This window comes from Pseudarthrobacter ribosi (assembly GCF_055412865.1).
Genome location: NZ_JBVAYZ010000001.1, coordinates 342,868 through 399,161, shown reverse-complemented (window position 1 = coordinate 399,161; position 56,294 = coordinate 342,868). Strand labels below are relative to the sequence as shown.

The window sequence follows — 56,294 nt, the reverse complement described above, 5'->3', positions numbered from 1 at the left end:
GGCGTGGTCCCGTCCCCGCCATCGGGTTTGTCAGGATTCGAAGGATCGTTCTCCGGAGAGAACTGCTCATGGTTCTTCCGTTCGGTGGGAATAGTTGAAGTCCAGGCTAATGGGGTCAGACCGCCGGATCCGCATATCGTACTGACAAAGGCCGGCTGCGCCGGGGCGACGCCTTTGCCTCCGACCCGGATCCTGCGCTGCTGGCCGGCTCTGCTCTGGACGTGCTGGAAGCCATCCGCGAACTCGGGCTCTTATGACCCTCCGCCTGCAAGAGCCGCTGCTGCAGACACGTGAGCACCCGCGCCAGCCGCCGTGAAATCTGCATCTGCGACACCCCGAACCGCCTGCCCAATTCGGCTTGGCTTTCCTCACAGAAGAAGCGACGGTACAACAGATCCCGGTCTGGACCTGAGAGTTCTTCAATGGCCTGGGTCAGGCAGATGCGCTCATCGAGCCGCTCAAATGAGGGATCCTGGACCGCCAGCCCCTCTGTCCCCGACGGAGCATCGGAGTATGGATCGGCGGCATCGAGTGAATCTGGACGCATGCTGGATGCGGCCGCCGCTGCCTCCTGAACGGCCCGGGCTGGAACACCCAACGCCCCGGCCACTTCCGCCAGACTTGGATTCCGGCCCAGGGCTTGGGCCAGTTCCGGTTCTGCACGCAGGATTTCAGCGCGAAGGTTCTGAACGCCCCGCGGGGGCCGGACGACCCAGCACCGGTCTCGCAGGTAGCGTTTGAGCTCCCCCGTGATAGTGGGGGCGGCAAAGCCCGCAAAGCTGGTTCCCCTGGATTCGTCGAACGCCCGCGCCGCCTTGACGAGGCCCAAGTACGCCACCTGGACCAGATCCTCCCGTTCGCGGCTCCGGCTGGCGAATCGCCATGCCAGCGATTCCGCCAGATCCAAATAGTCGAGGACAAGCCGGTTCTCAAAGGCCTCCCGGATTTGTCCCTTCGGGGTGGAAAATTCCCAGGATTCAACCATGTCAGCATTTCCTTTGACCATGGGTTCCGATAAGCCCGTGGCAGGACTTAGAAGCAGGAAATCATAAGGTTGCTTATAATTCAATACTTCTTCGTTCCCCGTAGGGGCCGCAGGCGCGGCTGGTGATTATGTCCTTGCCACGCGTCGCGTTCGGGGAACTGAGTCTTCGAGGTCGTCCCCGGAGTGCTGAATGGAACCCTCAGCGGAAGCCACCGGCGGCATGCGTAGTTTCGGATCCGCGCCGGAGCAACGCCGCAGGTTTGCAGGCTGTGGACAACGGGCGCGTCGTACCCGGTTCGGGCTCGTCAAGACCGTGATGCCGGGCCGAAAGATTTCACCCGTCAGAGATTAGGAATGTACGAACGGGCAGCGCGTGCGGCGTCGTCCTGACTGTACGGGTGCTGTTTTGACGCAGCGGTGCTGTTTTGACAGGCGCAGAACCCCGCTGTCCTAATCCGCCCCGCTCCCGGGGCGTCGGCGGTCACTCTTCGTGACCCCGATCCCTGCTCATCTGGTCCTCCGCGGACGGGGTTTCCCCAGGAGGCACTCCCCCTCCCGGTTCCAAGCCGGTAACGTTCCCCTCCAGCGGGTCCGGCTTCGAGGACGACGCCGGATCCCCGGCTGCACCGTCGGGGCCTTCCACTCGTCCGTGCTGTCGACGGGGGCTGCCGTCGAGAGCGCCCCGTCCGGACCGTCCGGTCCGCCGCCAGAATGTCGGGCTCTCATCAACTGCAGCCTTCAGTGCTCATTGGCTATGGACTATTGGTAAGCATGCTGCTATTTCTGGTGCTGTCAAGTCCGCACGAGAGCAATGCGAGGACAGCGAAAGAGCGTGAGATGGGAATCGGAGACAACGTGCGCGGAGCGGCCGAGAACGCTCTTAGGGATTTGGCCGGGCTGTCAGAGCCGAATGACGACGCTCATGTGCCGGAGCCCGGCGACCCCTATGACGAAATCAAGGTCCACTCCTCCATCAGCGAAGGATCGAATGCCGGGGAAGCGGAGGCGGAGGCGGTGGCCGATGGAGCGGACCGGACCGACGGGTCCGTGGAGGGGCGAGGTCACGGGAGCGCCGGAACTCTGGACCCGAGCGAGGGCGGCGATGGCTCGGGGGCCTCGGGCGGCGAAGCAGCAGCGGGCGAGGAAAGCGTCGTGCGTCCCGCGCGCGGGGTCCCTGGACCAGGCGGCCTGCCGGAGCCGGACCCGGACGGCCTTCGCGCCGATCCCTCGGAAGGGGACGGGGACCCGACTGCCTCCATGGGCCGCGGCTGAGGGGGCCATCCGCCCTCGACACTTAACGCGGAAGCTGTCCACTGGCGGATAGGTCTGCTGAGCGGGCACTCGTCTCTGATCAAAATTGCACAAATTTGGAGGAGCACAGACATGGGAAACAAAGACCAAAAAATTCAGAAACCGCGGGAGGGTGAACGGGACGAAGTGCCATCCGAGGATGCGTCCGGACGAGACTCCCTTGCTGGTGATGCTGCAAACAAGATCGATCCGGATATGGGCAGTCCCGAAGCGGGCCCCGACCCGGTTGAACCGCAGTCGCAGGATTAGCGGGAACACGAGAGCACGCACGCGGCGGCACCGATGAACAGGCCGGTCGCTGCGAACCAAATTTCGCCGCGATCGTAGGCATCCTGGAACAACTCGAAGGTCAGGGCGGTGCTCAGGGCACCCCGCCGCGAACGACGCACGCCGACGAAGACTCCAGCAGCAAGGCACTGGAAGTCAAGACACCGAAGAGCACCGCCATCCCCACATCGACATATGGATGGCAGCACACGCGGACCTGTTGGGGTGCCGTAGCTTTGGCTAGACTTGAAGCGCCCCGGAGTAGATGCATGAATTCGTCTCGGAAAGGCAGGGATCATGACCGACCGCAGCGACTCTGAATTGCCGGCGGATCAGGCACCCGTAGAACTGAAACCAGACGCCCAGGACGCCACCTCCCAGGCCCGGCGCTCCTCGCCCGGTGCGAACGCCCAGGCCGATGACTCCCGCAGCGGTGCAAATGTGGGAGAGGCGGTTGACGTAGCTGAGTCGGGCACCAAGGCGCAGGGGGATCACTCGCATCCGGAACGGGCCAAGACAGGCGAGGCGCCCGTTGAGCAGGTGTTCAACGACCCCGCCATGACCGAGGGACAACGGACCATGACGGGCTCCGCATCAACAACCGGGGGTGCACCGCCCGGACCTTCACCTGCCGAGGCCGGATCCGGTGGAGCGCAGTCTGTCGTTGGGGCTCGAGAGTCAGACCGTCTCGCGGCGGGCGAGCCGCCGGCCGCAGGCGCGCCCTTCGAGACCGGCGCGGAAGACCGGCAAACAAAGCCGCGCCGCGACTCCTAACGGCGTCCGCGCGCGGCATGAAGCCCTGGCCGGCGTCGAACTGCATGCTTAGTACTGCGGTGCTCTGGCGGGGTCAGCCGGTTTAGTCGCCAACGGCTTCACGGCCGCGGCGCACGATGAGTGGGTCCGGGTCATGCACGATCGAGGTGTCCTTCTCGTCGTAGTCGAACTGGTTGAGGAAGAAGCGCATGGCGTTGATCCGGCCCCGCTTCTTGTCGTTGGACTTGACGGTGATCCATGGCGCATGATCCGTGTCGGTACGTAGGAAAGTCTCTTCCTTGGCGGCCGTGTACTCCTCCCACCGGTCCAGGGAGGCAAGATCCACAGGGGATAGCTTCCAGCGCCGGACCGGGTCGATCTGGCGGATCGCGAAGCGGGTACGCTGCTCGCGGCGGGTGACGGAGAACCAGAACTTGGTCAGGTGGATTCCGGAGGCCACGAGCATGTTCTCGAATAGCGGCGCCTGGACCATGAAGGTGTCGTACTCCTCTTCCGTGCTAAAGCCCATGACCCTCTCGACGTTGGCCCGGTTGTACCAGGAGCGATCGAACATCACGATTTCCCCGGCGGTGGGAAGGTGCTGAATGTAGCGCTGGAAATACCACTGTCCATGCTCCCGGTCCGAGGGTTTGCTCAAAGCCACTGTCCGGGCCGAGCGAGGATCCAGGTGTTCGGTAAAACGCTTGATTGTGCCGCCCTTGCCTGCGGCATCGCGGCCCTCGAAAACGATAACGACTTTAAGACCGTGATCCTGGCCCCAATATTGGAACTTCAGCAGTTCGATCTGCAGGCGGTATTTTTCGAGCTCGTACTCCTCCCGGGACATCCGCTGTTCATACGGGTAGTCATCCCGCCACGTCTGCACCGCGGAGCCTTCGGGATCGATAAGCTCCGGGTCCTCCGCCTGGCCGCCACCGACCGTGTAGCCCATTTCCACCAGGTGGTCGATGGCCTCCCGCAGGTTGTCCCTCACCCACCATTGTTCCTGGGGCTCCCAGGGCCCGTGCCCCTGTGCCATCAGGTCCCCCTTCCGGAACCTCCCGGATTGACCGCATCCAACACGATGATTGTCTCACCGGGAAGCTGTGTGGAAACCACAGAAACGCAGCGGTCCTGCACGGCACACGGAGCCATCCGGCAGGCCGCGGAGACCGAGTGGCGTAGGGCCGGCCCGGTGGACCCGCCGTACACGACCCGAAGCGAAACGGCTGCAACAGCTTGACCACGGCCCCGGGCGATCCTCCTAACATGCTGACCTTTCACGCCGCGTGCCGGACATCCCGTCAAATTGAGTCCGGCTCCGTTCCCTGTCAGAACCAGATCCTGGGCCGTCGTGCAGCGCTGCTGTTGCCCGGTCAGGCGAGTGAGAGCACGAAGGAGAGGATGAAAGCCGTGGCCGTGCTCAGAGCCACGGCGGGGCCGCCGTGTTCAAAGGCTTCAGGCATCAGGGTGTCTGCGAGCGAGGCGATGACGGCGCCCGCGGCGAGGCCAGCGGCAGGGAAATGGTTGCGGGGTCCGTACCCGACAGGGGGCCAGCACCCAGCACCACAGCAGCAACCAGCAGCACGGCGCAGACAGTCCAGAGGCCCATGATGGCCCCAGACGATCGGCCCTGGCTGCCCATGGAAGCAGCCCCCACGAGCGCTTCCGGAAGATTGGAGACGAAGATCGCGGCCAACAGGGCCATTCCGGCGGCACCGCGGGTGGTCACCGGGTTCGGCGCTTTCTCTGCGGCGGCGGCATCGGTGTCACGCTTCGCGCTCCCCGAAACTCGTCAGCGGGGCCGAGTTGGCCCCGGGCTGCGCCCACCGGTCCAGAAGCGCGCTCAAAATCGTGAACACCAGGGCGCCGGCAAGCAGTCCGAGTGCGGCCCGCACGATACCCCACGCTCGCAGGCGTCCTCGAACAGCTCGAACGTCAGGGCGGTCATGAGTGCGCCGGCCGCGAACGCAAGGAGCATCGCGAGGAGCCGCTTGGGCAACTCAAAACGGACTCCCACGAAGGCCCCGACGATCAGGGCGCTGGAAGCTATCACACCGAAAAGCATTGCCGTTGCCACACGGTCAGTTTAGGAGCGTCGGGCTCAGAAAGGAGGGCACCTCCCGCTCTCCCTACGCCGCGATTGACGTTGGCGAGGAGTCCTGAGAGTTCCTTTGCCGCTGGGTGCACGGCCAGCAGGACAGCCATCTCGTATTTTGAACGATTCCTTCTGGATGCCACCGTCCGGGATATACCTACCGCCACCCGGCACCGGGCTGTCTCTATGGCCTGTACACAAGCTGGTGCCTGCTGCACAACATCACCCCCGTGGAGGACATGGCATTCTTGTCCGTTGTGGGGCGCTGCGGGTCAAACTGGGCAGCAGCCGACGGCGGATGACAGGGCCGGCCGCAAAGGACTACAGCCTGGCCAGCGATCCCGCGACTGCCTGACCACGTGCATCGACCGTGGAGAGACCCGACCGCTCCCCTTCAGCCGCGTCGGAGGCGCTCGATTATCCCGCTCACCCAGGTTCGAAGCACCTATGAATTTGCGTTGTCGTCGATGGCGTCCGGATCCTCTTCCGGTTCAAACGTGTTGGCCTCAGTGCCCGCGCCGATCCCTATGCCGTCACCGGAGCTGGGAATACCTTCACCCTGATCAGCTGCTTCAGAACCAGTCAACTTCCGCCCGGGGGCAGAATTGTCTTTCTGGTGTTCACGTTCCGCATCAGCTGCGCTCATATCGGCCTCCTAAGTCCCGTTGTGGGATTTCAACGCTAGCACCCGGGCCGTGGAACCGTAAGCCCGCTTCGAGTTCATGCGGCGGCAGATACGCCAAGGGAATCAGCCCCGCCAGCCCGCGTAGACGAGACGTGAAACGCAGCGGTTCTAGACCGCCGGCGCAGGATGGTGGGACAGGCCGCAAGGGACACGTTCTGGCCAGTCACCCTGAGCCTGCCTGACCATGTTCGCGGGATTCACGGAACCCCAGGGCGGAGGGGACCGGGTTCGCTCCGGGTCCCGTGCCGTGCGGGTCCGCCGGTCCGGCGTGCGGCACGTGGGAGATTTCCTGGCTGGCGCCTTGTTCGGATACCTGGGGGCGCTCCTGTCCCGGTTCCGGCTCTGTCCCTGGCCGGCGGCGCGGCTGTGGTGGGAATTTGAGTGCGTCGACGAATCTGCCGAGCTGCTCCTGGAGGATGTTCCAGTCCTGGGCATCCATTGTCGACGGGAACGCATCGAGTTCCGCCTGCCGGGCTGCGGACAGGGCTGCTTCGCCGGCGGCGGTCAGGTGCACGCGGAGTTGACGCCGGTCTTCGGGGTTCCTGGTCCTGGTGAGGAGACCGGCGGCTTCCAGGCGGGCAAGGACCTTGCCGAGCGTCTGGCTCTGGACATGGACCTTCGCCGCAAGCTGCTCCTGGTTTTGCGGGCCTGGGGCGATGGCTTCGAGGGCGATGACGGCGGCACGGGTCATGTTCAGCGGCGCCAGCGCCTCATTCTGGCGGCGCTGGATCAGTCGGGCCGCTGCCATGACCATGCGGTAGGTGCCCTGAAGATTCGGTTCGATGTCGCGTGTCATTGACGTTGCGCTTCTGTAGTTGCGGATCGCTGCACAAGCGAAAACCGGTGAACGAGGTAGAGAGTCAGGGTCAGGGCCGGAGCGCCGCCCTGACCCTGACTTATCCCTCGCTACCGTCGGGTGTCGTCGATGCCGTCGGTTTCGATCCGTTCTTTGCGGACTTCCTCGTCGACCGTCACTTCATCTGTAACAGTTTCGGTGCCGAGGCGGACCCGCTCTACCGGGACCGTTTCCTTCTCGACGACGGGCCGCTCCTCGTGAAGGATTACCTCATGCTCCTCGTCGCTGAGGTCCGGTCCGGACAAGGCACCCCCGCGGTTGGCGTCCGTGATGGGCTCACGTTCAACCCGCACTTCCTCGCGCCGCACCGGAACAGTCTGGGTGACATTTTCGGTGGTGACGTACTTCCGCAGCCGTACCCGGGCCGCTTCCTGCCGCTCGGTACCGACGTTCAGGCGTTCCTCGGAACGGGTCATGGCGTCATCCGTGGTCGGGCCCGAGGTGTCACGGCCCACGGTGTCTGCGTCCGTGGTCCTATCGGCAGTCCTGTCGGTGGTCGTGTCGGCGTAGGTTCTGCCTCCGCCGCCCAGGCCGTAGTGGTCGTACAGCCGGTCCTCCTCCGAGGGTTCCAGATGGCCGTCAACGTCCACCCTGGGGGCGTCCTTGACCTGGTCCTTGGTGTACGGCACGACGATGTCGTCGCCTTCCACCCGTGCACTTTCGAGCGGAACGAATGACTCGGAGGTGCCAAACAGCCCCGTCTTGACCGTGACCCAGGTGGGCTGGCCGTCCGTGTCATCCGAATAGACCTGGCCAATCGACCCGATCTTCTCACCCTCGGTGGAAAGCACGTTCCCGTTGCGGGTCAGCAGATCAACGATATGTTCCTTGGCAAGCATGGTGTCTCCTTGGTGCGCCTTTTGGGATAGCAACGCCTCGCTGCGGGACATTGCACACATCTACCATAAGCATGCTTAGTAAAGGTTTGGCAAGCATGCTTAGCAGTCCGGCTTCACGGCCGGAGTCCCCTCGCGGCGGTGCGGCCGCAGGGACGAAATGAGATTGCGGCACTTAGCTGCTGGCTCTTGCGCAACAATTACCAAGTGTGCTTACCATTTGGGTGTAAGCATGCCCAGTTGTTGACCGGAGCACCGGTCCATCACCGGCGGATCCCGTTAACCGAAGGAGAGCAGCGATGACCGAGAACCAATGGCCGCAGGGAACAGATCCCTCCCCGGCCGACCCGTACGCCACCACGGCCGCTCCGGCGCCGACTACCGCATCCACTACCGTGGGCGGTTCCACCACCAGGTCCGAAGCTGCCAAGGATGAGGCAGCAAATGTCGCCAGCCAGGCGGCCGGAGCCGCGGAAAATGTGGCCCAGACAGCCAAATCCGAAGCCGCCCATGTTGCTGCGGAAGTGAAATACAATGCCCGTGACCTCATGAACCAGGCGAGGACGGACCTGACCAGCCAGGCCGGAACCCAGCAACAAAAGGCTGCCGAGGGCCTCCGGGCCATCTCCTCCCAGCTGCGTTCCATGGCCGACGCGCCGGACCAGCGGGGCGTCGCATCGGACCTCGTCCGCCAGGTTGCCGAGCGCTCAGACTCCATAGCTTCCTGGCTGGGCAACCGGGACCCGGGATCCGTGCTGAACGAAGCCAAGCACTTTGCCCGCCAGCGCCCCGGCACATTCCTGCTCCTTGCCGCAGGGGCCGGACTCCTCGCCGGGCGCCTGGGCCGCAGTCTGCAGGCCGGACCCCCGGCCTCCGGTACCGCCGCAACGTTGCCGCCGCGACAGTACCAAACTGACAGCACAAACACCGCAGTCTTCCCCGGGGCGTTGGACGACGACACCACGCTCAACGCCTACGGGGAACCGAGGGTTACCGGGACGGGCCCTGCGGCGTACCAGGCGCCGATCGGCGGAACGCCGGCTGGGGATCCATTGCGGGACACGGATGACCCCTATGCCCAGGGTGGAGGCCGTCCGCTATGAGCAGCGAAATACCCGAGCCACCCCCCACGGCCGCGCACGCCAAGGCCGATGACACCTCGCTCGGTGACCTCCTCGGCGATGTCACGCGCGACCTGTCCACCCTGATGCGCCAGGAACTCGAACTCGCCAAGGCCGAACTCAAACAGTCCGCCACCCGGGCCGGTAAGGGCGGCGGCATGCTCGCCGGCGCCGCCGTCGCGGGGCATTTTGTGCTCCTGTTCCTCTCGATTGCCCTCTGGTATGCCCTCGGCGAGTTGATCGGCCTGGGCTGGTCCGCCGTTGTTGTGGCCGTGATCTGGGGCGTCATCGCCGCGATCCTGGCTTCGGTGGGACGCAAGGAACTCAAGGCCATTAAGGGCATGCCCCAGACTGTCGAGACCGTCCAGGAAATCCCGCCCACCCTCAAACCCAACGGAGACCACTGATGAGTGAAAACCCGGACGCCATCCGCGCCGAAGTCGAAGCAACCCGGGCCCGCCTCGGGAAAAACGTGGACGCCGTGGCCGATAAAGTCACCCCGTCCAACATCGTCCACCGCCAAACCGGCAAAGTCAGGGAAGCCGTCTCCGGGGTGAAGGAAAAAATCATGGGATCCGGGGATAACGCCACACACACCGCCGCCTCCAGCGTCCACCACGCCACCGACTCCACCGGGAACGCCCTGGGCAGCGCCGGGCACGCGATCGCCGATGCACCACACCAGGCCGCCGTCAAGATCCAGGGCAACCCTTTGGCCGCCGGCCTGATCGCGTTCGGCGCCGGACTGCTGGTTTCCTCGCTGGTCCCTGCCTCCCGGAAGGAACGCGAAGCGGCCGAAGCCCTCAAGACCGCCGCTGAGCCGGTCACCACCCAACTGACGGAAGCTGCGAAGGACGTCGCGGAAGGCCTCAAGGACACCACGCAGGAAGCCATGGAAAACGTCAAGGCCACCGCCACCGACGCCGCCCAGCACGTCAAAGCCGAAGGCCAAACCGCCGCCAGCGAAGTCAAGGACACCGCGGCGCAGGCCAAGGACAACGTCCAGAATCCCTAGCGCAGTGAGTGCCCCGGGGCGGGGCCACGATTGAAAGGATCGTTCCATGGCTACGAACGAAGCCCCCGAAACCAGCACGGCCAAGGCCTCCACTGCGCCCGCCCCGGACGATTCAAGAAAGCCCGACAGTCCCACCGACGTAAATATGCCGGCGTGGAAGTACATCGCCCGTAAAACCCTGCGGGAATTCACGTCGGACCAGTGCCCTGACCTCGCCGCGGGCCTCACGTATTACGCGGTCCTCTCGCTCTTCCCGGCATTGCTGGCCCTCGTATCACTACTGGGCATATTCGGCGATGCAGAGAAAACGACGGCCGCACTCCTGGACATCGTTCAAGGCATTGCACCGGGGTCCACGGTCGACACGATCCGCGAGCCGATCCAGGAGCTCACCAGCTCTCCTGCAGCCGGCTTCACCCTTGTCATCGGCCTCGTAACTGCTCTCTGGTCCGCTTCCGGCTACGTGACAGCCTTCGGCCGGGCCATGAACCGCATCTATGAAATCGACGAGGGCCGCGGCTTTCTCAAACTCCGGGGCACCATGCTCGCGGTAACGATCATCTCCGTGATCATTGTTGCTCTGCTCGCCGCCATGCTGGTCATCAGCGGCCCGGTAGCCGACGCCGTTGGCCAGGCTCTGGGTGTGGGAGGGGTGGCGCTAACGGTCTGGAACGTCGCGAAGTGGCCCCTCATCATCCTGCTGGTCATCCTCGTGATCGCAATCCTCTACTACGCCACCCCGAATGTCCGCCAGCCCAAGATTCGTTGGATGAGCCTTGGATCCCTGATCGCCCTTGTCATCTTTGTGCTGGCATCGCTGGGGTTCGGATTCTACGTCGCCAACTTTGGCAACTACAACAAGACGTACGGCGCCATCGGCGGGGTCATCATCATGCTCCTGTGGCTCTGGATCCTGAACATGTCACTGCTTTTCGGCGCCGAGTTCGACGCCGAAATGGAACGCGGCCGCCAACTCCAGGCAGGCATCGAAGCAGAGGAAACACTCCAACTCCCGCCCCGCGACACGAAGAAGAGCGACAAGCTCCAGGAAAAAGAAGACAAGGATATCCGGCTGGGACGTGAGCTACGACAGGACCACGCGGACCAACAGGACACCCCAAACGAAGCCCAGGGCCACCGGACCAGCTGAGAAAGCTCCCCGATCAGTCCGAGCCGCCTGACAACCAAAAGGACAGCCGTGCTTAAGAAGGTGCTTATCGTTCTCGCCCCTCTCGTCATCAACCGCGTAATGCGCGCGCGCGAGGAAAAGACAGGCTGTCCTAAGAGCGATCCCGGTCCTATGGTCCCGCCGTCGCCAGGCCGCCGCCACTAGGCCGTGAAGAGCCGCCGCCACCGCTGCTCGACCGGACCCGAATCAACGCTGGGACCTGGCCCGCACCCGGGGAACAGGAGGCTGACTCTTGAAAGATCGCACTACACCGGCGGACACCGGTGTCCTGCCCTCGCGGGCGGCCGGGTTGTTGCTTGGCCTAGGCCTGGGTGGGTTCATCGACGGGATCGTTCTGCACCAGGTCCTGCAGTGGCATCACATGGTCAGCCACGTCGAGGACTTTCCCGTTGGGACCGTAGAGGGTCTCGAAGTCAATACGCTGGCGGACGGGTTCTTTCACCTCGGTACCTGGCTGCTCGTCCTGGCAGGATCGACAGCAGCGATCGCCTCCTGGCGGAAAGGCCGGAGGGCTCCCAGCTGGAGCTTTCATTTCGGGCTAGTCCTGACGGGGTGGGGCCTGTTCAACGTCGTCGAGGGACTGATTAATCATCAGATACTGCAGATCCACCACGTGCGTGATGACCTCGGGGGCCCCTGGATATGGGACGCGGGATTTCTGCTGTTCGGGGTGCTGCTCATCGCAGGCGGCGTGGCCCTTCACCTCATGGACTCCGGCGCACGTCAGGTTAAGAAGAACCCCAACTGAAGTGGCCTCATCAGGCAGGGCTAGTCGCCCTTCGTCTGTGCGGCCGCTCCAGCAATGATGGCGGGTTAGCACGGATCCAGCGGACGAGAGGGTCGCCGCTGGAACCCTCTCTTCTGAAAATCGGGTGGTTCCAGCCGCGTGCGCAGGTCGGGCCACCCATTCGGGTCCTGAACCGGTCCGGTCAGGCAGGGGTTGCTGCTAGTTCGGCATCGGTGGCGCTGGACTAGCATTCACACTCCATGCAGTACGGGAGGCCGTTCTTTTCGCGTGCGAGCCGGGAGCTTGGCGGTTCAGGTAGGTGTGCCGGTCCGGTGGAAGCGTTCGTTCTTGCCCTGGGTGGTGGGTTTGTAGGGTTTGCCGGTGATCGGCACGACGCCGAGGGTTTTGAGGTACTCCACCAGGGCCCCGGGGCGGCCCCTCCGTGTTGGATGACGTCGGCAGAACCGTGTGACCGCACCCCTCTCAGCATCCTCAGTCCATGTCGCCACCAAGTGCCGGATCTTGATATCGGGGTGCATTTTGCTCATGATCCGAGCAAAACCGGTCCGAGTGTCCACGATGTCCTGAGACACACTGTCCACGATGTCTTGAGACAGAAATGTGCATTAAGTCATGAGACTCAACAGCTGCCAACAGCGGCTCTTAAGGACCAAAAATGATAGGGCATCGGGGCCTCCGGCCTACGCTGTAGGGCTGCGGGCAGCGCGTTGGCCAGCCTCTCATCGATGATCGGCAAGCGTTATGCTGGATTCCTCGGCTGAAGCCACCCGGCCATTGGATCGCATACCCTACGGAGCTGCCATCATGACCGAGTCCATCGTCCCTGCCGTCCCCCGCGACGCTGTCCTCAGTCCGGATTCGGACGCGGGGCTGCGCCAGGTCGCGGCCGAGACGTTCGGGCTCTCCCAGCTGCGCGCCGGCCAGCTCGCCGGCATGAAGGCCCTCGCCGCAGGCCGGGACGTCCTCGCCGTGATGCCGACCGGCTAGGGCAAGTCGGCTATTTACCAGGTGGCCGCGTTGCATTTGCACCGGCACCAAGCGAAACGAGCCCGGAACCCAGCCGAGCCAGGCAGCGCACGGCGCGGTCCCGGCGTCGTGGTTTCCCCGCTGATCGCACTGCAGGAGGACCAGTTGGACGGCCTGCTGGAAACGCTGGGCGGGAATGCCGCCGTCGCCATCGACTCCGGTCGCAACGATGCCGAGGTGAACGACGCCTGGGACGCGGCCGAGCGCGGCGACGCTGTCTTCATCTTCCTGGCCCCCGAGCAGCTGGCCAAGACCGAAACCGTGGAGCGGCTCGCGGCCCTGGACGTCTCGCTGTTCGTGGTGGACGAGGCGCACTGCGTCTCCTCCTGGGGCCACGACTTCCGGCCCGACTACCTGCGTCTCGGCGAGGTCCGCGGGCAGTTGGGCAACCCGCCCGTCGTCGGCCTCACCGCCACCGCCTCTCCCCCGGTGCGCGACGAAATCCAGCAGCGCCTGCGCATGCAGAACCCGCTGGTGCTGGTGCACGGCTTTGACCGGCCCAGCATCAGCCTGGACGTGGTCCGCCACCTCACTGACAGGGACAAACGCCGCGCCGTGACGGAGCAGGTGTCCGTGCTCCAGGGCCCCGGCCTGGTGTACGCCGCCACCCGCAAGGACACCGAGGCCTACGCCGCAGAGCTCACTGAACGCGGCCTGCGCGCCGCGGCCTACCACTCCGGCCGGAAGCAAAGCGAGCGGGACCTTGTCCACGAGCAGTTCCTGGACGACCAGCTCGACGTGGTGGTGGCCACCACGGCCTTCGGGATGGGCATCGACAAACCCAACGTCCGCTTCGTGGTCCACGCCGACATCCCCGAGGCGCTGGACAGCTACTACCAGGAGATCGGCCGCTCCGGGCGCGACGGCGGACCCGCCTCCGCTGTTTTGCACTACCGGCCCGAGGACCTTGGCCTGCGCAAATTCTTCGGCAGGCACGCCCCGGACTGCGAAGCGCTCATGGCCGTCCTCCAGGCGCTGCGCGCCGCCGACGGGCCGTTGGCGCAGAAGGCCCTCGCCGCACAGACCGGCTTCTCCCCGCGGAAGCTCACCGGCCTGCTGAACCAGCTGCAGGAAACCCGTGCCGTCAAGGCCGGGAAGCGCGGCATCCGGCTGGAGGCGGGCGCGAAGCTGCCCGCGGTGGTGGAACGCGCCGTCGAACATGCCGAGGCCCGCCAGCGCGTGGACCGCTCGCGAATCGAGATGATGCGCGGCTACGCCGAGACTGACGGTTGCCGGCGCCAGTTCCTGCTGGGCTACTTCGGCGAGGACCTCCCCGAGCCCTGCGGCAACTGCGACACGTGCGCCGACGGCTCCGCCTACGAGGAGGACTACGACGCCGCCGCAGCCGCAGCAGGCGGGGAACCGTTCCCGCTCCAGGCCGCCGTCATCCACAAGGAATGGGGGCCGGGCTTGGTGATGCGGCACGAGGAGGATGTGATCACGGTGCTGTTCGAGCAGGAGGGCTACAAAACGCTGTCCCGCCAGGCCGTGACGGAAGGCAAGCTGCTGACGCTGGCGACCTGACAGCGGTTGCGAGCGCGGCCCGCTTCCGTCTGCGTCCGCCGAATGCCAGAGTTGTAGGATGAACGAGGAAACCGCCGGGCTGGTCTTGAACCTGGAATGCACGCTCGATGCTCCCCCGGAGGAAGTCTTCAGGACGCTGGCGGAATCCGCCGAACGCGCCCGTCGATGACGGGCAATCTGCGGACCTGGTGATCCTGCATGGTACTGATGGCAGCTAGCCCCCTGCAAGGGACGATGCCGCCTCACGCCGGCGCACGATAGGGGCTTCTGACCGTGTTTTTCAGGCCCGGACGCAGAACCCTCCCACGGAGGACGTGGCCGCTGATCCGAGCATCCTCTCTCCCGGTCGGATCGCGCCCGGCGAAGTGTCAGTCAAGATCGGCTGGGGGACCGTCGTGAGAGCAGAACGACCAGTGAAGTGTGAGGCACCGGGTTCCCGGCCGGGCCATCAGGATCGGCGGGTGGGGTCCTCGGTTGGGGGTCCCGGATCCGGCACCGGACCTGGGCCGGGCCGTACGGGGGACGTCGGGTCCGGAGAATCAGGATGCGGCTCCGGACCCGGTGGCGGTGCAGGGGGCGAAGTCGGATCGGGGGGACCCGGGGCAGGAACAGGCTCAGGGGGAAACGGGGCTGGTTCACGTTGCGGCGGAATGGTCATGATGTTCCCCTTCAGCTTCTGGCCTACTCGGATAGTGGCTTCAGGTTACGTCTCAGCTTTCCGGAAGAACAGACCAACAGAAGTGCGGATCGCAGCGATAGGCGGCGTCATTCTCGCACCGCAAAATGTCACTCATGGTGCTCGTCGGATAGATGCGTACCACGGCCTGTCCCCCCATGCGCAAGGGTCCGAGGTCCCGTAGGCTGCGTCCCTCCCGGCGGGTAGGTTGAGGAAGGCGGACGACGTCGTCCGCAGCGGCCGGGCGCGTTGCGTCCGACCGAACAGACAGCAAAGGGCGAAGAAAAGCACATGGCAACTGGCACAGTGAAATGGTTCAACTCCGAAAAGGGCTTCGGATTCCTCAGCAACGACGACGGCTCCGCGGATGTCTTCGCCCATTACTCCGCCATCGCCAGTAGCGGCTACCGCTCTCTGGAGGAGAACCAAAAAGTCCAGTTCGACGTGATCCAGGGCCCGAAAGGTCCTCAGACGGACAACATTCACCCGCTCTAGATCCACCGCCCGGCGAGAACCAGCGCAGCCGCGATCTGCTCTCCGCCCTCTGACACAAGCCATGACGCACCGGCGGATTAACAGCGCACCCATACTCCTGCGGGGCTTGAAGACTCTTCCGTTGGGGGGCGAGCTCACGAACCACCGTCGCCTCGCTGACATCGATGGTCTTCGCGATGTCGCGAAACGTCCGCTTTTCGCCACGCATTCGGTGGGCGGTGGCTGCCTTGTCCGGGGTCATCTTGGTTGGCCGGCCGCCAACGCGTCCCCTCGACCGGGCGGCCAGGGTGCGCTCCCGCAGCCGGTTCCGTTCGTACTCGGCGATGGCCGAGAAGAAGTGGAACATCAGCACGCCCTGGGACGTCGTGGTGTCCAGCCACGTCTCAGTCAGCGATCGAAGTCCGACGTGCCGATCGGCAAGCGTCTTCACAATGCCGGCTAGATCGGCAGTGTTCCTCCCAAGCGTGCTTGAGGTACCGGCCAGCCTGGGTGCCGCTGCCTTTGAGCCATTCCAGCCACCCCATCAGGGTCAGCATCGGTGCGCGCTGGCCTGCCGGGACTGCCTTCATCAGCTCGAACGCAATGGCCTGGGCTCGGTCCACCCGGTTCCAGTCCGGTCGTCCGGTGAAGGTCCCGAGGATGACGTCCGCGAAGTTGCCGTTCTGGGTGGTGATGGTCTCGCGGAACAGGAAGTCCCGGACCATTGTGTGCTGGAACGCTCCGGCAATGCTCCGGGCCGTTTCACGGTCCGGGGTCCCGATACTGTCCAGCACGGTCGCCCACGCGGTGCATGCAGCCTCAGTGTCCGCTTCGGTGCCCTCGGGTGCTTGTACCGGCATGGCCCAGGTGCCCAGCAGGGCGGGGTTGTAGACGTCGATGTCCGTGGCGCTGCCGAAGAAGGTAAACGTCGCGTTGGCGTGGCTGTCGGTGATCTGCTCCAACGGGTGCTCCTCGTCCGTGCCGAACTCCGTCCAGTGAGTGGAGGTCACGAGCCGGACGTTCCGCACGGGCATCCGGGCGGCGGGCAGCTCGGACACCAGCGCGGCGACGTGCGCGGCGTAGGGGTAGCTGTCCTGGTTCTCGTCGGTGTAGACGACGAGGTAGGACGCCGTTGCCTTCTCATCGTTGGCGGCGTGGCTGGTGAGCGTCTGCGCGTAGTTGCCCGGCTCGACGTCGTCGGGTGCGTCCACGCGCAGCGTTGCGCCGAGGGCGCCGGCCTGGGCGGTGAAGACCACGAACGATTCCGAGGGCGTGATCCCCAGCAGGTGCGGGATGGTCGCCAGCAGGTCAGCGGGACCAGTGAGGTTCAGTTTTTCAATCATGGTGTTGCTCCTTTTGCAGAGGATTCCGGTGGGGCGGCTTAGGTGACCGGCCAGCTTCCCCTCTCCCCCCGACGCTTCTATGTCTGTCAAGCGGCTGGAATCGGGTGCTGGCGCGGACCATAGCGGGGCGGCTTTGGTGACCGGCCAGCCTCCCCTCTCCCCCGTTGTTTTGGCTGCTGGCGAAGCTTGCGGAGCTGTGGCCGACGGAGGCCTGTCTACCCGCAGGGCAAGGGGCGGGAAATTACCGGAGGAAATCAGCGACGAAGGAGCGCCGCAGGGACATTTCCTGCACCGCAGGCCCCGACGAAGGAGGGGCTAGACCGGCCGGAGCGGACACTTACAATCCGACAGGACAGCAGCAAAAACACAAAAAAGCGCTTCTACAGCCCGAGCGAAGCGAGGCCCGTGCAGCAGGCCTGGGCGCTTGCTGGGCGAGGCCGGAACCCAGAGTCTTCAGGCAGCACGTCGTTCCGGGCTACGTTGTAGTGCTCTCGCGTACAGCACGGGCTTGCTGGTGCCCTAGGGCGCTGCGCGGCTCCAACCTGTGAATCGCGGCGCTAAATGGTGTTCTTTTTGCAGCGCTTAGTGCACTCATAGCGGGCGGCACCGCATCGGTTTACAGATGGCTCGCCTTGAAGCTCGCGGTACACAGTCGTCCGTGACACCCCGAACAGTTCGGCCAGTTCGGCCTGCGTGTGCCCACCGGCATCATGGAGTGTCAGGAGGTGCTTCCGCTGGGTCTTGGACAGTTTTGGTTGCTTGCCTTTCAGCCGCCCCATGGCCTTTGCGACTGCCATGCCCTCGCGGGTGCGCGCCCGGATCAGATCCGCCTCGAACTCGGCCACCATTCCCAGGATGTTGAACAGCAGCCGGCCTACCGCGTCGGTCGGGTCGTGACTGTTGCCGCCGAGACTAAGCACGACCCCTTTGGTCGTGAGCTCGTCGGCGATGTCCCTGGCATCTGAAAGGGAGCGGGCCAGTCGGTCGAGATTGGTCACCACGAGGGTATCGCCGGCTCGGCATGCCGCCATCGCTTCACGGAGTCCAGGGCGGAGGCGGTTAGCTCCTGTAAGTCCGTGATCGACAAAGATCTGCTTCTCTTCAACACTCAGGGCAAGGAGGGCGTTTCGTTGAGCGGTCAGATCCTGGTCGTTCGTTGAGACGCGGGCATAGCCGATTCCAGTCATGAGGAATACGGTTGCAGTAATCCCCCCGTCACCGTGCATATCACCGTGCGGGTCTTACGTACATGGACTGAGCCAGCACCTGCACGGGACGTAGCGGCGCGTTTTCTGGGCACGGTGATCGACCGTCTTACGGGCGCGACTCGACAACGGACACCGGTCCCTTTGTCCTGGCATCGAGTTGTTCGTTGTCTTGTGCGCCAAGATGGCAGCATGCCTCTTCACGATCTGCTCGCCAGCCTCCAGAAAGTTCCTCAGTCAGGATCGCAAGACGCCTATTTACGCTTCGTGACCTTTGCCGGGGACGCGGCGTTGCGGCGCGATGGCGGCCCGGAGCATGTCACAGGGTCCTGCTTCGTCTTTTCGCCTGCATTCGACCGTGTTCTCCTGTGCTTCCATCTCAAGGGGCAGTTCTGGGTGCAGTTCGGCGGTCACATCGAGTCGAAGGACGCATCGGTGGCGGAAGCCGCACAAAGGGAGGCCCGCGAGGAGTCCGGAATTGGCGACCTTGTCCTGCTATCTACCGCGATCGTGGATCTTGACCGGCACGACCTGCACGCAGGGTTCTCATGCACCGCCCATTGGGATGTTAAATTTGCTGCAACTATCGACCCTGATGGCGAGATCGCCGTGAGCGATGAAAGCGAGGACGTCCGATGGTTCCCAATCGACGAATTGCCCGATCAGGTGCCGGCAGGCTTCGGTGCGCGCCTGGAATACGTCCGGCGCAGGGCAATGTCACTAACTGGCTGACGCATCGGCTGCGAACAGCCGTCGCCCTCTGGGATTCTTTAACTGTCAGACGATACCGTCGACATCGTGCTCCTTAGACTTTGAGTGTCCCGGTCATCCAATCCTCGAGGTAGCGCATGACGGTCGGCGCGACCCACACCCGGCTGTCATCCACGTGGTTCCAGACGTAGACCTCGTGATTTCCACTGAGAGAGACCTCGAACTGGTCACCGTTGCCGGCGTCAGCAAAGAAGACGAGTCCTGCGAAGGGCATATAGAGCCGCCGGAAGTCTGAGTCATTGCGGAAATAGGCGTTGTCCTCAGCGATTCGGTGCGCGGTCCAAAGCAGGCCCAGCCCGTACTCACCCTCGATGCCATTCGTCTCTGCCAGGAGTTGTCGAAGTTGGTCGGGGAGCTTGCGCCCAAGTTGGGCTTCGCACGCTCGGACAGCGTCCACCGATGCTGGGACACCGAAAGTTGCCTTACCCCAGTGCTGAATCTGTTCCACGAGCATGCCACCATCATGCCGCACCGGCTTCCGGGCCGCGTAAAGGATAGTCAGCGGCCGACATGCTCTCTGCTTTCAGGCGGTGACGCGGTTCTCGGTGTCGCGGGCCGACGCTTTCCATGCGGGCGAAGAGTTCCTTTTCGGCTCGTTCGTACCGCTGCTCCATGGGCGTCCGTTCGGACCCTGTGAAGCCTCCCTCTGCCAAGAGTTTGGCTTCGTGCATGTCCTTGGCGGCTTGGACGCATGCAGGATCCATGAAGTGTGAATCTCCGGCGTCGTTGACGAAGTATGCCTATGGCGCCGGACTGCACGTCAACTGATCAACTTACAATCTGGCCGTTGCGGGCGTCATTTTCGCCGTAACCGATGGCAAAGTATTGGATATTATGCAGAGCGGAACGAGGCGCGAGGTACTTAACCTCGAACGGTTCATCGTCGAGCGCAACCCTGGCCCCTTGAACTTGGAACGTGGGGCAGGAGATTTTCGGGGTGATGTGCCGTGACTGAATCAATTCCCGACCGGCCCAAAGCACTCTCCGTCGGAGTCATTGTCGGCGGATTTACTGCCCAGAGTAAGGTCTGGCGGGAGGCGCTCATGCGATTGTCCAGGGGCGTGTCAGGCATACGGGATCAACTTGAGTCAGATTTCAACATTAACGTCGAGTTCCAAATCCCTGGAGACATTGTCAGTCCTGACTTCCAAGGAGTTCGCACCGGCGCGTTCCGCAAGGCCGACCGCCTCCTAAAGATTCAGGTAGCCGTACCCCTTGATCCACCCGATGATCCATATGCGTATGGAGTGCAAGCCATGCGAGATGCCGTAGACACAGCAGAAGCATGGTCCGTGCGTCGGCGTGTCGAATTCGACGCCGCGCCGTTCCGGTCCCTGCTCGCCTTATTGAACGAAATTCCTCCCCGATAGCCACCCGGCACGGGGACCTCTTCGCGGGCAGAATCCGGAGCACAGGAACAAGGATCGGTGCAACGTTTGGTACTTTCCGACGAAGAACGCACCAGCATCACCAACGTCATCGACGCACTTGTGATGAAAACCCAAACTCGGGCTCATCACCGGCTGAACCGGCTCAGCCGAATACAGAAGCGCTCGGCACGACGTTCTCGACCCTGAGTTCATCGAACGGGTCTAGCCACGGTTCCAGGCCGAGGGCGGCCCGCAACGCCCGTTCGAGCCGCACCGGCGCAACGATCTTTCGATTCGGCAATGACGCTGCCTCCGACAAAGTCGCCGGCCGCCTGCGCGCTCCCGAGAAGTCGACAACCTCGACGTGCGTGGTCGAGCCCACCGCCTCCTTGTAGGCCGGCAGCGGGATGGCTGGATTGACGGGCGCTTGAGCCACCACAGTCCAGTGGCCAGCGTAAAGCTTGGCGTCCATCGACAGGGCGAGAAACAGCACTGGCGCCGAGAGACCCTCAACGGCTCGCTCGGCCACCTCGTCCAGAGGCAGCACAAAGTCGAAGATCGCGAAGAGGTATGCGTCTTTGCCGTAGGTCGCGACCACTTGCCCGACTCCGGCCCGGCCGTCCCCCGTGGGCACGACGAAGACGTCCCCAAGCTTTGGGTCTCTCACCACGGGTCTCCTCCAGCTCCCTCATATCGGGAGTTGCTCTGTTCACTAGTCTTCCCGGCAACCCTACCGGGCAACTGCTTAGCGAGCGGGGCCGCTTTTGGCCCGTTCCGCGCCTACTGACCCTGTGCGGGTCTTCTTGGCCTTTGCTGCGCTCTTGCCCATGGTGACGGCCGCACGGGGGTGTGTGCCCTCGCTGCGTTCCGCAGCGGCGCCCCCGGACTTGGGTTTCGTTCGCTCCGGTTATTGCCAGGGATGTGGCGAAAGCTTCCTGGCGTTCCGCTGAGCCATCGGCTTACGGCGTAGCAGGGGGCTGAAGCTTCGTGCGGTCTGCCAGCCCCATCACCCGTTCAAGGGTCCAGGGAGGCTGCGATTTAGGTCGGAAAGTCTAGGTGGGTCCTCATCCCAGAGATCGAACAGGCCTTCCAAGCCGTGTTCCTTCACGCGCTGGGCTTCTTCGCCGAAGACTGGTGTGGCGTCCAGGAAGACTACGTGGTGCCCGTTGTCGAGGTGCAGCGGCGGAATGAAGTCGTCGGTTCTTTCAAGTATCAGCCAAGACCTGAAGGGCAGACCTAGAAGGATGCGTTCATTGCTTGGAGTCACTAAGTGGCCGGGCTCCAGGAAGATCCCGTCTGAGATCAGATCATTGGCATCATGCCGAAGGCAGCTCTGAATGTCTCACTCCCAGCAGACACGCACGTATACAGTTCGAACCCGTGCCCGTGGTTCAAGGGAGCTGGCACCAGCGCGTGAAGTCCAAGCGTGGCATACAGGTGAAGTCGGTGACGGGATGTCCCATCCGGCCATTCGAGCAAGCCAATCGTGCCTGGCCTGTTGTCGAACTTCCAATATTCAGGCTCTCCGCCAAAATGCGTCTCGTAGTGAGCATCCACCGCTTTTACGCTGCCCAAGTCCGTTACCCCCCTGTGCGCTGGTCATCTACAGCCTATGGCTTCTCGTCGCAGAGCGTTTCAAGTGGATCCTTTCTCGTGGTTCAGATGGCCGGGACCGTTGGTTGTTGGTGCGGTGTCCCGTCGCGGAGCATGGCCCAGAGGACGTTGAGGCGGCATCTGGCTTACAGATGACCGTTTCAAACGCCCGAACAGGCATCGGGGGCGTCCGGTATAGAATCCCGAAACGAACACTTCGGCTCCGTTCTGTCTGCGGGCGGTGCTAGCTAGACTCGCTTGTACTAACGAGGTTGGGGGAACCGAAATGAGTACGCCTATGGTGCCGTCTCGCACATCAACTGGCCGACTGAACAAACTGTCCATTGCGGCCATCATTCTCGCCGTCATGGCTGCAGCAGGATTCTGGGTATTCGGCGTCGCGGTTCTCGCTGTCTTTGCAGTGGGGGCCGGACACGTTGCCCTCAATCAGATCCCTCTGGGAGGCGAACGAGGCCGCGGGCTAGCCATTGCTGCCCTGGTCGTTGGGTATGGCATAGCCACGCTGGCATTGATCAACGCTCTGGGGTTCATACCGAGCGCGGTCCAGCAGATCTCAATGGAGTACTGAGGCTGACGAGCCTAGCCTCCAGCCTTGACGCTTCTTCCTCGGGACTACGGCGAGGACCGTCCCGAAAAGGGATCCCCAAAAGGAATAGGTCAGGGCCTGTGCAAGGCTCGGCCCATGCCGGCATTGATTGGACGGAGAGCAGTGGGAAGCGTTGAATTGCCGTATGGCTGGGGGTGTTGGGGTGCTTGTGCTTAAGCAGTTGCGGGTGGATGGCCGGCAGGTGCCGTGGAGTCTCACCCTCAGTCTGTTATGCTGGCTCATTCCCGGTGTGCGGTCCGGCCTCGGCACGCTGATCGCACTATTGTTCGTGCCGCCCGAGTTAAGAGACACCGGTTGGTTCGGGTCTTGGACCCTTGCCGTTTTGGCCGGATACACAGTGGTCGTGATCGGCGTTCCCATTCTGATGCTTTACAGGTCTCGACTGGCCAGAGGCCTCCTCACCCTTGTGGCCGCATGGTTTGCCGTCGCTGTCATCGCAGCCCCTTCCCTAGAACCTATGTGGGCCTTTATCCCCGTCGTAATCGGGACGGTACTGATGTGGCTTCCACCGACCAATCAGTACCTCCGAAAACGCATCGTCCTAGGAAACGGCGCTGCTCTATGAACGCTTACTGCGAGCTCGGCAACTAACTGTCCGTTCAGGGTTCCTCTAACGGACCGGCTTACGGGACTCGTGGCAGTCGGAGAGGCGGCAGGTGAGTCGCTGCCCGTAGTCGTGGAGCGCCTGTTTGCTTTCACCAGGTTCTGCACGGAGGCGTTGTCAGCTTGCCGGCGGGGCGGTACGCCGATGGGTTTGCGGTTGCTTTCAGTCATGATGCGTTCCTTTCCTCGGCTGCTTCCAGGCGGGCAACGAGTTCGTGGGTGATCTGGTAAAGGTCTTCAGCGACATTGGCTGCCGACCGAGGCTGGCTCTGTGCGGCTTCGGCTGTGCCCTTCAGCACCTCGTACCATTTGGGGGCGGCCTTGACTTGTTCTTCAAGCTCATGGACCGGCACTCCCCTATCGCGGGCTGCCTGGGCCGGGGCCTCCGCGTGCCGCACCATTCCGTTGAAAAGAACGGCATCCGTGCCAAAGGTCTCCGCGATGGCTTCCCGCGTTGTCCGGTGAACGTTCCCCTTGTGGGCACGGCCGGCGTGCAGACGACTTTGAACAATCCGTGCAGCTGAGTTCGAAAAGCGACATGAGAGGTGTCGTTTGCCGAAGTCGTCTGCACACGCACAATGGGTCCCTTTTGACTGGGCGTCTGTTCGGACGCATAGGCGGAGCGAGACCGACGCGGCACCCGCTTCCGATGCATCTAGGGTGGAACCATGGGGGCAACAACGAGCGAGCGAATTTCCAGTTGGACACCGGGCAGCCGCAGGAGGAATGTCCTCGCTTGGGCGGCCGTGGCAGCGATCCTGGCCCTTGGTTGGGGCGCCTACGCCGGCACGCTTCTATCGGTAGCCGGACTCGACGGCTGGTGCGGGATTGCTTGCGATGGCGAATACCGCCCGGCGTCCTGCGCCTCGACGTCGGGGTGGCGGCAGTTTGAAATGACTATCACCCTCGCTCAGCTTGTCGCCCTGCCCATCTTGGTCTTCAAAGGGATCAGATCGGCTTCGGGGGGCTGGTTCGACCGCGGCTGGATGCTTTGGCTCTCCGCGGTCCTGCTGATCTGTATCGCAGTGGCACCCCTGAACAACTCACAGCTCAGCTACCTCCCGTAGCCTCTGCCGAAAATCGGTCGTTGTTGACTGACTCGTATAGGCCACCTTCACCGGTGCAGGTGGCGCTACTTCTCCTACGCCTTCCGCTAGGGTGTCGAATATGGGGCCGACAGCCGTGCGAAATGTAAAGACAGTAGCGTCGCCTCTCCTGGTCCGGGCCGTTTCCACCGGTGCCCTGCTGGGTGCGTGTATCAGCTCCGGCATCTCAGCGATTTCGACCATTCAGGCAGCCCTGTATCCGGAGCAGTTTGGGCTCTGGGGCATGAATGGCGGCCAGATATTCTTCATCGCCATACTTGGGCTCGTTATCGGAGCCGTTGCCGGGCTGGCAACGGGTGCCGGTTCGGTAGCGGCGCTTTGGATTGACGCCAATACGTCCTTATCAGTTGTACTGCCACGCGCGCTCACCGCTGGGTTCGGAGCAGCCGCGGTGACGGCCGTTTACACCGTCATCGCCTTCCACACACTGGGAGCAACTGGGTGGGCGCTGGCAGGATTCGGAGCCGGGTTCGCCACAGTCTCCGGGTTGCTGGCGGCCTTTCATACTCGACGGCTTATCCGCCGATACCATTCCACCGGCCAAAATCAGGCCCACTGAACGTTCCGCTTAGGACACACATCGCATTGCAGACGACTTCTGATATTCAGTGCAGCCGACTTCTGAAAATGACAGCCGGCCCTCCAGCGGCATCTGCTAGAACTAGTGAATGTTTGAAACCTTCGCTAGACGGTTCACGGCCACGTCCCAGGGTCCGACGCGGTCATCTGAGACGGCAGAAACGCAGCCAGTTCTCCAAAGGCTTTTCGACAAGTATGGTGGGACCACTTTCAACGAGGGTCTTTACAGGGTCCATGATGCTGTCTCGTCTGGTGAAGCCACCAGGGACGCCGCTGTTGTGTATCCGGCGCTGAAGTTTCCATGGGTATGTTTTGGATACGACTGGCTGGGGCGTCAATTTGCCCTCGACTACCACCGTGGCACAGCTGACAACCCTGAAGTGGTGATGCTCGAGCCCGGAACGGGTGAGGTCTTTGAGGTGCCCGTTACTTTCGAGGATTTCCACGACTACGCCCTCTTGGAGTATCAGGATGCCTGTCTCGCACCAGAATTTTTCGCGGAATGGCAGGCTCACGGAGGTGATACCCCCAGGATTTACCAGTGCATCGGGTATAAAACTCCGTTGTTTCTTGGCGGACTCGATGATGTCTCCAATCTGGAACTCTCAGACCTCGATGTCTATTGGTCGATTACGGGCCAACTCATAACGTCAACCCGCCATCTTCCATCGGGCACTCATGTATCAGGCTTGGGACTTATTAACTGACTGAAACCTGATGCCGTCAGAATCTGCACCCGTAGCCGTTCCTGCCGAAGCCCCTGGTGTAATCGCAGCGCCAGGTAAGCGATCCCCTTACGAACAACCAGGCGTCTCCTAATCCGCTAGTCCGACGTAGACCAGAAGCACGTACCTTATGTGGCTCAACCCTTCTGGTCATATTCTCTCTAGCCCAGTGCCCGTTACCCCTAGATAACGTGGCCGAGGGAATCATGCGCCGTCGTAGTCAGAACGGTGCAGCTGAAAAGCCACCGGTTCGGGTCATCTTCGGGAAGGGACGGGTCCGGCCAGAACTCATACAGCCCGGCGAAGGCAAGGACATTCTCCTTTTCGGAGTAGAGGTAATTCGGGATCTTCTTCCCGTCCTCGGTCTTCTGCCACTCGTAATAGCCCTCCGCCGGGATCAGGGCACGGCGTTTGACGGCGGCCCTGCGGAACGAGGGCTTGTCCAGGATCGATTCGCTGCGGGCGTTGATCAGCTTCGAACCGATCTTGATGTCCTTGGCCCAGGACGGAACCAGACCCTACCGGGCGATCAACAGCCGCCGGTCCACGGAGCCTTCGTCCAGGCGCTCCGCGATGATGGGCACGTCCTGGGTCGGGGCGACGTTCCAGCTGGGCGGCGGCGGGCTGCCCTCGATCTCCTGAGCCTCGAAATGGCTGAGAAGGTCCACGGTGGCCTTGGACGTCACGTATCTGCCGCACGTGGATTCATTGTGCCCCACGCCGCATTCACCGGAAGGCGAATCCGGGTGCGGGCAAGACACGCCGCACTGCGGTTGGACGATCCGCGGATCAGCTATTACAGTCTTGCGGTATCGAATGCAGGCAAACGGACACGACGTCCGGGAAAGGGGGCGCACATCACCGCCGACCAACACCACCAACCCACTGGTTCATTCGCGAAAGCCCCTCTCCCGAGGGGCTTTCCTATTGAATAACGTGGTGTAGGCGCCCACGACTTCTACGGCGGAAACCGTCAGGGGTCGAGGGGCAGGACCTGGCGGCGGCCGGGCCGGTTGCGCCGGTCATTCAGGGTCTTCCCCGGACAGCAAGACCAGTGGGACGATGCTCTTATGAGCAGTAAGTACGACGGGGCAGCGTCGGATCACGGGCCCCACCAGCACGCCCATACAGCGCCGACGACACAGCAGATACGCACTGTCGGGCAGCGTCGGCGCGAAGCGGAGGAAAAGCTGGAACATCACCTCGCTGAAGCGCGCGGCAAAGACGGACACCCCAGCCCCCTCCGGGAAAGTGCAACGGGGCCCGCCGGCGTCGGCCGCGTGGACGGCGGGGACGTTGCCGCCATCCAGAACGATGACCGGCTAACCGCCGCGGACCGGGTCGACCTGATCGCCAATCAGGCTCTCTCCGCACCGGACGAGAACCGGGCCCCGGATACGACCAGCGGAGGGCAGTAGTGGGCGCGGACCGGGCAGAGGGAAGCGGCAACCCAAACGGAGGGGGCAGTGTCAGCTCCGTGCTGGCAAGTCAGCTCAGCGACCTCGCACGGGAGTTGCAGAAGGAAGAGGACGTCCATGCCGTCCTGTCCGCTATCATCGATGCCGCCCTGGACCTGATCCCGGGCACGGCGCATGCTTCCATCAGCCTCGTCACCGGCCGGAAGAAGGTCGACTCGCAAGTCGCCTCGGGAGACTTGCCGCGCCAGGTCGATGCCCTGCAGAACTCCACCGGGCAAGGACCCTGCCTGGACGCCGCTTACAAGGAACGGGTGGTTCGAGTCCCGGACCTCAGCCGGGAAGACCGCTGGCCGAAATTCTCCCTGGGCGCCGTGGAACTCGGGGCACGGAGCATGCTGTCGTTCCAATTGTTCGTCGAGGGTGACCGGCTCGGTGCGCTGAACCTCTACGGCGACGGCCCGGACGCGTTCAACAGCGAGTCCGAGCAGGTCGGACTTCTTGTCGCCGCGCACGCCGCCGTGGCTTTCGCGGACTCCCAGAAGATCAGCCAGCTCGACGAAGCCCTGATATCCCGGCAACTGATCGGCCAAGCAGAAGGCATCCTCATGGAGCGATACAAGATCACCGCCCAGCAGGCCTTCATCCTCCTCAGCCGCACCAGCTCCCGATCGAACATCAAGCTCCGCGACATCGCCGAACATCTCGCCAACAGCGGGGAAGTCATCACCCCGAGGGCCCCCGCAACCGAGAGCTGAAGTTCGCGACCTGCTCAGCAACGACACTCCGATTCGTTCGACCACAGCACACCCCTTGAGGCTTCCAATGGAAGGACCGATCCCGGATAAGGGTCAGACCGAGCTCTTCCTTCTATCTAAGGGCGTTGGAAGGAAGGGATGAAAATGGCGGCTTGGTTCCGCAGCGGAACTGGTTCACGAGTAGTAGCTACCTGATCGGACTGTGCATGGCGACCCGCCGCGACGTCCGCCGGCGCCGCACCCTGAGTCTCCTCGGGGTTCCGGTCCCATGCCTCCGCCCGAAAGCATCCACACTCTTACGTGGGGCTCTCAACCCTGCCCGGCGTTCAGAGCGAGCGAGACGGGCAAGCATGCCGCAAATAAAAGCCATCCAGAGAACCGCCACAAGGAGGACGATACAAATCAGGGCCGGAGGAGCCGCATCCAATGCAGGTGTATGCGGCATCCACCAGTCCGGTTCGCGGTGGTTGGAGCACCTGGATCGACTCGATGACCAGATGCTCGTCTGTGGCACATCCCATACACCATGGTCTCCGCCCGCGGACACGGGCCGCCTTGCCGTGGTGCGGGACAGTCGACATCCTCAAACTCCTTTGCCCGGAGCGCCCCGTCCGGGATCTTCCGGCCGTGGCACAACACCCTCATGCCTCGCCGGCATCAGAGTAGTACTTCACCGGAATGCTGACAATGACCAGCCAACCGCCGACCTGACCTGACGGTCGTCCTTACATTCCTGGCACACCGACGGAACCGGATGTAAGCCCATACGGCCCAGGCGCCGTGCGGCTCCTCACGCCTAGTCTGGGGTGATGGACAGTGTCTTCCAGATGCAGCGCCTCGTTGGCTGGTTCGACCTTCGGCTCGGCCCGGCAAGACTGTCTCCCTTGGTTCCCGACGCCGGGGGGCAGATATCCGACGTATATCGCTATGTCGACGTCGTTCTTGACAACGCATCGGCAGCCGTCCGGTCCGGGTGCCTGCGCGTTTCAAGGTGCGCAGCGGGGACGCCCAGGTTCCACAGCATGGTGCCCGGACCTGCAGGCAGGCTCTCTTTGTTACCAGGCCAGTAATTTACGGCCGGCGGGTGATTTAGCGCGGGCTGCCGTCCCGGAGCCAGCACGCCGGGGTTTTCCTGTCCTGAGCTGATGCCCGTGCCGCAGGTACGGCTCGGGTCCCCGGGCGGACCCTGTCCTTGAGGACCGGGTGTAGGTGCGCCAGATCAAGGCGACGGCCACAGCGCCGGCAACACCGGATGCAGCGAGGATCAGCTGTTTACGCTGCCCTTCGTCCCGGGGTACGTGCTCTGATGCTCTGCGAGAGATTTCTGCGCCTGAGGAAATCCAGAAGGATATCGAGAATACTCCGTGACGCTCTGCATCCCTACGCCGACGACATCGTCATCGCAACGAAAGTCGGCCAGACCCGCCAGGGCCCCGAACGGTGGACCCCGACCGGCGTCCCTTCCAACCTGCGCCAGCAGGTCGAAATGGAACTGCGACACCTCGGGATTGATCGCATCGACCTCCTCCAGCTGCACCGCATCGACACAGAAGTCCCCTTCGAGGATCAGATCGGCGAACTCTAGGCTCTTCAGGACGAAGGCAAGATCCGTCATATCGGCCTCAGCGAGGTCACCGTCGCCGAAGCTGAAGGACACCGACCGAGGTGGCATTGCACCGTTTGGGAGTCAACATGGGTCATGCCTGTTCGTTCCACTTTTCCGCACATCTCATAGGCAACGGGTACGTAGCGGCATGACCGACACTCACTGGACGCCCTTGCAGAAGTGGGGCACCCAGGCTCTGCTTGCGCCGTTGCTTAGGGGTCCGTTGCCGCAGCGAGTGGTCGGTGGGGTTTATCCAAATCTGCTTGCAGCCCACCCTCCTTTCTCATCGCGGGCGTATTCCGAACTCCGCGCTGACCACTCGCGCACCAAAAATCGGAAGCGGACGACGCCGGGACCTCCCGCCGTCGTCCGTTTCTGTCAGGTGCCAACATGTGTCATGCCCACGCCACAACAAGCCGGGCAGCCTGCTCCGGGACTGTGAGGTCAATTCCGGTTAGCTCCTGAAACCGGTTGAGCCTGTTGAGGACCGTGTTCCGGTGGCAAAATAGCTTTTCCGCGGTGAGCGTCACGCTGCCCGTTTGAAGAAAGTGCCGCGCCGCCTCCGTGAGTCTTTCCCGTTCCACGCCACGGCATGGGTCAAGCGCAGCGTCAAGCTCTTCCACAAGGTCCAGCCCGGCTTCCGCGAGTTGCCGCTTGGCAAGCCTGGGCCACGCATGGTTGGCCGACAGTGGTCCGGTATCCGCGGGCTGCAGGAGGGCCGCCAAACTTGAAGCAGTCCGCGCGGTTTTGGGCAGTGCGCGCAGGCCGTTCGCTTCGGCTACGCCGCAAGGGATGTCTGCAAATACCTGGGGCACCGTTGAGATAACTGCCCTTACTTCTCCCGTTCGTGGCGCTGCCACGGGCCAGAAGACATAGGCCATGTCGCCCGATTCCCGGAGAAAAAGTCTTAGATTGCGCTTGGCCGCGGCCTTTACCTGGGCCGCCCGCAGTTGGGCGGCGGCGCTCCCACTGGCTGCGACGAGCCCAAAACGAGCATCGACTGAGACCCCCAACGCGTCTGCGACCTGGCCGGCGGTCTCCGCAGAGGGACTCACGACACTGAAGAGTCTGGCAATGAACTCGTTCTGGATGCTGGACTCCTCCTGAGCCATCCGCACCCGTTCATTGAGGTAACTCGTATGCGTGCGGACGGCGAACTCGTCGACAACCCGCCACACTTGATCCACCCGGGCGGTCAACAGGGGCGCATCTTCTGGAGTGGCAATAGCCAGCAGTTCTGCCCAAAGGATGGTGAAGTCCAGGCGGACGGCAGAGACCAGCGCTTCGGCTGGAATCCCGGCCCTTGCGCGTTTGGCGCCCAGAGACGCAGAAATGTCGCCGTCATAGTCCGCCCCGGGCTCAGCGCTGCCACCGTTCCTAAGGCCGTTCACCAGCCTGTGGAAGGTTTCCCGGGCCGTCTGCATGATCTCTTCGGTCTCAACCGTTGACTCGCCATATTCCGGGATCTCCCGGACCTGGCTGATGAATTTTTTTGCCAACGTGTCGACCCGGTCGTGAAGCAGTTCCACGAGCTCGGACCATCTCCGGGAGACTGCAGAATTATCAAGATTGTGCATTTACACACCATACAGATCGATTTCGGTTGCCGCTAGCTAACCAGTTTGAGCAAATCTACTGAGACAATTGAGTCAGGTGAGACCCGTCACACCGCTTCCGGCCTCGGCCGCCGGGAGCAATCCGCACTAGCATCCGTCATTGGAGTGAGCATGGCAACCAGCAGCCCCGCAACAGGTCTCGGACCACCAGTACTCCGCGTTGTAGACGAGCGCGTGACGAAAAAAGTGGCCCTGGCAGCCCTGGTGGGCACCGCCCTGGAATGGTACGACTTCTTCCTCTTCACCACGGCTGCCGCCCTGGTGTTCAACGCCCAGTACTTTGTTTCGGCGGATCCGTTCGTCGCGGCCATGAGTTCCTTCGCCACCCTTGCCGTGGGCTTCGTGGCCCGCCCCATCGGTGGGTTCATCTTCGGAGCCCTGGGCGACAAGGTGGGACGCAAGAAGATCCTGATGATCACTATCGTCGGGATCGGCGTTGTAACTGGCCTGATCGGTCTGCTGCCGAACTATGCGACCATCGGCGTCGCGGCCCCCATCATCCTGGTGGCGCTGCGGATCCTGCAGGGACTCGCCGTGGGCGGCGAGTGGAGTGGTGCGGTGATTATCGCCGTCGAGAATGCCCCGGTGGAGAAGCGTGCCCGCTACGCCGCCCTGCCCCAGATCGGTTCCCCGATCGGCACCATCCTGTCCTCGGGCGGCTTTTTTGGCATGCTCTACCTCGTTGGGCAGACCAACTTCGATGCCTGGGGCTGGCGCATCCCGTTTATCGCGGCCATCCCCCTGCTGGCCATCTCGATGTGGATCCGCAGCAAGCTCAGCGAATCCCCTGAATTCGAAGCCTTGATGGAGTCCGGCGAGACGGAACACGCACCCATCCGAGGTGTCCTGACGAATAGTTGGCGCCAGATCCTGGTCGGCGGGTGCTCTGCACTCCTCGGCATCGGGGGCTTCTACCTCATCACCAGCTTTGTGGTCTTCTACGGCACCAAGGTCCTCAAGATGCAGTACGAAACCCTCCTCATGGGCGCGCTCCTCGCCGCGGTCTTCGAGATCTTCGTCATCATCTGGGCCGGACGGATGGGTGAGAAGTACGGCGCCAGCAAGGTCATCCTCTGGGGCGGCATCGCCTCGGCCGTCGTCGCTGTACCCGTCTTCCTCGCCATCGACACAGCCAACCCGGTCCTGGTGATCCTGGCCATGATAGTCGGCGTGTGCACACTGTCTATCCCTTACGCCGTCTCCGGCACCGCGCTGACCTCGCTCTTCGCCACCAAGGTCCGTTACACCGGGGTAGCTATCACCTCCAACGGCGCTGGCGTGATTTCCGGCTTCGTGCCGCTGATTGCCACCGCACTGGTTGCCGCCAACGGCAACTCATTCTGGCCTGGCGCGATCATACTCCTGGTGGTTTCCATCATGACCGCATTGTCCGGCATCTTCCTGCCGGCACTCAGCATCGAAGAAGAAGGAATGAAGCATTGAGCACCCAAACCACCGCTGGACACCTGATCGTTGCGCAACTCGAAAAGGCCGGCATCAAGAGGGTCTACGGTGTCCCCGGCGAAAGCTTCCTGGATGTCCTGGACGGCCTGCACGGCTCCTCCGTTGAAACCGTGGTGACCCGGCATGAAGGCGGCGCGGGTTTCATGGCCCTCACCGAGGGCCGGCTCACTGAGCTGCCCGGCGTGGCGATGGTGACCCGTGGCCCTGGCGCCGCGAACGCGTTCATCGCTGTCCACACCGCACACCAGGACGCCACCCCATTGATCCTCTTTGTGGGCCTGATCCCGGTTGCGGACCGCGGCCGGGAGTCCTTCCAGGAGTTCGACATCAATGCGTGGTTCGGCAGCACCGCCAAGAAAGTGGTGACGCTCGACGACGCCGCTTCCGCCGCGCGCGTGGTTGACGACGCCATCTTCACTGCCTTGAGCGGCCGCCCCGGGCCGGTGGTCATCGGACTCCCCGAGGACATCCTGGTCCACGCCATCGACTCCGGGACTGTGGAGCCCAGGGCGGTGGCCCGGTCCGAGCCGACCGCGGCGGATCTGGCTGCGATGGAACAGCGCCTAACAGCATCGAACAATCCGCTTGTTGTGGTCGGCGGCGAGGGTTGGGATCAGTCGTCTTCCGAGGCGCTGGCTGGCTGGGCAGAACGCCACGGCGTTCCTATCCTGGCTGATTTCCGCGCCTACGACGCCGTTCCGCACCATAGCGGTGCCTACGCTGGGTACTTGGGCTACGCCCGCAGTGACGCCAACGCGGCACGGTTGGACGAGGCCGATCTCCTGGTCTTCGTCGGCTGCGTCCGCGCCGATGTGCTCTCCGACGGCTACCGGCGTGGTCTCGATGCGGTAACCGTCGTCGTCAACGCCGACGCCGACCTGCTGGGTCATTTCGGCCGGTTGGATCAGCACATCCCCGCCCACGTCGCGTCCTTCGCAACGGTCCTCGCCGGGACCGCCTCCGAGGTGAAGCCGGCCGCTGGCTGGCTGGCCGAAGCCCGCGCCGACTACGAAAAGTTCTCCACCGCCCAGCCGGACGGAGGCACGGGCGTGGACCTCGCCGTCGTGATGGAAATCCTGAAACAGGAAATGGACGACGACGCCGTCATCACGTACGGGGCAGGGAACCACTCGCTCTGGCCGGCCCGCTACCTCAAGCACAACTCCGCGAACTCACTGGCTGCACCCCGCAACGGCGCCATGGGCATGGGAATCCCCGCAGCCGTGGCCGCGTCCCTGGCGTACCCGGGCCGCCAGGTCATCTCCGTGGCAGGCGACGGCTGTTTCATGATGAACGGGCAGGAGATCGCCACGGCAATGGGCCACGGAGCACGGTTTATCGCCCTCGTGGTGGATAACGGAATCTTCGCCACCATCCGGGAGCACCAGGAAAACCACTACCCCGGCCGCCCTTCCGGTACGCACATGACCAATCCTGACTTCGCCGCCTTGGCCCGCTCCTACGGCGGTTACGGCGAACGGGTGGATCGGGCAGAAGACTTCGCTGCCGCGTTCCGGCGGGCAGCCGATTCCGGGCTTCCCGCCGTCTTGCACCTGCCGCAGGACCCAGCCACCCGCTCGCCCCAGACCGCCAGCAACTGACCGGAGTATTCCATGATCACCCTGAACAACATCATTAATGGCCAGTCCGTTCCGGCAGCGGCCTCCTTGCCTTTCTTCGATCCGGCCACCGGTGCCCAGCTCGGCAGCGCACCCGACAGCGACTCAGCCACCGTGGACAGTGCCTTCCAGGCCGCGCACACGGCGTTCACGGGCTACAAGCGGACCACCCCGGCCGAACGCCAGGCGATGATGCTCAAACTGGCTGACCTGATCGAGGCCAACGCCGACCGGCTGTTGGAGGCGGAAGTCGCCTGTACCGGAAAGCCCCGGCAGATCACCAGGGAGATCGAAATCCTAAGGGGCGCGGACCAGCTCCGCTTCTTCGCCGGTGCGTGCCGGGTGGTATCCGGTACGGCACAGACCGAATACGTGAGGGGATTCTCCTCGACGGTCCGCCGGGAACCACTGGGAGTGGTCGCCCAGATTACTCCCTGGAATTACCCGTTCATGATGGCCATCTGGAAGATCGGGCCGGCCCTGGCTGCGGGCAACACGCTGGTGCTCAAGCCGGCCGATACCACGCCCTGGTCCACAGTGATCCTGGGTGAGCTGGCACAGGAGGCCTACCCTGCAGGGGTGGTGAACATCCTCTGCGGCGGCCGCGCAACCGGCGCGGCCATGGTGGACCACGAGATCCCGGAAATGGTGTCCATCACCGGTTCGACCCGCGCCGGGGCGCAGGTCATGTCCGCGGCCTCGAAAACGCTCAAGGACGTCCATCTGGAACTCGGCGGCAAGGCCCCGGCGATAGTTTTCGCCGACATCGACATCGCGCTGACCGCCAAGGAGATCGCGCTCAGTGCGTTCTTCAACGCCGGGCAGGACTGCACCGCCGTGACCCGCGTACTGGTGCACGAAACCATCCACACCGAGTTCGCAGCCGCCCTCGCCGACGCCGCTACCGCGCTTCAGGTGGGCGGTGACAGTGCCGACCTCGGACCGCTTAACAGTGCCGCCCAGCTGGATCAGGTGGAGGGCTTTATGTCGCGGCTGCCGGCCAACGCCAAGGTCCTCGCCGGCGGCAAGCGCACGGGTACCGGTTACCACTTCGCCCCGACGGTAATCGATGGCGTCTTCCAAAACGACGAGGTGGTGTGCGATGAGATCTTCGGCCCCGTCGTCACCGTCCAACCCTTCCGCACCGAGGAAGAAGCACTGGAGCTGGCCAATGGCACCAAGTACGCCCTGGCGTCCAGCGTCTGGTCCAACAACCACGGAGTGGTCACCCGGGTCTCCAATGAGCTGGACTTTGGCACCGTCTGGATCAACTGCCACCAGGTGATTCCGGCCGAGGCCCCGCACGGCGGATTCAAGCACTCCGGCACCGGCAAGGACCTTTCCGTCTTCGGGCTCGAAGACTACACACGCATCAAGTCCGTCACCACCTCCCACCGCTGAACCCACGCTAGGTAAACCATGAAACTCGATCTGCTGCTGTGCAATGCGGACATCATCACCATGGACGAGCGGCGCCCGCACGCCACCTCGTTGGGCATCTGGCAGGGCCGCGTCGTCGGGCTCGACGAAGACCTGTACGGGCTGGACGCCGTTAAGGTCCTGGACCTCCACGGCGCTACGGTGACTCCCGGCTTCATCGACGCCCACTGCCACACCACCTGGTTCGGCCTGGGGCTGGCAGAAGTGGACGTTGCTGACGCCCGCGGCCTGGACCAGCTGTATGCCCTGCTGGAGGCTGACATGGCTACGGTTGGCGCCACCGGCGAGGAGAAGACGCCGGATCAGCAGTCAGGATGGCTCATGGCCACCGGTTTCAGCCAGACACAGCACGGAGGCAAGTTTCCGGACATCGCCGTGCTGGATCAGATCACCGGGAACCGGCCATTGTTTATCCGCCACAACTCGGGGCACATGGCCGTGGTCAACACCGCGGCGCTGCGGCTGGCAGGTGCCGAGTCACCGTCGTTCGCCAACCCCGACGGCGGGGTGATAGTCCGGGACGCCGCCGGTCTGCCCACGGGGCTGGTTCAGGAGACGGCGCAGCAGCTGATCCAACAGCTGATCCTGCCCTATACGGTGGATGGCATCGAAGCCGCGCTGGACCGTGGAACCCGGTACTACGCGTCGGAAGGAATCACCAGCTTCACCGAAGCCGGAATCGGCGGCGGGTGGATCGGACACAGCCCCGTGGAACTGGCCGCCTACCAGCGCGCTATGGCAAACGGCCGGCTCCACGCACGTGCACAGCTCATGCCGGTCCTGGATGCCCTCCACCCACTGGATGGGCATGGCGCAGATTCGGCTGGCGCGGCAGGCCTTGATTTGGGCATATACAGCGGGTTTGGCAACGAATTCCTGTCCCTTGGGCCGGCCAAAGTTTTTCTGGACGGCTCGCTGTTGGGCGAAACGGCCGCCGTCAGCGAGGCCTACTGCAGCCACGGACACACCGACAACAGCAGCAACACCGGGTATTTCCAGGCCGATCCGGGAGCGTTGCGGAACCGGATCGAAGCCGCCTACGCGGCGGGCTGGTCCGTGGCCGCCCATGCCATCGGGGACCGGGCTGTGGATCTGGCGATTGACATCATCACGGAGTGCGCGGAAAAATACGGGCCGCGGACCGTGCCCAACCGGATCGAGCACGCGTCCATCACCAGGCCTGAACAGGTGGCCCGGATCGCGGAGGCAGGAATCGCCGTCACCCCGCAGGCCAGCTTCTTCGCCGACGGCGGCGACGGCATGACAGCCTCGCTGGGCCAGGAACGGCTGGGCTGGGCCTACCGGGCGGCATCCTTTCTGGAGGCCGGAGTGACCGTTGCCGGCAGCTCGGACCGTCCGGTGGCAGACGGCAACGTACTCCGCGGGATGCAGGCATTCGTGGACCGGCGCACCTCTACCGGAAAGGTCTTCGGGAATCCGGATGAGCGGCTGACGCCGATCCAAGCACTCGCGGCCTATACCACCGGAGCCGCCGCGGCCACTGGCACGTCCCACATCAAGGGCGCACTGACCGCCGGGAAACTGGCAGACTTCGCTGTGCTGTCCGGCTCTCCGCTCGCCGTCGACGATATCTCCGGGCTCCAAGTGCTCGCCACTTCCGTCGGCGGCACGTTCACTCATCTAACACCTGGCCTGCAATGGACCGACGGTACGCCAAAGGTTCTGCAGCACAGCCCATCAGAGAATTCATAGGGGTATACCTTGACCACCACAACAGCTTTCAGCACCGGGGATGCCGCGTTCATCCGGGACTTCCGGACCATGAGCCAGTTTGGCTCAACCGAGAACGGTGGTGTGGACCGACAGGCGGCAAGCGCGCCGGACGGCGAGCAGCGCCGCTGGCTTGCGGGTCTCCTCGAGAGCCGCGGCTTCACCGTACGGTTTGATCGCGCCGGAAACCAGTGGGGCCTCTACGACGTAGTTCCGGGCGCACCGTACGTGGTGGTGGGTTCGCACATGGATTCACAGCCGACGGCGGGGCGTTACGACGGCGCATACGGCGTCCTCGCAGCTGCCTACGCGGCGTTCCGCCTCAAGGCGAAATGGGGCTCCGCCGGGCCTGGCAGCCAGCCCCGGTTCAACATCGCAGTAGTCAACTGGTTCAACGAAGAAGGCTCCCGCTTCAAGCCGTCCATGATGGGCTCGTCCGTCTACACCGGCAAGCTTGACCTGGAAACAGCCCTGGCCACGAAGGATGCCGGCGGAGTGAGCGTTCGTGAGGCCCTGGACGCCATCGGCTGCCGCGGAGAGTATGAGGGCCCCGAGGCTGCGTTCTGCGCAGAGATCCACATCGAGCAGGGCCGCAGCATGGAACGGGAAGGCATCACGATCGGGCTGGTGCATTCCAACTGGGCGGCCAACAAGTACGAGTTTGTGGTGCACGGTGAGCAGGCGCACACCGGATCCACCGTCATCGCGGACCGCAAGGATGCTCTCCTGGGCGGCTCCATGATGGTGGTCGCAGCCCGCCAACTGGCAGATAAGTTCCCTGGCGTTTTGCATACCTCAGTGGGCCAACTCACCGTTTACCCGAACTCCCCTGTGGTGGTGCCATCCCGCGTCAGCCTGTTGCTGGATCTGCGCAGCGCTGACGAGTCTGTCCTGTCAGAGGCCGACGCCCTCCTGCATCAGCGGATCACCGAGATCGAACGGCTGGCAAACGTCACTGTGGAACGCCACCACTCCCACTCCTGGCCGGTCACGCCTTACCAGCCCGAGGGCGTGGAGCTGGCGGGCAAGGTGGCGGCCGACCTCGGGCTGTCCAACAAACAGGTGATGACCCTGGCCGGGCACGACTCCACGAATATGAAGGACATCGTCCCCACCGTGATGCTGTTTGTGCCCAGCGTGGACGGAATCTCCCATAATGAGCACGAATACACCACAGATGAGGATATCGTCGCAGGTCTGACGATGCTGACGGAGGTGGCCAGCAGGCTCTGCAACGGAGACCTGGAGCCTGTTTCCGCCGAGGGGAACCTCAGGCCGTGACCGCGACGGAGCCGGACGTACTGTCCGTCCGCCCGCGCCACACGGAGCTGTGGGCGCGGCGGTCGGCGAACACCCCATCCCTGGCGGTGCGGAACATTTTTGCTGTCGCCGCGCGGCCAGGGATTATTTCGCTGGCTGGCGGCAATCCGGACGTCGGTTCACTGCCTCTGACTGCCCTTGGCGAGACGGCGGCTGCCATTATCGCCGACCTGGGTTCCCAGGCGCTACAGTACGGAGCCGGGCAGGGAACCGAGGAACTGCGATCGCAGATCTGCTCGATCATGTCCCTTGAAGGCATCACGGACGCCGACCCCGACGACGTTTCCGTGACCATCGGATCCCAGTCCGGCCTTGACACTGTGACGAAGATTCTTTGCGATCCGGGGGACACGGTGTTGACGGATGACGCCACGTATATGGGGGCCCTGGGCACGTTTTCCGTGTACGAAGTTGACGTCCAGCCGGTCCTAACGGACTCCGACGGACTGATCCCGGAGGCTCTGCAGGAACGCATCCATGCGTTGCGCGGAGTGGGGAAGCGCATCAAGTTCCTCTACACGATTCCCAACTTCAACAATCCAACAGGTGTGACGCTCAGCGTGGAGCGGCGGCAGCAGGTAGTGGACATCTGCCGGGACGCCAACATCCTCGTGGTGGAGGACAACCCCTATGGACTGCTCCGGTACCGCGGGGATGCCCTGCCCGCACTGCGCGCGGCTAATCCGCAGGATGTCATCTATCTGAGTTCCTTCTCTAAGATCTTCGCTCCCGGCCTCAGGCTTGGCTGGGCGCTGGTTCCGCCCCACCTGAAGCAACGCTTCCTCGTCAGCGGGGAATCGAGCACGCTGTGCCCACCGGCGTTCAACCAGATGCTCACCTCCGCCTATCTCCGTGACTACGACTGGCAAGGCCAGCTCGATGTCGCCCGTGCTGCCTATCGGCTCCGCAGCGACGCGGCCCTTTCGGCCCTCTCGGAGACCATGCCCGACGGCGTGACCTGGACCAGGCCGGAAGGCGGCTTCTTCACCTGGCTCACGTTGCCTGGCTCGGTGGATACCGAGGCGCTCATCACGACGGCTGTGGACGCCGGTGTGGTGTTCTTCCCGGGCGCCGCGTTTTCGCCGAGCACCGCACCGTCGCATCAGCTGCGCCTGGCGTTCAGCGCGCTCAGCCCCGGCCTCATCACCGAGGGCATCCACCGGCTCGCCCCAGTGCTTGCACGGCTCTAAAGCCGCTTCGCTGTTCCCCTACCGCTCTCGGCCCGGGCATGCCGATGAGGGCCAAGTAGACGCCGGACGCTGGCGCAAGACGCTTGCGCTCGAGGGGTAGCCGGCAACGTATGACATGGTCAGGCCGTCTGCGGGATCGCGTCCGGGGCGTTCCACCCCAGCTCGTCTAGCGTCCCAACGAACTGCGGGCCGAAACGGAACGTGAAGCCCTCGACCTGACCTACCCCCTCGCCGCCGTGCACGGCACCGAAGCAGGGGCAGCTGAAATCGTCGGAGATCGGGGAGATGCTGCGCGAGACGGACACCTGCGGTTCCATCCACAACCGAACTCGGCCCACTCGGTCCGGAAGGCTTCAATGTACTCGAACTGCAGCTGCCCCGCCCTGATGGAGTACCTGCCGACGCTCATCGACCCGCAACGTCGCCGCGGCGCGGGCATAGGCCGCTTCGAGCCGGGATCCTGCTGATGCTTCCGCGCGAACCGGACCGAATGCTCCCCTTGCCCTATCTCAGCCTCGCAACCTTCGGCTCGCCTCCGGAGCCAGATCTTCGACCACGTCCTCAACGGCCGCGCCGCGGACCTCGCCGACCCTGCTCCGGCCGATCGTCGACACCATGAAGGCCCAGGCACCACGGAGTTAGGGGCTGGTTCGGCGCCCTGAGCGACGCCATCGTTCATCGCGGAATTGCCACCATTGAGCGCTGGAGATCACGACGAAGCGCCCGACTGGATTTACCGGTCGGGCGCTTCGCGTTTCAGCGCGATGTTCCTGGGGCTTATTCCGTGCCGCCGGGAAGAACCGCGTCGATGGCCTCTCCCGAACGCAGACGTCTCAGAATGTCCGGCTCAGCACGGTCCGTTGCCAGGGCTAGGTCAACAATGGCAGCGGCGTCCTCCGGCGAGAGCACCAGGACACCGTTGTCGTCGGCCATCACCACGTCGCCGGGGTTCACAGTCACCCCGCCGCACAGCACAGGAACATTCACCGCACTGTTGGCATCGAGTTTGCGCTTAGCCGTGAGGACACTGGTTCCGCGGGCGAAAACCGGAAGCCCTGCGCTCCGGAGTTCCACGATGTCGGTCACCACTCCGTCCACAACAATGCCTGCGGCACCGGCGCATTGGGCCGCACACGCGGTGACAGCACCCACCGGTGCATGAGTGGTGTCATGCCCTGTTTCGATGACAAGAACATCGCCAGGTTCCAGAAGCGCCAGCGCCCGGTTCGTGGCGAAGGCATCGGCATTGGTAATGCGAACGGTCACTGCTCGGCCAACTAGGTGAACGTTCGCGAGCATCGAACGGACGCCCGAATCGAGGAAGCCTTCCTCGAGGAAATGCCCGATCGTGGGAAAGCTTACGGACTGGAGCCGGTTTACCAGCTCAGCATCCAGAGCCTCGGTCAGACGAACTGTTCCGTTCATGAGCTGCCGCCCTCCTTCATCACAGCTATGCACTGAATCTCGAAGGAGAAATCCCAGATCCCCACACAGATCGAGGTGAGTGCGGGTGCGCGGGAACCGAAAACATCAGCGTAGATGCGGCGATACTCCTCGTCGTGATTCTGGTCGGATATGTAAACGGTCGCGTTGACGACGTGGTCAAGGCTTGAGCCTGCCCCTTCAAGAACGGTTCGGAGATTCGTCAGGACCTGACGGACTTTCCCTTCATAGTCCGCTGGCCGATCGTCCGTCCCAGCGATCAGTGGAATCTGGCCTGTGGTGAAGACAAATCCACGTGCAATCACCGCTTGGGAGAACGGTCCCACCGAGGCCGCCATACCTGGAAATGTAGCCAGCCGCTTTAGCATGTCTGTACCGCTTCCCGGATATCGGAGCCGATTCTTGGCTCTTGCGAAATTGGGTCCTCCGGCGGTCCGTCCACTACCAACGCGATGCACTCGATCTCCAGCGCAATGTCCCAAATGCCGACGCAGCATGAAGTACGTGCTGGCAGCGTTGACCCGAAAACCTCGGCGTACACCCCGTTGTATTCAGCCAACTGTTCCGGGTCCGTCAAGTAGGTGGTGACCTTCGCGACGTGGGCAAGATCAGAGCCCGCCTCGTGGAGGATGGCTTCCAGATTAGTCAGGGTCTGGCGGACTTGTCCGGCGAAGTCCTCCGGCTGGTCCTGCATGCTGGTTCGCGCCGGGATCTGGCCTGATGTGAAGACCATTCCGTTTGCGACGACAGCCTGGGAATAGGGTCCCAAGACCGGAGCCATCCCGGGCGCGTTGGCGATGCGGCGAATTAGCTGTGGCTTTTGGCCGTCCACCACCGCCGCTATGCAATGGATTTCGATGCTGTATTTGCTTTCGGACACCATAACGGTCGTTCTGGCCGGAAGGTTATCGCCGAATACGTCCGCGTAGATCTCGTTGTATTCGGCCAGCCGTGGATCCGTGAGGAACGTAGTGATTTTCAGTGCGTGATTCAGGCTGGATCCCGACGCTTCGAGAGTTGCCGAGAGGTTTGCGAGCACCAGTCGTACGTCGTCGGCGAAGTTCCGATACTCCTCGTCCGGGCCGGTGCGCAGCGGTACCTGTCCTGAGGTAAACACCAGGCCATTGGCCACGACGGCTTGGGGGGATGGACTGGGCAGGGCGTTGACGCCGTCTAATGTTCCGATACGCCGGATCATGCTCGGGTAGCAAGTTCGTCGCGGTCGGCAGCTTCAGAAGGCGCTTCGTGGATTGCGTCGATATTGGAACGCAAGGTTTCAGTGAGCAGGAGCAGGGCAACGAGGGAAACGGCAGCCGAGCCGATCATGAACCATGCCACAGAGGATCCTTGGCCGGTGGCGTTCAACAAGGCCGTTGTCGCGACTGGTGTAATGGCGCTTCCAAGGAGACCGGCGAGCATGTATGCGACAGAGAGGCCGGAGTATCGGACCCGCGAGCCGAAGAGTTCGGCCAGGAATGTGGCGATCGGGCCGTAGTTTGCACAAAATGCCGTCATCATCAGGATGTATCCGAAGACCACGCCGGCGAGGGAACGGGTGTCCATTAGCCAGAACAGCGGGAATGCGAAGACGATTTCGGCTACTATCCCGCCGACGATAATGGGCTTGCGGCCAAACCTGTCTGACAATTTGCCGAAAATCGGGAGCATGATGATTCCCACTGCGCAAGCCGCCAGGACTGCAATAAGCATGTCATTCGTGGAAAAGCCCAGTTTTGTCTTGCCATAGGTCAGCCCGAACGCAACCAGAATATTGAACGCGGTCCCGGTAGAAATTGTCGCCAGCGCACCGAGAAGGACCTGCTTCCAGTACTTTTGCAGCAGTTCGGCCAGCGGCATTTTTGCTTTGGCTCCCGCGTCCTTGACGGCCTGGAATGAGGGAGTCTCTTCGAGCGTGAGCCGAATGTAGAGTCCCACAGCAACCAGGATGACACTGGCGAGGAAAGGAATCCGCCAGCCCCATGCAAGCAGGGCTTCCTCAGGCATGATTCCGGCGATGATCAGAAACACGAGGTTGGCGATCAGCGTTCCACCGGGGACACCGACCTGGACCAAGGAACCGTAGAATCCACGCTTCTCCTTCGGAGAATGCTCCACCACCATCAGGACTGCCCCGCCCCACTCCCCGCCCAGAGCAAGTCCTTGAACGACTCGAAGCACGAGCAGAAGGATCGGCGCTGCGATGCCAATCGTTGCGTAGTCCGGCAGGAGGCCAATAGCAAACGTTGCGGCACCCATCGTCAGCAGTGATGTCAGGAGCATAGATTTGCGCCCCATCCGGTCACCGAAGTGGCCGAAGAGTGCCGCACCCGCCATTCTGGCGACATAGGCAGCAGCGAAGGTGCCGAACGCCAACATTGTTCCGACCAACGCATCAAAGCTGGGGAAGAATATCTTGTTGAATACGAGGGCAGAAGCGGTGGCAAAGAGGAACAGGTCGTACCACTCAACGGTGGTTCCTATAACACTGGCCACTGCGATCTTGCGCATCTTGTCTATCTTGGGGCCGGATGTTGTTGCGGGTGGTGCAATGGATGATGTGGACATGGTTCTTCTCCAACGTGAAACGCAGCTGATGTGAAATGGACTGATCGTGCACTCAACTCTCGTGTGCGCCAGATCACAATTCAATAGACTTCTTCCCCCGGTTACCCCCTCAAAAGAGGGCATTTGCCCAAAATGCGAGATGGGTTGCCGCGCTGTATCACTCATAGCTTTCGGGCGCTCTCGCGCAACTGCCGACCTCCCTACCCACCCCGGGGGATGTGGTCAGTGCGCCTTCAGACCGAGGGAGCGGTGCCCCCAGAAGACAAGGCTTGGCCGTAGCAGCCTTACGCTGCACCAAGACTGTGTCCGGTGGTGAGCATTACTGTGTGGGAAATGGAACCCAATCTCAGCCCCTCAGCCGGCTGCTGCGCAAGGTGTCAGTGACGGGAACGTGACTATCTCGCTCGAGACAGCGGTCGAAGCATGAAGTATGACAGCCGCCTCTGGCACCGAGTGGATGAAACTTGGTTGACCATCGAACTAGATCCCGGTGCTGATATTGGTCGTTACGTCAGCCCCGTACCCTTTGGGCATTCTGGCCCGTTCGCTATTGCCGCAGGACGACCTGGGCTATGCTCCTGCCATGTACGGACTGGATCGCTGCTGAGGCACCCATGAGGATAGTAGAGACTGACACAGTCGCAGGACTGCCCGCACCGGCCGCCAGAGATTTTCCTGCGCCGGGTCAGAGTCACAATCTTTGATGAAGAATGGGCGCTATCCCTTGTGGAAACACTCGGTGCCACAGACCCAAGATCCACCCTGGACACTTTCGAAGGCGCCCGGTACATCGAACGGGCAGACCGTTCCCCCGACCGGTGCCTCTGGTGGGCGACGACAACCCTGGGCAATGCCCTCAGCCATGGCCAGCTTCGGGAAACCAATCACCCGAAAAACAGCGGATCGGCTGGTTGCTCAAATGCTGGACCGTGCAGGCGCCGAAATCGAACGGCAGTGGAGGTTACGCTGGTACCAGCGCCACAGTCGGGGAAGGACTCCAGCAATCATGGGACTATCCAGAGCAGACCGCCAGGCCGCCGCCTGGATCATTGTTGGCTGAGATATGCCCAATATTTCCGGCCAAGGTGCCATCGTCCGGGCCCGGGCGGCCGGTAAAGCAGCCCGGCAAACCATGCCACGCCGTGAACATGCAGAGTTCAACGTGCAGGAACGGGATCCTGTCCGGCTCCTCGAGGAACAGCACGCCACCCGGGTGCCTGACCTGGTTTCGGTGCGCATCGGCCGGATGCTGGAAACGCCATTCTCCTTCTACCGCGGCTCCGCCGCCGTGATGGCGCATGACCTGTCCGCGCAGCCGGTATCCGGGCATCGGGTGGTGGCGTGCGGGGACGCACATCTGGCCAACTTCGGCCTGTTTGCCTCGCCGGAGCGCCGGCTGGTCTTTGACCTGAACGACTTCGACGAAGCCTTCCCCGGCCCTTGGGAATGGGACGTCAAACGGCTCGCGGCCAGCATCTGGCTGAGCGGGCGCAACAACGGCCATTCCGAGGAACAGTGCCGCACCGCCACGGAGGCTGCGGTGCGGTCCTACCGCAGTACGCTGCGACGGCTCTACGAATTGACCGCGGCGGAACGTTTTTACTACCAGGTGGAAACCGATGCCCTCGTCGCGGCGAAGACCACGGCACCGGCCAGGCTAAGTACGGAAGTCAGGAAGGCCCGCCAACGCACCTCCGAGCAGGTGCTGTCCAATCTGGGAGTCACGACGGCGACTGGTGAGCCGCGGATCGCGGACCAGCCGCCGATTGTCCGCCATTCAGAGGTCAAGGTCATGGCCCGGATGAACGAACTATTCGGGACATACCGCAGGACCCTCCGCGCGGACACCGCACTGCTGCTGAGCCAATTCAGAATGGTCGACTACGCGCTGCGGATCGTGGGCGTTGGCAGCGTCGGCACGCGCTGCTGGGTGTTCATGCTCCAGGGCCCGGGCGGGGAAGCCCTCTTCCTCCAGGGCAAGGAAGCCGGCCGGTCCGTGCTCGAGACCCACGGGGGCATCACCGACCCGCCCGGTTCGGTGGCCCACGCCCTGACCACCCATGGCCAGGGCTACCGGGTGGTCGGCGCCCAGCGGATCCTGCAAGCACAGTCGGACCCGTTCCTCGGCTGGATTTCGAATGTCACGGGCAATGACGGCCAGACCAGAGACTATTACATCCGCCAGTTCCGGGACATGAAGGGATCCTTCAAGCTGGAGGAACTCAACCCGAGCCAGGAAGTCTGGTACGGCGCGCTTTGCGGCCGACTGCTGGCCCGTGCGCATTCCCAGAGCCCCGGCAGCGCGTTCATCGCCGGGTACCTGGGCAAAGGAAACGCCTTCGACCAGGCGGTCACCAACTGGGCTGGCCGCTATGCCGACCAGGCGGAACGGGACCACGGGACTCTGGAGAAGGCCGTGCGAGCCGGGCGCCTGCACGCCGAATTCGGCGTGTAGGACAGGCTGTGACCCGGCGGCGCTGACCGCGGGAGGCCCTCCAGAAACGTGCCCAGAAGCCGCAGGTCACGTTGAGTTGGGCTTCACCCTGCAAGATCCCTCATTCCCAGAGACCTGGTCTCTACGAGGTCAGCTGACATTGGACGCCGGAGAAGAATTGACGCAAGCCAGCGAAGCGATGAAAGGGTTGCTCACGTAGTGCAAAATCCGTCAGTGTCCCATTAGGGCATCCCTCACCGCGACAACGATTTCTGTAAGGAACGCGCCACGAAAAGGGAACGGGGTGGCGTTTCCTATGCGTCTCGCATGGCTTTGAACGTGAAGTAGGTCACTTCTCCGGCGGCGTTCTCAACGCCGAAGATGAATTGCCCGGACGGCGTCGGGCGGAGGTCGATGACGGTGCCGACCGACCGAGGTGTGACGACCTTGTCGCCGGCTTGAAAGATGTTTTGGCCATGGCATGATCCTACAATGCAATCAACTAGGGCTGATGGTGTCGAGGCCCGACAGCCTGCCTAGGTGGCCATTTTCTCAGAGTACTCAATCAATGTCCGTATCGACCTGCACCGAGTTCAGGCGGTCTAGGTGGTTCGTAGAAGGTCACGCCCCATATTGCATGGGAACTGAAATTGGCGCCCGCCTCGGTTCCTCTTCTTATCCCGTTAGCCGGTCCTCAACCGGGCAGACAACATCGGGACGCCCGTGGCGGGAACGCCCCAGTACTCGGGGCTGAATTAGAGTGGCCGGCCGTAAGGGTAGTCCACCCATGCTCCGGTACCTTCGTCCGGGCACGCATGGTCTGCGCCGTATATCGTGCGCCAGTAGTCCGCGGGGAAGCGGGCTCCCTGGAGAACGGCGTTCAAGTCGACGCCGCGCTCCTCCCGCCCGTCGGCGAATCGCGCGTCATATCGAATGCTGCGATAACGACTCCCCCGGTCAGGACCGCAAGACACAGAGCTACAAACATCAGCGCCCAGGCGGCTTGCTTGAGAGTCACGCCAACCGTCGACCCGCAAGCCCCCAACAGTTGGTTAATTGGACCGGCTTGCAAAAGTATCCCCCGAGGCTTCATCTTGCGAGCCTAACTCAGCTTCGTCGGCGCTCATCCCGTATCCAAGCGATTGCTGACGGCGTCCACTCTGGTCTTCATATTTTGACGAAGTAAGCACGGTCTGCACGGCAATTGCTTGTCCGCCAGGGGATCCCTTACCGCCCACCCTCGGGTCACAACGACTGCAGGAACGCCATGATGTCACCAGCGAGGAGCACGGGTTCTTCGTGGGAGCGACCACGATAAGCCGTCCCTCGTCATTCCGGTAGGGCCGGAAGGGTCCCCTGATCCCTTACCGCAGCCGCCCAAAGATATCGGAGGATGTCCTCGATTGTATGTCGGGTGTTTAACCGTCCGAGGCACGGGAGTTGGCTAATTTCGGCGAGCTGTTCTACTCATTTGGACGAGTTCTGCTGTGGGCCGCCATCCTCGGCTTCGCCGATGTGCTGGGTCTCATGGTCGCTTCGGTTTGGCTAGGTCACCGGCGGCTGCAGCGCAAGAAACAGCAGGGAACAACAACGACGGGACAACGAGGACTGGGCCAAGCGCCGTCAGGGCGGTGTGTCGCCAAGTACGACAGCTTCCCGCTCCGTGCACACCCGGGGACCTCTAACCGTTCCGCACAGAAATTCCACAGGCGATCCATACGGAGGACACAGTCGGCGAGCCCACCATTGTTCCAACCGGAGTAGCCGCGAACGCGACGGCGACCGCGACTTACCGGAGCGTCGGTGGCGAGCGGCGAGACCTTTAGCCGAAAGAGGACCGGCACTTATACCGACTAAAGATGTGAGGCTCAATGATCACTTTGCGCAAGCACCTACTCCCCCCAGTCCCCCAGACAGGCTGCTGTCGACGCAAGCCTGTACCTCTGAAACCGCGGCCTCCACGTCCGGCGGCGTGACCAGTAGATCCGCCGGTTCAAGCCCCGAACAGTGAGGTGCCCCCGATGTCACCAAAACGCGAACCACGCTTCTGGAACCGTGAACACGCTCCCTTAATCATGCTCGGGGTCGGACTCGTCCTGGTGATGATCGCCGCCGGGATAGTCCAACTGGATGTGGAATGACCAAATGCGACACGAGAGAGCGCCGGACGATGAAATGTTCCATCGCTCACAATTCACGAAGTACCTGCAAGAGAGGAACAATGGAAATGAATACTTCGAATCAGTGTCCCGTTGCTGGCTGCGGTGAGACAGGCGTGAAGTTATCGCCTCATCACGACCCGTTTGGACTAATTACCTTTGACCGGCTAGCGGCTCGACCGATGGAACTTGCCTGTCCGCTTCATAGTGAAATCCTGTGGGAGCGATATAGGAAGGAAGTAACTGCAGCCATGATGAGTGCGTCCCGACGTGGAACTGCTGCTGCGCCTACTGATTCCGTGGCAAGGGTTTCCTGGCGTCTGAACTCCCACAATGACCCCACATCAAAAGCAATCGCGTCCCTACTGGCACTGGGAGAGAGCGATGAATGCTCGTCACCCCTGGAGCGGTGAAACTGAGACAGACGCCCGGCGGAGAAGTGTGGGGAAAACCGAAATCCAAGGGTCCCGGTGTAGACCAAGCTGGACACATCGCCAGCCTTTAGTCGCCGGGATAATGCAAACAGGGCAGCGGAGGTCTGGCCCGGCCGCCTCGGCAAGGTCACCGGGCATCTCCCGGCATCGGCCTGCGCAGACCGATTCCATGAAGGACCTGATTGGCCATGAGCAAGAACCTTATCCCCGCGTCGATCGGCCCAACCCCTACCCTCCGAACCGGGCTACGACCCCCGCTCATCCGGACCCAGATTGACACTTGCCGATAGATTCATAACTGTTAGCGTATTGACACTACCCGTTAGACACGGAACCATTAGCGTATGGATGTAATGCGCGACATGACAGTGGCCGAGGCTGCCGACCGGCTCGGCCGCAGCACGATGTCGATCCACCGTCTGATCCAATCAGGCCAGCTGACAACCACCGGGACGGTGGGTAAAGCCCTGTTGATAGGCCGGTCATCCGTTGAGCGTCTGGCCGCCACCGGTACCCGGCCCGGCCGGGCGTGGACGGCGAAGACAGCGTGGGCCGCCATGGCCCTCCTCTCCGGCCAGAACCCCACCTGGATCTCCTCCTCCGAAAAGTCCCGCCTGAAGGGCAGGCTCCGCGAGCTTGACGCCGACGCCGTCTGTGTCCTGGCCCGGAACAAGGACAAGACCATCCGCTTCCGCGCTACCCAGGACGGACTGGCCGCGCTGAACAGCCACTTGATCGCCAGCGGCGCCTCCGCCATGCGGGACGAAACCACCGCTGACACCTTCGGCATGTCCGGCGGCGGCGGGATCGCCGAAGGTTACGTCATGGCCGGCGACGCGGCCGCGCTGGCCGCTGCCTTCGGCCTGATCGAAGACCCCGACGGCAACGCCATCATCCACGAGGTCGAGCTTGCCGAGCCTTTCACCGAAGGCCGGGCACCGGTCGCCGCGGTCGCGGTGGACCTGATGGGATCCCTGGCCACCCGCGAACGCAGCGCAGGCCGACGCGTCATCGATGAGCTCCTCCATGTCTGAGCCGGCCATGGCCGAGGTGGCCACCGCCGGCGGCCGCGAAATCTGGGACGTCCCGGTGCCCCCGGGCGGCTGGGGAACCCCGTGGCCGTAGTGCGTCGAACTGCCCAGAGCGCTGCCCTCAAACCAGTGGACACTGGTCGGCGGCCTTATGGTGCAGCTGCATGCGGCCGCGGCCGGCCTGGCCGTTTCCCGGCCATCGGCTGACGTGGACATCGTGCTGCACATCGAAACAGGGGCGGCCACGACGTCAGCCGTGATGGCAGTCCTGTCCGGGCTGGGCTACACCTTGAAAAGTCCATCTCGGCTGACGCCCCGGCCCACCGGTTCGTCCGCGGCAAGCAGCAGATCGACGTTATGATCGCCGACCACCTTACCCCGGCCAAGGTCCCGGGGATCGGGGGACGCAAGCCGTTCCAGGTCGCCGGCGGTACTCAGGCCCTGCAGCGGACCGTGACCTGCCGGATGACAGCCGACGATGACGGGCCGGCGCTCATCAGCATCCCGAATGCCCTCGGCGCGCTGGTCCTCAAGGGGGCCGCCTACCGCGAAGACTCCCGCGACAAGGACCGGCACCTCGATGAGGCCGTCGTCCTGTGTGCCACCATCAAGTTCCCGCTGGCCGCTGCGGCCCTGATGAAGGGCAGCGACAAGTCACGCATCCTGACCCTGCACAAGGAGCTCGTTGATCCCGGGCACCGGTCCTGGCAACTGCTGGATTCAGCGGACCGGACTACCGCGATGGATGCGCTCCGGATTCTGGTCGCCAACCACAGCCTCCCGCCGGCCAACCGGCTCAAGCTCGGCTGAGAGACGCCGTCGCGGCGGTGGCGGCCGCGGCCGGTCTGTGGCAGGTCCTGTCGGAGTGCCGGCCGTCTCCCGCGGGCTGCGCAGGACAACCAGCCGGCGCCGGACCGCACAATCATGACCTGCCGCGTCGCCATGTCCGAACCAGTCAAGCCCTCAACACTCGCGCTCCCCGCGGCACCGAACGGGACGGCCTCAGGTTTTGCGACTCGGCGTCGCAACTCTTCGCGCGGGGCAGAGGCGGCGAAGCGACCCCTGCTACGTTCCAGCGCACGAGATCCGGGCGGTTGGTACTGCTAACGGACGTCGCGGCTTCTAAACTCTTCGTCGAGCTCATAGTGCCGGAACTCGGTCTCCGGGTTCGTTTCTCCCTCAGAAATGACCTCGAAGTCGAGCTGGCGCTGGATTTGGCTGTCCAGGACCTGCAGCTGTCGATCTTCGACCTCGGCGAGGTTTTGGGGAAAATTCTCCGCAGGGGTGAGATGCAGTTTCTCGGTCATCGGGTCCCGTCCTAACGCCATTCCGGTTCAAATCCGGACTCCTACAACGTCAAAATTCTAAGGGGCAACAAGTTGCGATGTCGCCCGTGCACCCGCGGACGACAACGCTTTTCTCTCGTGGCGAAACGAAACCGCCGACGGAAGACCAGACCAGGCCAGGAGACGATTCACTGGATCCACTATCGGCAAAGGTCCGGGCAGCGCCGGCAGGGAGTCCGACCGTCTCAGTAATGGATCATATTTAAGGTGGAAAGTGTCATCTTCCCACTAGAAGCCTTCTGCACTAACCACTAGACGGGCCGTTCCCATACCTAAGCCAAACCCTCGCTAGTCGTGCCCCCGCGTACCGCAGCGGCATGAGCTGTGTGGCGTTGAAGGTCATGGATGAACGCAGTGAGCACGGCCGCTTTGCGGGCGTCTTCGGCGAGGCCGACAAGCTGAGAGGCGATGGCGGCCAGTTTTTTGTTGGTGTGATTGCTGTGGACACGGAGCAGAGCGAAAGCTGCATCGGCACCGATGCTGAGCCGTCCCATAAGAATGCCCACGGCTCTTTCGATGACGGCGCGGGCGTGGACGGCTCCGGCGACGGCATCCCTGGTGGCCCGTTCAGTTTCGGCGCGGACAGTTGAGGTCAAGTCGACCATTATTCCCGTGATGGAGAAGAGCCTGCCGTTCGCGTCGAGGACGGCCTCCCCGGTAGTCAGTACCCTGTGTTCGCGCCGGCGGGAGTCAATCAGGCGGTGGTAGCTGGAGAAGTACCCCCCGACCTCGGCCAGGTCTGTGTGCAATTCCCGTATTCTTGCCCTGTCGCCTGGGTGCTTGTGCGCCAGGACGAGCTCAACGGTGGGCACGACCTCTCCGCGCTGGTATCCGTGGATCCGGTAGAGCACATCGGACCAAACCATCACCCCGGTCACAGCATCGACGAGAAACGCCCCCGCGGTGCAATCACCGGCCTCCAGCGCGCTTGAGTACGTGAACATGCTGTCAAAAGTACTCATACCGTTCGCACCAGTCCTTCGTGGGAATCCCCCGGCATGGGGCAAGTATCGGTGATATAACCCATTCCGGCACACTCCCGGACAACACGGATACCCTCGACAGCCGACACCTTGTCCGGGAACGGACCGGACACCGCCACAACCGTCCCATCGGGAGCCTCCAATTTAAACCCGAAAGACAGGTTCCCGTCGTGAAAAAGCTCGAACGCTCCAGCCACAGTTACCCCTCTGCACGCCCGGCGGAAAACCCAGCGACCTCATCAAATCCGAAGGCAACGCTGTGCCCCGGCTGGCCCGGTAACGGGAGAGGGCGTACCCAATGCGACCCCAGCCACACCCACCTCTACGGTACGGACGAACCCGCGTACGAGCGAGTAGGCGGCTGCCAGCCAGGAAGACCGGCGGACGGATTCGGACAACTCGTCCAGGTTCCTCCGATGCCCACGAAGTCCGGCTGTGGGCCTGTCACAGGTACAACTTTCGGTGCGGTTCAGGCACCGCCTGGCCGACGCCGCTGACGGCGCCCAGAAGATCCTCGACCGCCAGCTTCTGCGCAGACTCGGCGCCAAGGCCTTCACCCTGGGGGAGAACGGGTTCAGCTACGGAGGGCTGCACGCGCTGGAACAAACCGCTGCACTCGAGAACCGCTTCCACCGCGAATGGAAGAAATTCCCCGCAATCCCGCTCTGAGCATGTGGTGGGTATGTTGACCGCCCCTTCCCGGGGTCGCGTGTGGGAACCCGGATGTTGTCACACCCGGATCACCTGCCGCGTCCGGCGCTCTCGCATGGCGTCCAGGCAAGGGCCATCTCAACCTGTCATAGTCAGGCAAGGGTCATAGTCGGGCACAAAGCCCCTCGTGAACCAGGCTGAGTGCGAATAACTTTAGTAATGTCCGGCCCGGGGCACCGCGGAAGCGAGCCCGGTCGATCATTGAAAGGCAGGATGCCTTATGGTCAGCGCAAGCGGTCCTGACGATGCGCGCGGACTCGACGCAGACCGTGACGGCACTCCGGAACCCCTGAATCAAACGGAAAACCGCGCTTCTGACCACAGTGCTGACGACCGCCGCTACCAAGAGACTGACGGTGTTCTCCCCTACGGCGAGAACGACGGTTACTTCGATGACACAGACGGCCCGGTCGACGATATTTTGCCCGGAGACCAGACCGCCGCTAACCGTGAAACCGTGGTTGCCCGCGAAGAGGAGCGGTTCGGCGGCATCAAGATCGGCTCGGCATTCTTCGGCTGGCTGGTCTCGACCGCAATGACTGTTTTGCTGGTTGCTCTGGTGACGACGGCCGCCAGTGCCGGCATTCTGCCCGGCACGGACCCGCTCCCCCGAGCTGGCCAGGAATCATCAGGGGGCACGACCGGCATGATCGTGCTCCTGTCACTCCAGCTCCTCGCCTATTTTTCGGGTGGCTACGTGGCAGGGCGGATGGCGCGTTTCAACGGCGTCGGCCAGGGACTCATGGTGTGGCTGTGGGGCGTCATCGGAGCCGCAGCGATGGCACTGCTCGCGATCAATGGGCAACACAACGTCCTGACCACCCTCAACACTTTCCTTCGCCTTCCACTGCTCGATGGGCAACTGAGTATAAGCGGCATCATTGCGGCCATCGCGGTGGCCACCACAGCCCTGATAGGCGCCGTGCTGGGCGGGCTCACCGGAGTTCACTACCACCGGAAAGTGGACCGTGCGGGCTTCACTCCGACAGAGGAGTACTACCAGCCCTAGGCCTAAATGAGGTACCGGTAGACGGTGGCGCGGGAGACTCCGAGCATCTTGCCGATGTTGGAGGCACTGATTCCCTTGCCGCCCTGGCGGGCCCTCCCGGGGGGAAGGCGAACCGCCGCGAGCATGGTTCGAATCCGGGGACGGGTTCAGCGAACACATCTCAGGTTGCGCTGACCCTTGGCCGAAGACAGTTCTAATCCACTGCGCACTTTGACCACGTCCCGGTCGCGCAGAAAAACCTGCAGGCCCTGCTCGATCAGGAGATCGCGTGGGGCGTGCTGAAGGTCCTGCGCTGGCCGCGCCCGAGTGACGTGAGGGCGGCCCGGGCGCGTTCCAAAGCCACGCCCGGGCCGCCTAACCCCGGCTCATCCGCCTCATCGCGTCAATATACCGCCGGGGTACGACTAGACCTATCCTCAATCGAGGGCAACGGTAAGGGTCGCAGGGCCCGCTGCGACACCCCACCCGGAAGGGCTGTGCCGTGACAGGCTTTGCGGCCGCAACTGGTGCTGCCGGGCCGGCTACTTCATTTGTTTACAGGCGTACGCGGAGCGTCGGTCGGAAGATCGGGTGACCATCCCGGGTCGTAGTCCGGGTGCCCCCGATGGGCGCCGGTGAGAATAGTGAGCACGGCGCGGCGAGCGATAGCGACTGTGCCTTCAGCGTCCGCGGGGTCTTAGATGCCTTCAGCGTGTGCAGCGTCCTTCCAGCTGGCCGCGATGGCTCGCTTCTGCGCGCACTCTCCCATCATCAGTTCACTCAGCGAAGCCTTGTCGTCGATTCGGTGGGTAGCGACTTCGGAAGGATCCAGCGCTAACGTACCCTCCCGGATGGCCGCTTCCTCCTCCGTGATTCGCGCTTCCAAGAACTCAACAATGTCCATCGGGCCATCATGGCATGCGCCAATCCTGCCTCCGGGGAGGTTTAGAAGGGGGCGCCCGTGTGGCCGGAAGCCGGGCCGGGTGCCCACTAGGCTAAGGGAATGGATGAATTGCTTCCGGAGCCTGTTGCGTCCGTGGCTGGTAAGACTGTGGGCCGCTCAATATTGGCTTGCGCGGCAGATCAGGGAGCTGTGATTGCGGGGAGCGCCGCAATCCGAATGTACGAAGAGCGCACGTATTCTCGGATCATCGTGGAACAACTCAACCCCAGCGCGCCGTGAATTCCGGGGTACGCCAAAACGGCTCGGTCCCCGAGGAGCCCGACCACTCCCGTGCCAGCGACGTTACAGAGCGGCGCCAGAGCAGGTGGGCCACCGTCCTGGCGGTCCTGCAGCGACTGCTCTATCTGGTGGTGACAATCGCCGTGGGCTGGGCCGTCTACTACTTCCTGCTCGCCCGGCTTTCACGCGGACCCGAGCAGGCGTGGGTGTTCCTGCCGGTTTGGCTAATCCTTGCCTACGCGCTACTGCCGCGCATTCACAAGATCCTCAGCAGCCTGTACATCCCGGACTACTTCATCGGCCGGACCCGGACGGGCGACGGCGTACTCGGCGATCCAGTAAACCTCGCCGTGGTGGGACCCAAAGAGGAGTTGCGGCACGCCATGTTGACTGCCGGCTGGGTGGAGGCGGACCCAATTTCCCCGGCCACAGCCTGGCGCACGCTTACGTCCACCGTTGTGGGGCGCAGCTACCCCGCAGCGCCGGTGAGCTCGCTCTACGTATTCGGCAACAGGCAGGACCTCGCGTTCCAACGTGAGATCGACGGGAACCCGCGCAAACGACACCACGTCCGGTTCTGGAAATGCCCGGACGGGTGGATGCTGCCTGGTGGCCTGGCAGTGGATTGGGTGGGCGCCGGCACCTACGACCGGAGCGTAGGGCTGTCCCTGTTCACCTTCCAAATCACCCACAAAATTGCGGACCGTACGGATGAGGAGCGCAACTTCATCATCGAGACATTGCGTGCGGCGAACGCCGTAGAGTCGGTGCACGTCATCCTGCACTACTCCAGCGGCTACCACCACCGCAACGGCGGTGGCGACGCCATCCGCACTGACGGGCACCTGCCAATCATTGACCTGCACCCACCGGACCGGCTCCTGCGCTCCCCTCCCCCGGAGGAGTGATTCAGCATTTAGGGACCGGTGCCTCGGGTCCGGCCCGCCAAGGCATTGCCGGGGCTGAAATAGATTGCCGCAGAGTCCGACACGCCATGAACATCCATGTGTACCGCTTCCCGGTGGTCCGTCCCTCGATGTGCTTCAAGACTCTTGCCAACACCGGGCTGGACCACTGCAAGCTCCTTATCGTCGATGATCAGATCGGGATTCGCGGGCGGCCACAACATCAGCGCCTTAGTGCGACCACAGCAGGTCAAGCACAACGGGAAGGCTTGTCACCCCGTCTTTGGCCATGAAGTGTCCCGCTCCTGGCTGAACCTGTAACTGTGCGTCGAGTCGCTCGGCGAGCTCATCCGATGCTGCTGGCGGCACGAAAGGATCCGCATCCGAGCGGATTACTGCTCGGATGCGGATACTCCTTGATACGCGTTCAACGTCCACGTCAGTTGCAAGGAAGCCATCCAATTCC

The 56,294-nt window shown here is 63.1% G+C and carries 53 protein-coding genes and 4 pseudogenes (1 of these 57 running past the window's edge); 29 read left to right on the top strand and 28 right to left on the bottom strand.

All coding sequences use genetic code 11. The features are described from left to right. Window positions 1–115: 115 nt before the first annotated feature. Both ACZYZ5_RS01780 and ACZYZ5_RS01775 read right to left on the bottom strand, forming a co-directional pair. Window positions 116–985: a sigma-70 family RNA polymerase sigma factor gene (locus ACZYZ5_RS01780; protein ID WP_463898737.1), complete on the bottom strand. Its 870-nt coding sequence runs from the start codon at window positions 983–985 to the stop codon at window positions 116–118. Window positions 986–1,466: 481 nt separating this feature from the next. Beyond that, window positions 1,467–1,628, bottom strand: coding sequence for a DUF6480 family protein (locus ACZYZ5_RS01775; protein WP_463898736.1), 162 nt, complete (start codon window positions 1,626–1,628; stop codon window positions 1,467–1,469). 194 nt (window positions 1,629–1,822) lie between these two features. On the opposite strand from ACZYZ5_RS01775, the gene ACZYZ5_RS01770 reads away from it, so the two are divergent. Continuing rightward, window positions 1,823–2,257: a hypothetical protein gene (locus ACZYZ5_RS01770; protein WP_463898735.1), complete on the top strand. Its 435-nt coding sequence runs from the start codon at window positions 1,823–1,825 to the stop codon at window positions 2,255–2,257. Window positions 2,258–2,368: 111 nt separating this feature from the next. Then, entirely contained in the window at window positions 2,369–2,545 is a 177-nt protein-coding gene (locus tag ACZYZ5_RS01765) for a hypothetical protein (RefSeq protein WP_463898733.1), read from the top strand. An 874-nt stretch (window positions 2,546–3,419) separates the two neighbouring features. Here ACZYZ5_RS01765 and ppk2 read toward each other — a convergent pair. The 6 genes from ppk2 to ACZYZ5_RS01735 form a co-directional block, all read right to left on the bottom strand. Next, window positions 3,420–4,355 (bottom strand): polyphosphate kinase 2, encoded by a 936-nt coding sequence (ppk2, locus tag ACZYZ5_RS01760; RefSeq protein ID WP_463898732.1) that lies wholly within the window; start codon window positions 4,353–4,355, stop codon window positions 3,420–3,422. Window positions 4,356–4,781: 426 nt separating this feature from the next. Next, a complete protein-coding gene (locus ACZYZ5_RS01755; RefSeq protein ID WP_463898731.1) occupies window positions 4,782–5,048 on the bottom strand; it encodes a hypothetical protein in 267 nt (88 codons plus the stop codon). 114 nt (window positions 5,049–5,162) lie between these two features. Continuing rightward, window positions 5,163–5,396, bottom strand: a complete 234-nt coding sequence (locus ACZYZ5_RS01750; protein WP_463898730.1) for a hypothetical protein — start codon at window positions 5,394–5,396, stop codon at window positions 5,163–5,165. Window positions 5,397–5,859: 463 nt separating this feature from the next. After that, entirely contained in the window at window positions 5,860–6,060 is a 201-nt protein-coding gene (locus ACZYZ5_RS01745) for a hypothetical protein (RefSeq protein WP_463898729.1), read from the bottom strand. 202 nt (window positions 6,061–6,262) lie between these two features. Then, complete coding sequence (locus ACZYZ5_RS01740) at window positions 6,263–6,895, bottom strand: MarR family winged helix-turn-helix transcriptional regulator (RefSeq protein WP_463898728.1); 633 nt, start codon at window positions 6,893–6,895, stop codon at window positions 6,263–6,265. Between the two features lie 110 nt (window positions 6,896–7,005). Then, window positions 7,006–7,794, bottom strand: a complete 789-nt coding sequence (locus tag ACZYZ5_RS01735) for a DUF2382 domain-containing protein (RefSeq protein ID WP_463898727.1) — start codon at window positions 7,792–7,794, stop codon at window positions 7,006–7,008. A 296-nt stretch (window positions 7,795–8,090) separates the two neighbouring features. Between ACZYZ5_RS01735 and ACZYZ5_RS01730 the strand changes: the two genes are divergently transcribed. The 5 genes from ACZYZ5_RS01730 to ACZYZ5_RS01710 all read left to right on the top strand — a co-directional run bounded on the left by ACZYZ5_RS01730 (window position 8,091) and on the right by ACZYZ5_RS01710 (window position 11,864). Then, window positions 8,091–8,894 (top strand): hypothetical protein, encoded by an 804-nt coding sequence (locus ACZYZ5_RS01730; RefSeq protein WP_463898726.1) that lies wholly within the window; start codon window positions 8,091–8,093, stop codon window positions 8,892–8,894. Continuing rightward, entirely contained in the window at window positions 8,891–9,319 is a 429-nt protein-coding gene (locus ACZYZ5_RS01725; protein ID WP_463898725.1) for a phage holin family protein, read from the top strand. Before ACZYZ5_RS01730 ends, ACZYZ5_RS01725 begins: the two co-directional genes overlap by 4 nt. Then, entirely contained in the window at window positions 9,319–9,927 is a 609-nt protein-coding gene (locus tag ACZYZ5_RS01720) for a DUF3618 domain-containing protein (RefSeq protein ID WP_463898724.1), read from the top strand. Before ACZYZ5_RS01725 ends, ACZYZ5_RS01720 begins: the two co-directional genes overlap by 1 nt. Before the next feature lie 46 nt (window positions 9,928–9,973). After that, window positions 9,974–11,077 (top strand): YihY/virulence factor BrkB family protein, encoded by a 1,104-nt coding sequence (locus ACZYZ5_RS01715; protein ID WP_463898723.1) that lies wholly within the window; start codon window positions 9,974–9,976, stop codon window positions 11,075–11,077. Between the two features lie 271 nt (window positions 11,078–11,348). Continuing rightward, window positions 11,349–11,864, top strand: coding sequence for a DUF2243 domain-containing protein (locus ACZYZ5_RS01710; RefSeq protein WP_463898721.1), 516 nt, complete (start codon window positions 11,349–11,351; stop codon window positions 11,862–11,864). A 305-nt stretch (window positions 11,865–12,169) separates the two neighbouring features. Here the strand turns inward: ACZYZ5_RS01710 and ACZYZ5_RS01705 are convergent. Continuing rightward, window positions 12,170–12,295: pseudogene (locus ACZYZ5_RS01705) on the bottom strand (IS481-like element ISRm20 family transposase); the annotation flags it as partial. Between the two features lie 373 nt (window positions 12,296–12,668). On the opposite strand from ACZYZ5_RS01705, the pseudogene ACZYZ5_RS01700 reads away from it, so the two are divergent. Next, window positions 12,669–14,414, top strand: a pseudogene (locus tag ACZYZ5_RS01700) (RecQ family ATP-dependent DNA helicase). A gap of 967 nt (window positions 14,415–15,381) precedes the next feature. Then, window positions 15,382–15,585, top strand: coding sequence for a cold-shock protein (locus tag ACZYZ5_RS01695; protein ID WP_463898720.1), 204 nt, complete (start codon window positions 15,382–15,384; stop codon window positions 15,583–15,585). 316 nt (window positions 15,586–15,901) lie between these two features. Here the strand turns inward: ACZYZ5_RS01695 and ACZYZ5_RS01690 are convergent. The 3 genes and pseudogenes from ACZYZ5_RS01690 to ACZYZ5_RS01680 all read right to left on the bottom strand — a co-directional run. Next, window positions 15,902–16,015 (bottom strand): annotated as a pseudogene (locus ACZYZ5_RS01690) (recombinase family protein); the annotation flags it as partial. Next, entirely contained in the window at window positions 15,969–16,907 is a 939-nt protein-coding gene (locus ACZYZ5_RS01685; RefSeq protein ID WP_463898718.1) for a DUF4192 family protein, read from the bottom strand. The pseudogene ACZYZ5_RS01690 and the gene ACZYZ5_RS01685, both read right to left, overlap by 47 nt. Window positions 16,908–17,464: 557 nt before the next feature. Beyond that, window positions 17,465–18,094, bottom strand: coding sequence for a recombinase family protein (locus tag ACZYZ5_RS01680; protein WP_463898717.1), 630 nt, complete (start codon window positions 18,092–18,094; stop codon window positions 17,465–17,467). Between the two features lie 210 nt (window positions 18,095–18,304). Here ACZYZ5_RS01680 and ACZYZ5_RS01675 point away from each other — a divergent pair, with 210 nt between their 5' ends. After that, window positions 18,305–18,844 (top strand): NUDIX hydrolase, encoded by a 540-nt coding sequence (locus ACZYZ5_RS01675; protein ID WP_463898715.1) that lies wholly within the window; start codon window positions 18,305–18,307, stop codon window positions 18,842–18,844. A gap of 73 nt (window positions 18,845–18,917) precedes the next feature. On the opposite strand, the gene ACZYZ5_RS01670 is transcribed toward ACZYZ5_RS01675, so the two are convergent. From ACZYZ5_RS01670 to ACZYZ5_RS01660, 3 genes are all read right to left on the bottom strand, one after another. Continuing rightward, on the bottom strand, window positions 18,918–19,337 hold the full coding sequence (locus ACZYZ5_RS01670; protein WP_463898714.1) for an SMI1/KNR4 family protein: 420 nt from the start codon (window positions 19,335–19,337) through the stop codon (window positions 18,918–18,920). A gap of 1,079 nt (window positions 19,338–20,416) precedes the next feature. Beyond that, entirely contained in the window at window positions 20,417–20,851 is a 435-nt protein-coding gene (locus ACZYZ5_RS01665; RefSeq protein WP_463898713.1) for a hypothetical protein, read from the bottom strand. Between the two features lie 408 nt (window positions 20,852–21,259). Continuing rightward, window positions 21,260–21,544, bottom strand: coding sequence for a suppressor of fused domain protein (locus tag ACZYZ5_RS01660; RefSeq protein ID WP_463898768.1), 285 nt, complete (start codon window positions 21,542–21,544; stop codon window positions 21,260–21,262). A gap of 669 nt (window positions 21,545–22,213) precedes the next feature. On the opposite strand from ACZYZ5_RS01660, the gene ACZYZ5_RS01655 reads away from it, so the two are divergent. Beyond that, the gene (locus ACZYZ5_RS01655) at window positions 22,214–22,435 is read left to right on the top strand and encodes a DUF4190 domain-containing protein (RefSeq protein ID WP_463898711.1); all 222 of its coding nucleotides are present in this window, start codon (window positions 22,214–22,216) and stop codon (window positions 22,433–22,435) included. A gap of 809 nt (window positions 22,436–23,244) precedes the next feature. Here the strand turns inward: ACZYZ5_RS01655 and ACZYZ5_RS01650 are convergent. Beyond that, window positions 23,245–23,478, bottom strand: coding sequence for a hypothetical protein (locus ACZYZ5_RS01650; protein ID WP_463898710.1), 234 nt, complete (start codon window positions 23,476–23,478; stop codon window positions 23,245–23,247). A 267-nt stretch (window positions 23,479–23,745) separates the two neighbouring features. Here ACZYZ5_RS01650 and ACZYZ5_RS01645 point away from each other — a divergent pair, with 267 nt between their 5' ends. The 3 genes from ACZYZ5_RS01645 to ACZYZ5_RS01635 all read left to right on the top strand — a co-directional run bounded on the left by ACZYZ5_RS01645 (window position 23,746) and on the right by ACZYZ5_RS01635 (window position 25,469). After that, complete coding sequence (locus tag ACZYZ5_RS01645) at window positions 23,746–24,144, top strand: hypothetical protein (RefSeq protein ID WP_463898708.1); 399 nt, start codon at window positions 23,746–23,748, stop codon at window positions 24,142–24,144. 100 nt (window positions 24,145–24,244) lie between these two features. After that, a complete protein-coding gene (locus tag ACZYZ5_RS01640; RefSeq protein WP_463898707.1) occupies window positions 24,245–24,742 on the top strand; it encodes a hypothetical protein in 498 nt (165 codons plus the stop codon). A gap of 109 nt (window positions 24,743–24,851) precedes the next feature. Further along, a complete protein-coding gene (locus ACZYZ5_RS01635; protein WP_463898705.1) occupies window positions 24,852–25,469 on the top strand; it encodes a hypothetical protein in 618 nt (205 codons plus the stop codon). A gap of 200 nt (window positions 25,470–25,669) precedes the next feature. Here ACZYZ5_RS01635 and ACZYZ5_RS01630 read toward each other — a convergent pair. Beyond that, window positions 25,670–26,173: pseudogene (locus tag ACZYZ5_RS01630) on the bottom strand (SOS response-associated peptidase). 384 nt (window positions 26,174–26,557) lie between these two features. Between ACZYZ5_RS01630 and ACZYZ5_RS01625 the strand changes: the two are divergent. From ACZYZ5_RS01625 to ACZYZ5_RS01615, 3 genes are all read left to right on the top strand, one after another. After that, the gene (locus ACZYZ5_RS01625; RefSeq protein WP_463898704.1) at window positions 26,558–26,905 is read left to right on the top strand and encodes a hypothetical protein; all 348 of its coding nucleotides are present in this window, start codon (window positions 26,558–26,560) and stop codon (window positions 26,903–26,905) included. A gap of 59 nt (window positions 26,906–26,964) precedes the next feature. Continuing rightward, window positions 26,965–27,660 (top strand): GAF and ANTAR domain-containing protein, encoded by a 696-nt coding sequence (locus ACZYZ5_RS01620; protein ID WP_463898702.1) that lies wholly within the window; start codon window positions 26,965–26,967, stop codon window positions 27,658–27,660. Between the two features lie 1,252 nt (window positions 27,661–28,912). Then, window positions 28,913–29,245 carry an aldo/keto reductase gene (locus tag ACZYZ5_RS01615; RefSeq protein WP_463898701.1) on the top strand — a complete coding sequence of 111 codons (333 nt, stop codon included), beginning with the start codon at window positions 28,913–28,915 and terminating at the stop codon, window positions 29,243–29,245. 416 nt (window positions 29,246–29,661) lie between these two features. On the opposite strand, the gene ACZYZ5_RS01610 is transcribed toward ACZYZ5_RS01615, so the two are convergent. After that, the gene (locus ACZYZ5_RS01610; RefSeq protein WP_463898700.1) at window positions 29,662–30,795 is read right to left on the bottom strand and encodes a PucR family transcriptional regulator; all 1,134 of its coding nucleotides are present in this window, start codon (window positions 30,793–30,795) and stop codon (window positions 29,662–29,664) included. Between the two features lie 198 nt (window positions 30,796–30,993). Between ACZYZ5_RS01610 and ACZYZ5_RS01605 the strand changes: the two genes are divergently transcribed. The 6 genes from ACZYZ5_RS01605 to ACZYZ5_RS01580 are packed head-to-tail and all read left to right on the top strand — an operon-like array spanning window position 30,994 to window position 39,646. Further along, the gene (locus ACZYZ5_RS01605) at window positions 30,994–32,325 is read left to right on the top strand and encodes an MFS transporter (protein WP_463898699.1); all 1,332 of its coding nucleotides are present in this window, start codon (window positions 30,994–30,996) and stop codon (window positions 32,323–32,325) included. Then, window positions 32,322–33,947 (top strand): thiamine pyrophosphate-dependent enzyme, encoded by a 1,626-nt coding sequence (locus ACZYZ5_RS01600; protein ID WP_463898697.1) that lies wholly within the window; start codon window positions 32,322–32,324, stop codon window positions 33,945–33,947. Before ACZYZ5_RS01605 ends, ACZYZ5_RS01600 begins: the two co-directional genes overlap by 4 nt. 12 nt (window positions 33,948–33,959) lie before the next feature. Next, window positions 33,960–35,366 (top strand): gamma-aminobutyraldehyde dehydrogenase, encoded by a 1,407-nt coding sequence (locus ACZYZ5_RS01595; RefSeq protein ID WP_463898696.1) that lies wholly within the window; start codon window positions 33,960–33,962, stop codon window positions 35,364–35,366. 18 nt (window positions 35,367–35,384) lie between these two features. Beyond that, the gene (locus ACZYZ5_RS01590; RefSeq protein WP_463898695.1) at window positions 35,385–37,118 is read left to right on the top strand and encodes an amidohydrolase; all 1,734 of its coding nucleotides are present in this window, start codon (window positions 35,385–35,387) and stop codon (window positions 37,116–37,118) included. A 9-nt stretch (window positions 37,119–37,127) separates the two neighbouring features. Continuing rightward, window positions 37,128–38,417, top strand: a complete 1,290-nt coding sequence (locus tag ACZYZ5_RS01585) for a M20 family metallo-hydrolase (RefSeq protein WP_463898694.1) — start codon at window positions 37,128–37,130, stop codon at window positions 38,415–38,417. Continuing rightward, on the top strand, window positions 38,414–39,646 hold the full coding sequence (locus tag ACZYZ5_RS01580) for an aminotransferase-like domain-containing protein (protein WP_463898693.1): 1,233 nt from the start codon (window positions 38,414–38,416) through the stop codon (window positions 39,644–39,646). The genes ACZYZ5_RS01585 and ACZYZ5_RS01580 overlap by 4 nt, the downstream gene beginning before the upstream one ends. 119 nt (window positions 39,647–39,765) lie before the next feature. Here the strand turns inward: ACZYZ5_RS01580 and ACZYZ5_RS01575 are convergent, their stop codons facing one another. From ACZYZ5_RS01575 to ACZYZ5_RS01555, 5 genes are all read right to left on the bottom strand, one after another. After that, the gene (locus ACZYZ5_RS01575) at window positions 39,766–39,951 is read right to left on the bottom strand and encodes a hypothetical protein (RefSeq protein ID WP_463898692.1); all 186 of its coding nucleotides are present in this window, start codon (window positions 39,949–39,951) and stop codon (window positions 39,766–39,768) included. Window positions 39,952–40,423: 472 nt separating this feature from the next. Beyond that, a complete protein-coding gene (locus ACZYZ5_RS01570) occupies window positions 40,424–41,071 on the bottom strand; it encodes an RraA family protein (protein WP_463898691.1) in 648 nt (215 codons plus the stop codon). Then, a complete protein-coding gene (locus ACZYZ5_RS01565) occupies window positions 41,068–41,427 on the bottom strand; it encodes a RidA family protein (protein WP_463898689.1) in 360 nt (119 codons plus the stop codon). The genes ACZYZ5_RS01570 and ACZYZ5_RS01565 overlap by 4 nt, the downstream gene beginning before the upstream one ends. A 23-nt stretch (window positions 41,428–41,450) precedes the next feature. Then, window positions 41,451–42,287, bottom strand: a complete 837-nt coding sequence (locus ACZYZ5_RS01560) for a RidA family protein (protein WP_463898687.1) — start codon at window positions 42,285–42,287, stop codon at window positions 41,451–41,453. Continuing rightward, a complete protein-coding gene (locus ACZYZ5_RS01555; protein ID WP_463898686.1) occupies window positions 42,284–43,654 on the bottom strand; it encodes an MFS transporter in 1,371 nt (456 codons plus the stop codon). Before ACZYZ5_RS01555 ends, ACZYZ5_RS01560 begins: the two co-directional genes overlap by 4 nt. 1,132 nt (window positions 43,655–44,786) lie before the next feature. Here ACZYZ5_RS01555 and ACZYZ5_RS01550 point away from each other — a divergent pair. The 3 genes from ACZYZ5_RS01550 (at window position 44,787) to ACZYZ5_RS01540 (ending at window position 50,522) form a co-directional block, all read left to right on the top strand. Then, window positions 44,787–46,109, top strand: a complete 1,323-nt coding sequence (locus ACZYZ5_RS01550; RefSeq protein ID WP_463898685.1) for a DUF2252 domain-containing protein — start codon at window positions 44,787–44,789, stop codon at window positions 46,107–46,109. Window positions 46,110–49,025: 2,916 nt separating this feature from the next. Continuing rightward, window positions 49,026–49,715: a helix-turn-helix domain-containing protein gene (locus ACZYZ5_RS01545; protein ID WP_463898684.1), complete on the top strand. Its 690-nt coding sequence runs from the start codon at window positions 49,026–49,028 to the stop codon at window positions 49,713–49,715. A gap of 354 nt (window positions 49,716–50,069) precedes the next feature. Then, entirely contained in the window at window positions 50,070–50,522 is a 453-nt protein-coding gene (locus ACZYZ5_RS01540) for a hypothetical protein (RefSeq protein WP_463898683.1), read from the top strand. Window positions 50,523–50,815: 293 nt separating this feature from the next. On the opposite strand, the gene ACZYZ5_RS01535 is transcribed toward ACZYZ5_RS01540, so the two are convergent. Beyond that, on the bottom strand, window positions 50,816–51,019 hold the full coding sequence (locus tag ACZYZ5_RS01535) for a hypothetical protein (protein ID WP_463898682.1): 204 nt from the start codon (window positions 51,017–51,019) through the stop codon (window positions 50,816–50,818). 311 nt (window positions 51,020–51,330) lie between these two features. Then, window positions 51,331–52,020: a PAS and ANTAR domain-containing protein gene (locus ACZYZ5_RS01530; protein WP_463898681.1), complete on the bottom strand. Its 690-nt coding sequence runs from the start codon at window positions 52,018–52,020 to the stop codon at window positions 51,331–51,333. A gap of 456 nt (window positions 52,021–52,476) precedes the next feature. On the opposite strand from ACZYZ5_RS01530, the gene ACZYZ5_RS01525 reads away from it, so the two are divergent. Together ACZYZ5_RS01525 and ACZYZ5_RS01520 are read left to right on the top strand one after the other, a co-directional pair. Continuing rightward, complete coding sequence (locus ACZYZ5_RS01525) at window positions 52,477–52,710, top strand: hypothetical protein (protein WP_463898680.1); 234 nt, start codon at window positions 52,477–52,479, stop codon at window positions 52,708–52,710. A 262-nt stretch (window positions 52,711–52,972) separates the two neighbouring features. Next, window positions 52,973–53,761 carry a hypothetical protein gene (locus tag ACZYZ5_RS01520; RefSeq protein WP_463898679.1) on the top strand — a complete coding sequence of 263 codons (789 nt, stop codon included), beginning with the start codon at window positions 52,973–52,975 and terminating at the stop codon, window positions 53,759–53,761. 2 nt (window positions 53,762–53,763) lie between these two features. Here the strand turns inward: ACZYZ5_RS01520 and ACZYZ5_RS01515 are convergent, their stop codons facing one another. After that, on the bottom strand, window positions 53,764–53,886 hold the full coding sequence (locus ACZYZ5_RS01515; RefSeq protein ID WP_463898678.1) for a helix-turn-helix domain-containing protein: 123 nt from the start codon (window positions 53,884–53,886) through the stop codon (window positions 53,764–53,766). Window positions 53,887–54,437: 551 nt separating this feature from the next. After that, complete coding sequence (locus tag ACZYZ5_RS01510; RefSeq protein WP_463898676.1) at window positions 54,438–54,644, bottom strand: hypothetical protein; 207 nt, start codon at window positions 54,642–54,644, stop codon at window positions 54,438–54,440. A 275-nt stretch (window positions 54,645–54,919) separates the two neighbouring features. Here ACZYZ5_RS01510 and ACZYZ5_RS01505 point away from each other — a divergent pair, with 275 nt between their 5' ends. Next, window positions 54,920–55,831, top strand: a complete 912-nt coding sequence (locus ACZYZ5_RS01505; protein WP_463898674.1) for an LssY C-terminal domain-containing protein — start codon at window positions 54,920–54,922, stop codon at window positions 55,829–55,831. Between the two features lie 228 nt (window positions 55,832–56,059). On the opposite strand, the gene ACZYZ5_RS01500 is transcribed toward ACZYZ5_RS01505, so the two are convergent. Further along, window positions 56,060–56,294, bottom strand: the 3' portion of a protein-coding gene (locus tag ACZYZ5_RS01500; protein WP_463898673.1) for an RBBP9/YdeN family alpha/beta hydrolase. Its footprint extends 326 nt past the window's final position; only the last 235 of its 561 coding nucleotides appear in the window; its start codon lies beyond the right edge, outside the window; the stop codon is at window positions 56,060–56,062.

What these genes read in the sequence shown, in the direction of transcription:
- ACZYZ5_RS01780 (WP_463898737.1), bottom strand. Translation starts at nt 985, where the DNA reads ATGGTTGAATCCTGGGAATTTTCCACCCCGAAGGGACAAATCCGGGAG.
- ACZYZ5_RS01770 (WP_463898735.1), top strand. Translation starts at nt 1,823, where the DNA reads ATGGGAATCGGAGACAACGTGCGCGGAGCGGCCGAGAACGCTCTTAGG.
- ACZYZ5_RS01765 (WP_463898733.1), top strand. Translation starts at nt 2,369, where the DNA reads ATGGGAAACAAAGACCAAAAAATTCAGAAACCGCGGGAGGGTGAACGG.
- ppk2 (WP_463898732.1), bottom strand. Translation starts at nt 4,355, where the DNA reads ATGGCACAGGGGCACGGGCCCTGGGAGCCCCAGGAACAATGGTGGGTG.
- ACZYZ5_RS01745 (WP_463898729.1), bottom strand. Translation starts at nt 6,060, where the DNA reads ATGAGCGCAGCTGATGCGGAACGTGAACACCAGAAAGACAATTCTGCC.
- ACZYZ5_RS01740 (WP_463898728.1), bottom strand. Translation starts at nt 6,895, where the DNA reads ATGACACGCGACATCGAACCGAATCTTCAGGGCACCTACCGCATGGTC.
- ACZYZ5_RS01735 (WP_463898727.1), bottom strand. Translation starts at nt 7,794, where the DNA reads ATGCTTGCCAAGGAACATATCGTTGATCTGCTGACCCGCAACGGGAAC.
- ACZYZ5_RS01730 (WP_463898726.1), top strand. Translation starts at nt 8,091, where the DNA reads ATGACCGAGAACCAATGGCCGCAGGGAACAGATCCCTCCCCGGCCGAC.
- ACZYZ5_RS01725 (WP_463898725.1), top strand. Translation starts at nt 8,891, where the DNA reads ATGAGCAGCGAAATACCCGAGCCACCCCCCACGGCCGCGCACGCCAAG.
- ACZYZ5_RS01720 (WP_463898724.1), top strand. Translation starts at nt 9,319, where the DNA reads ATGAGTGAAAACCCGGACGCCATCCGCGCCGAAGTCGAAGCAACCCGG.
- ACZYZ5_RS01715 (WP_463898723.1), top strand. Translation starts at nt 9,974, where the DNA reads ATGGCTACGAACGAAGCCCCCGAAACCAGCACGGCCAAGGCCTCCACT.
- ACZYZ5_RS01695 (WP_463898720.1), top strand. Translation starts at nt 15,382, where the DNA reads ATGGCAACTGGCACAGTGAAATGGTTCAACTCCGAAAAGGGCTTCGGA.
- ACZYZ5_RS01685 (WP_463898718.1), bottom strand. Translation starts at nt 16,907, where the DNA reads ATGATTGAAAAACTGAACCTCACTGGTCCCGCTGACCTGCTGGCGACC.
- ACZYZ5_RS01680 (WP_463898717.1), bottom strand. Translation starts at nt 18,094, where the DNA reads ATGACTGGAATCGGCTATGCCCGCGTCTCAACGAACGACCAGGATCTG.
- ACZYZ5_RS01675 (WP_463898715.1), top strand. Translation starts at nt 18,305, where the DNA reads ATGCCTCTTCACGATCTGCTCGCCAGCCTCCAGAAAGTTCCTCAGTCA.
- ACZYZ5_RS01670 (WP_463898714.1), bottom strand. Translation starts at nt 19,337, where the DNA reads ATGCTCGTGGAACAGATTCAGCACTGGGGTAAGGCAACTTTCGGTGTC.
- ACZYZ5_RS01655 (WP_463898711.1), top strand. Translation starts at nt 22,214, where the DNA reads ATGGCTGCAGCAGGATTCTGGGTATTCGGCGTCGCGGTTCTCGCTGTC.
- ACZYZ5_RS01650 (WP_463898710.1), bottom strand. Translation starts at nt 23,478, where the DNA reads ATGGTGCGGCACGCGGAGGCCCCGGCCCAGGCAGCCCGCGATAGGGGA.
- ACZYZ5_RS01645 (WP_463898708.1), top strand. Translation starts at nt 23,746, where the DNA reads ATGGGGGCAACAACGAGCGAGCGAATTTCCAGTTGGACACCGGGCAGC.
- ACZYZ5_RS01640 (WP_463898707.1), top strand. Translation starts at nt 24,245, where the DNA reads ATGGGGCCGACAGCCGTGCGAAATGTAAAGACAGTAGCGTCGCCTCTC.
- ACZYZ5_RS01635 (WP_463898705.1), top strand. Translation starts at nt 24,852, where the DNA reads ATGTTTGAAACCTTCGCTAGACGGTTCACGGCCACGTCCCAGGGTCCG.
- ACZYZ5_RS01625 (WP_463898704.1), top strand. Translation starts at nt 26,558, where the DNA reads ATGAGCAGTAAGTACGACGGGGCAGCGTCGGATCACGGGCCCCACCAG.
- ACZYZ5_RS01615 (WP_463898701.1), top strand. Translation starts at nt 28,913, where the DNA reads ATGCAGCGAGGATCAGCTGTTTACGCTGCCCTTCGTCCCGGGGTACGT.
- ACZYZ5_RS01605 (WP_463898699.1), top strand. Translation starts at nt 30,994, where the DNA reads ATGGCAACCAGCAGCCCCGCAACAGGTCTCGGACCACCAGTACTCCGC.
- ACZYZ5_RS01595 (WP_463898696.1), top strand. Translation starts at nt 33,960, where the DNA reads ATGATCACCCTGAACAACATCATTAATGGCCAGTCCGTTCCGGCAGCG.
- ACZYZ5_RS01590 (WP_463898695.1), top strand. Translation starts at nt 35,385, where the DNA reads ATGAAACTCGATCTGCTGCTGTGCAATGCGGACATCATCACCATGGAC.
- ACZYZ5_RS01570 (WP_463898691.1), bottom strand. Translation starts at nt 41,071, where the DNA reads ATGAACGGAACAGTTCGTCTGACCGAGGCTCTGGATGCTGAGCTGGTA.
- ACZYZ5_RS01565 (WP_463898689.1), bottom strand. Translation starts at nt 41,427, where the DNA reads ATGGCGGCCTCGGTGGGACCGTTCTCCCAAGCGGTGATTGCACGTGGA.
- ACZYZ5_RS01560 (WP_463898687.1), bottom strand. Translation starts at nt 42,287, where the DNA reads ATGATCCGGCGTATCGGAACATTAGACGGCGTCAACGCCCTGCCCAGT.
- ACZYZ5_RS01555 (WP_463898686.1), bottom strand. Translation starts at nt 43,654, where the DNA reads ATGTCCACATCATCCATTGCACCACCCGCAACAACATCCGGCCCCAAG.
- ACZYZ5_RS01550 (WP_463898685.1), top strand. Translation starts at nt 44,787, where the DNA reads ATGCCACGCCGTGAACATGCAGAGTTCAACGTGCAGGAACGGGATCCT.
- ACZYZ5_RS01545 (WP_463898684.1), top strand. Translation starts at nt 49,026, where the DNA reads ATGGATGTAATGCGCGACATGACAGTGGCCGAGGCTGCCGACCGGCTC.
- ACZYZ5_RS01540 (WP_463898683.1), top strand. Translation starts at nt 50,070, where the DNA reads ATGATCGCCGACCACCTTACCCCGGCCAAGGTCCCGGGGATCGGGGGA.
- ACZYZ5_RS01535 (WP_463898682.1), bottom strand. Translation starts at nt 51,019, where the DNA reads ATGACCGAGAAACTGCATCTCACCCCTGCGGAGAATTTTCCCCAAAAC.
- ACZYZ5_RS01530 (WP_463898681.1), bottom strand. Translation starts at nt 52,020, where the DNA reads ATGAGTACTTTTGACAGCATGTTCACGTACTCAAGCGCGCTGGAGGCC.
- ACZYZ5_RS01520 (WP_463898679.1), top strand. Translation starts at nt 52,973, where the DNA reads ATGGTCAGCGCAAGCGGTCCTGACGATGCGCGCGGACTCGACGCAGAC.
- ACZYZ5_RS01515 (WP_463898678.1), bottom strand. Translation starts at nt 53,886, where the DNA reads ATGCTCGCGGCGGTTCGCCTTCCCCCCGGGAGGGCCCGCCAGGGCGGC.
- ACZYZ5_RS01510 (WP_463898676.1), bottom strand. Translation starts at nt 54,644, where the DNA reads ATGGACATTGTTGAGTTCTTGGAAGCGCGAATCACGGAGGAGGAAGCG.